This is a genomic window from Arthrobacter sp. efr-133-R2A-120 (assembly GCF_030209835.1).
GTDB lineage: Bacteria > Actinomycetota > Actinomycetes > Actinomycetales > Micrococcaceae > Arthrobacter.
Genome location: NZ_JARVRF010000014.1, coordinates 1 through 57671, shown reverse-complemented (window position 1 = coordinate 57671; position 57671 = coordinate 1). Strand labels below are relative to the sequence as shown.

Below are 57671 nucleotides of genomic sequence, written 5' to 3'. Positions count from 1 at the left end.
GCGGCTCCCAGGAGCTTCCAGCACGCGCACAGGCCCTCGTAGCTCAGTGGATAGAGCACGGCTCTCCTAAAGCCGGTGTCGTTGGTTCGATTCCAATCGAGGGCACTTGAAAGACCAGCTGCGCGAATCGTCTCCGACGCAAGACCTGCGGGCCTACCTGCTGGGCAGCTGGACCGTGGAACGGTCCCTGTGGGACCGGGCGGGCGGCACCCGCGGTACCTTCACCGGCGTCGTGCGCTATTCGGAAACCCCCGACGGCGGGCTCCTCCTTCGCGAGGACGGCACCATGACCTGGCCTACCCACACAGGCCCGGCCTTCCGCGAATACCTCCTGCGGCCTTCCGACTCCCCCGAAGCCATGGATGTCTACTTCCCGGATGGGAAACCGTTCCACCGCATGAGCTTCCGCGACCACGCCAACGAGGACAGCCACTGGTGCGATCCCGATGACTACAAAGTCAATTACCTCTGGGGCGGGCAGGACGCTTTCAGCTACGCCTGGGACGTCCGCGGACCGGCCAAGGATTTGCTGCTGGAATCCCGGCTAAGGAGAGAGCTATGACCGAAAACAGTTCAACCAAGGACCTGATAGTCGTCAGCGCGGTCTGCGTGCACGACGACGCCGGACGGCTGCTGACGGTGCGCAAGCGTGGCACGGACAAGTTCATGCACCCGGGAGGCAAGCCCGAACCGGGTGAAACCGCGGCGGAGGCTGCATCCCGCGAGCTGGCCGAGGAAGTCGGAATCGACGTCGACCCGGCGGATCTGCAGCTCTTGGGGAGCTGGCTCGCCGTCGCCGCCAACGAGGCCGCGACGGACATCGAGGCCACCGTCTTCACCGCACCTGGCACGTGGGAAGCCCATCCTTCGGCTGAGATCGCGGAGATCCGCTGGTTGGATCTCTCTGCTGAACTTCCGGACGATTTGGCTCCGCTCCTGACGGACCACGTCCTGCCCCTGCTCGTGAAAAGATGAAGAACCAGTAGAGCTTTCAGGCTACCGGTGGCAAAGTTTGATTTAACTTAATTCACATCTGCATCGTCAGATCCAGCTGGGGGATCGCATGCAATCTCTTGAACAGCGCCGACGCGCCTGGGGAGACGTCGGGGCAGTAACCGACGGAGCACGGACACAGTTCCGTGACACTCCTGCCGAGGTCAAGGCGTACTCGACCGCGGGAATGGCCGGCTGGGCGGCACAACTGGGTTCTCCCGCTCCCGAGGCTCCGCGTTCCCGCAGAATGGCCAGGACCGGTGGGATAGCTGCGATCGCGGCGTTGGTCGTCTATTTGACGTGGCGGATCGCATTTACCATGCCTCTTGGGGGCGGGGATCTCGTCGTCGCGTGGACGCTGGTGACGTTTGAGGCCCTTCCGCTGATAGGCCTGGTCCTGAAGTCCATCACGCTGTGGAACATCGACTGTTATGCGCCGGAGCCGGTTGCCGAACCTCCCAATGGCATGAGGGTCGCAGTGCTGATCCCTACGTACAACGAACCTGTTGAAGTCCTTGCGCCCACCATCGCCGCGGCCTGCGCGCTTCAGCCGAGCCACGAGACATGGGTGCTGGATGACGGGGACCGCCCGTGGGTTGCCGAGATGTGTGCGGCTTTCGGCGCGAGGGTTGTCACCCGCGCGGAGCATGACCATGCCAAGGCGGGCAACATGAACCACGCACTGGAGCTGATGGCCGCGGAGGAAGCGGCCGGGAAGGATGCAATAGGCATCATTGCCGTGCTGGACTGCGACCACGTACCGCTGCCGACGTTCCTGACGGCCACCCTGGGGTGGTTCGCCGACGAGGAAGTCGCCCTCATCCAGGGGCCGCAAGCGTTCTACAACTCCGGAGCCTTCGACGACGACGGAATCTCCGGGGAGCAGGGGTTGTTCTTCAACGTCCTCATGCCGTCGCGCAACGTTCCTGGCGCAGGCCCGTTCTGGTGCGGATCGACCTCCCTGCTCCGGGTCAAAGCGCTTCGCGAAGTAGGTGGTGTTGCCACCGAGACCATCACCGAGGACATGCATACGACCCTCAAACTCATCCGGCTCGGGTGGAAGACCGTCTACCACCACCAGACCCTGGCAGTGGGCCTGGCCCCGGCGACAGCCGATCAATACCTGCTGCAGCGCCGGCGTTGGGGCATGGGCGCGATGCAGATCCTGACGTACGAGCGCCTCTGGGCCGCCAAGACCTGGATGACCTGGCGGAACTTCCACGAATACATCAACGGAACCTTATGGTGGCTGGAGGGCATTGCCACGTTGATTGCCTTCATCATCCCCATGGCGGTCATGGTTTCCGGCGCGCAGACCTCCACCGCCGGGCCCGTGGAGTTCACCCTTGCGTTCGCAGCCATGTTCTGGGTCCGTTTGTGGGGCGCCAAGAGACTCATGCGCCACCAGATCCACTGGCCGACGGCGTTCGCCCTGCGGATTTTCCGGGTTCCCGTCGGCATGGCTTGCCTGTGGTGGCTCGTTTCCCGGAAGTCCTTGGAGTTCCAAGTGACACCGAAAGGCGCTGCGGAACTCCGACTCCGCGGAAGGGCCCCGCGGATCCTCATTGTGCTGATCGTCATCGTGGCCGCGATAATTCTCTATGCGAGCGCCGGGGTCCTCGGCTGGGTGCCTTGGCGGACGAGCCCGGGCTCCACCATTGCCGCCGGCGTCTGGTTGGTACTGGCAGGGGTTGTCCTGGTGCTGGGGACACTCCGGATCCGAGCCTCTGAATTCGCCACCTCGCGCAGGAGCGCCCACCGGGTTCCCATCAAGGTGCCCGTCACGGTTGCCGGGACCCCTGGCCAACTGCTGGACATCTCCATGGGGGGCGCCGCAGTCCGGGTCGGGGCCGATGCGTTGCCGGAATCCGGCCGTGTCCTTTTGGAACTCCCGGGAGCCGCACAGATTCCCCTGGATGTCGTCCGGATCTGGTCAAGTTCGAAGGGAGAGCACACCGCTTCGCTCCGGGTTCGTGACCGGGACTCGGAAGCGTATCGCAGGCTCTCACTCTGGCTGTTCCATACCCCCGATGATGTTCTTCCCGGCTTTCCCCCCGGCGTCCCTGCCGTCGCAACCCGGGAGTCGGCATGAGCGGCCGCAGTCTGCCGAAGCCCAACCTGGCCTGGACAGTCATCGCCGCCGGTGCGGCGGTCGCTGTCCTGGCGATCGTCCTGGGAGCAAACCAGGGGACGTCCGCGGCGCAGTCCGCCGGGGATCTCGCCATCCTGGCGGCCGCGCTGCTCGCCACAGTCAGTTGTGCCCGGGCTGCACGGCGCAAAGACGAAAGCTCCCCCGCGTGGTGGGTCATGGCCCTGGCAACGATGGTCTGGACAACCGGCCAATCCATCTGGACCTTCTACGGGCTGACGCTCGACCATGACTATCCCTACCCCTCCATAGCCGACGCCGCATTCGTGGGCTATTCGATCCCGGCCGGGATCGCCCTCTACTTGTTCCCCCGGCCACGCGTTTCCCGGGTCGCTTTCGTGCGCGGACTCCTGGACGCGGCAGTGATCGCAGCCGCCGTGCTGTTCATGAGCTGGGCCACCGTGCTCGGATCCATGTACAAGGCCGAGGGGCAGGACCTCCTCGTCCATCTCACGGGCCTTGCCTATCCGATTGCCGATATCGTGATGGTCTCCATCGTCCTCATGCTCACCATGCGCAGGTCACCCGGGGAGCGCCTCAGATGGGTCTGCCTGGGCGGCGGACTCCTCATCCTGGCGTTCACCGACAGCACCTATGTGAAGCTGACGTCCGACGGCGTCACGGGGCTCACCGGAACTCCGCTGGCCACCGGCTGGATCGTTGCGTTCCTGCTGATCGCCCTCGCCCCGATGGTCCCCTACGCCCCGCGTCCGCGGACGGACGGGCGCCTCTACACCCTGGCGTTGGAACTCCTCCCCTACGTCCCCGTCTTCGGAGCCGTCATGGTGGCGCCCATACGGACCGGGCGGCCCAGCGACCCCTTCCTCCAGACCGTCGGACTCACCGTGTTGGCCCTCGCCGTGACGCGCCAGATCCTCATGATCCTGGAGAACATCAACCTGACACGGGATCTCGAATCCAAGGTTGCCGAACGCACTGCGGAGCTCGAAGGCCTCGGCGCGATCGTGAACTCCTCCGCGGACGCAATTGTGGGCAAGACCCTGGACGGTGTCATCACCAGCTGGAATCCCGGCGCCGAACGGATCTACGGCTACAGCGCCGCGGAGGCAATCGGCAGGGATGTTTCCTTCATCATTCCGGAAGATCTTCAGGACGAGGAAAGAGATCTCATGGCGGCCATCCGGGCCGGTGGAGAAACCCACAGCCACGAAACAACCCGGGTCCGCATCGACGGTTCCATCGTTCCGGTCTCGTTGACAATGTCCCCGATCCGCGGCACCGGCGGCATCCGCGGAGTCGCCACGATAGCCCAGGACATCACTGAACGCAGGATCGCCCAGGCCGAGTTGGTGACCGCCCGGGAAGCCGCCGAGGAGGCCAGCCGCTTGAAGTCGGAGTTCCTCGCGACTATGAGCCATGAGATCCGCACACCGATGAACGGTGTGATCGGGCTGACCGGCCTGTTGCTTGACACCCCTTTGGAGGAAACCCAGCGCCAATATGCCGAGGGCGTCAAGGGTGCGGGCGAAGCCTTGCTGACCCTGATCAACGACATTCTGGACTTCTCGAAACTCGAAGCCGGAAAAGTCGATCTGGACCCTGCGCCCTTCAATCCACGCACCCTCGTGGAAGAACTCGCAGTCCTCCTTGCCGAAGCAGCACAGGCCAAAGGCCTGGAGCTGATTGCGTACTGCCGGCCGGAGGTTCCGGCGATGCTGGTGGGCGATGCTGGCCGCATCAGGCAGATCCTGCTCAATTTGGCCTCAAACGCCGTGAAGTTCACTCCCTCGGGGGAAGTCGTCATCAGCGTGAAGGTAGTGGAACAAGAATCCGCGAACGTGCGGGTACGTTTCGAAGTCCGTGACACCGGAATCGGGATCGAGGAGGCAGACCATCTCAGGCTCTTCGAGTCGTTCTCGCAAGCCGACGCCTCAACCACCCGGCGCTACGGCGGAACCGGACTTGGGCTGGCGATCTCGCGGAGGCTTACCGAGGTGATGGGCGGCGAGATCGGGGTGGACAGCTCCTTGGGCAACGGCAGCACCTTCTGGGCCACCCTTCCCTTGGCAGTGAGCGGAGCTGCGGCAGCTCCGCCGTCGATCTCGCCCGACCAACTCACGGGACTCAGGGTCCTCGTGGTGGATGACAACTCGACCAACCGGCTGGTACTCCAAGCACAATTGGCGGGCTGGCGGATGAATCCGGAGGCTGTCGGCGACGCCCAAAAGGGCTTGGACCGTTGCCGCGAAGAGGCCGCCGCCGGACGTCCCTTCGACATTGCGGTGCTCGACATGTGCATGCCGGACATGAACGGGTTGGAGCTGGCCCACAAATTGAGCACCGACGTCGCACTGGACTCCACGCGTATCATCATGCTGACCTCCACCATGAATGTGGACAAAGCCGAACTCGTGGCCGCCGGGGTCCAGGAGTGGCTGACGAAGCCCGTGCGTAGCTCCGAGTTCTACGACCGCCTCATGCGTCTTGTGGCGGCCCGGCCGCTCCCGGCTCCCGCGGTTTCTCCAGCAATCCCCGTGACCATCAGCCAGCCTTCGCGCGGCCTGATTTTGGTCGTCGAGGACAACGAGGTCAACCAGCTCGTGGCCCGCAGCATGGTCGCGAAGCTCGGGTATGAGGCCGACGTCGTAGCCGACGGCAGCGAAGCCGTTGCCGCTACTGCTGCCACAGAGTATGCCGCGGTCCTGATGGACTGCCATATGCCCGTCATGGACGGATTCGAGGCCACCAAGGCCATCCGGGCACGGGACGATGGCCGCAGGAGGCTCCCCGTCATTGCCATGACCGCAGGCGCCCTGGATGAGGACCGTGAGCGCTGCCTTGCGGCAGGCATGGACGACTATTTGACCAAACCGGTGGACGCGGGCAATTTGGAGCGGGTTCTCTCGCGATGGATACCCGAAACATCGAAGGAAAGTGCCCTCGACCCCGCGAGGCTCGAAACGTTGCGTGACCTCGGCCCGGCAGACGGACTGGGGTTGCTGCCTGCCGCGGCCCAAGCCTTCAGGCAAGACATCCAACCGAGCCTGCAAGCGCTCCGCCAGGCTTTGGACACCGGAAGCGGAGATGCTTTCAGGCAAGTGGCCCACAAATTGAAAGGCGCCGCAGCCAACATCGGAGCAGCCCGCGCGGCCCGGATGTGCGAGGAATTGGAACGCAGCTCATCAAACGGCAAGCCGGTCGATCCCGCGCTCCTGGCCGGCCTTGAAACGGAACTTGCCCTCGTTGACAAAGCGTTGGACCATGCCCTGTCGGTGACCTCGTGAAGGTCCTGGTGGCGGACGACGACTTCGGTTCGCGTCTGGTGGCGAAAGCAGCAGTGGAGCAGTCCGGCCACGAATGCATCGTGGCCGCGGATGGCAGCTCCGCTTGGGAGCTGTACAGGCAACACCGGCCGCAAGTTGTGGTGACCGACCTGATGATGCCGGGGCTCAACGGGCTGGAGCTCTGCCGCGCCATCCGCAGCTCGGAAGAGGACTCCTACACATACCTTGTCCTTGTCACCTCGAAGGATTCACGCGAGGACGTCGTCGCGGGCATGCAGGCCGGTGCCGATGACTACGTGGCCAAGCCCCTTGACCCTTTCGCCTTGCATACCCGGCTGCTGGTGGCGCAAAGGGTGACTTCGCTGCATACGGATCTTGCCCGCTACCGTGCCGCCCTCGCGGAGCAAGCGCGCACCGATCCCCTGACGAAACTCCACAACCGGCTGAAGCTCTCGGAGGACCTGGAACAGTTGCACCAGAGATGCGCCCGATACGGGACGGATTACAGCCTGGCGATCTGCGACGTGGACAACTTCAAGCGATACAACGATCTTTATGGCCACCAGGCCGGTGATCTCGCCTTGCAGTCGGTTGCGGCCACCCTTGCCGGCCAAGGGCGCGAAAGCGACGGAATCTACCGCTTCGGCGGGGAGGAATTCCTCTTCCTGCTGCCCGGCCAGACGGTATCCGGCGCAGAGACAAGGCTGGCACGCGCGCTGGAGGCCGTGCGGGACCTGGGCATTGCACACTCGGGAAACCCCTCGGGCACCCTGACCTTGAGCGCTGGTCTCTCGGCCTTTGTGCCCGACCACCGAGTCAGCAGCGAACGGCTCCTCAAAGAGGCCGATATGGCGTTGTACGCCGCCAAGTCCGCCGGCCGGAACCGCGTGGAAGTCGCGCCGGAAGTCCGTCAACACACCCGGAGCTAAGAGCCCGGCACCGCGTCTACAGTTCCGGAACAGCTTCCTGGGCCACCGCCGTCGCCTCGGCGAACTGCGTGTTGTACAGCTCGGCGTAGCGACCGTCCGCGGCGAGGAGCTCTGCGTGTGTGCCGCGCTCAACGATCGATCCGTCTTCCACCACCAGGATGACGTCGGCGGCCCGGATGGTGGAGAGCCGGTGGGCAATCACGACGGCGGTGCGTCCCTCGAGTGCCTCGCCCAAGGCCGCCTGGACCGCGGCTTCGCTGGTGGAATCCAAGGCAGCCGTGGCTTCGTCCAGGATGACGACCCTCGGTTGGGCGATGAGGAGGCGTGCGATGGTCAGCCGCTGGCGTTCCCCGCCGGAAAGGCGGTAGCCGCGCTCCCCAACCACAGTCTCCAGTCCATCCGGCAAGGAGCGGACCATGGCTTCGAGCCGGGCGCGCCGGAGCACGTCCCACATTTCTTCGTCCGTCGCGCCGGGCCGGGCCAGTCGCAAGTTGGAGGCGATGCTTTCATGGAAGAGGTGGCCGTCCTGCGTGACCATGCCCAGGGTCGCCCGGAGGGAATCGAACGTTGCATCCCGGATATCCAAGCCGGTACCTCGCCCGTGCCCGCCCAAGCGCACGGCGCCGGAGTCGACGTCGTACAGGCGTGACAGCAACTGGGCCACAGTGGACTTGCCCGCGCCGGAGGACCCGACGAGCGCCACGGTTTGCCCGGGCTCCACGCGGAAGCTGATCCCGTGCAGGACCTCCTCGCCGCCGCGGGTATCAAGCGTCGCCACTTCCTCCAGCGACGCAAGGGAGACCTTGTCCGCGGACGGATAGGCGAAGCGGACGTCGTCGAACTCCACTGCAACGGGTCCCGAGGGCACCGCGACGGCGTCGGGCTTCTCCTGGATGAGCGGCTTGAGATCCAGGATCTCGAACACCCGCTCGAAGCTGACCAACGCGCTCATGACCTCAACATGGGCACTCGACAGCGCGGTGAGCGGCGCATAGAGACGGGTGAGCAGCAGCGCCAGCACGACGACGTCGCCCGCCGCCAGCTGCCCGCTCAGCGCAAGCCAACCGCCCAGTCCGTAAACGAGGGCGAGGGCCAGGGCGGAAACGAGCGTCAGCGCAGTGATGAACGTGAACTGCAGCATGGCGGTGCGGACACCGATGTCCCGCACACGGCCGGCGCGCAGGGCGAACTCGGCGGACTCTTCGTCCGGTCGGCCGAACAGTTTGACGAGCGTGGCGCCGGGTGCGGAGAACCGCTCCGTCATTTGGGTTCCCATGGCCGCGTTGTGGGACGCGGCTTCGCGACGGAGGTCGGCAAGCTTGGAGCCCATGCGGCGTGCGGGGATGAGGAAGATCGGCAGTAGCACCATCGCGAGGACGGTGACGAGCCAGGACGTGTTGAGCATGACAATGAGGGTCAGCGCCAAGGACACGACGTTGCTGACAACCCCGGAGAGCGTGCCCGCGAACGCCGACTGGGCTCCGATGACGTCGTTGTTGAGCCGGCTGACGAGGGCTCCGGTACGGGTCCGGGTGAAGAAGGCGATGGGCATGCGCTGGACATGGTCGAACACCCGGGTGCGCAGGTCAACGATCACGCCTTCGCCGATCACGGAAGACAGCCAACGGGTCAGCAGTCCCACTCCGGCGTCGGCGACGGCCACAGCCGCGATGAGCGCAGCCAGCCCTACCACGACGTCCACGCCTGCATGGGCGATGATCGCGTTCACCACCCTGCCGGCCAGCACCGGGGTGGCCACGGCAAGGAATGCACCGGCAATGGAGGCCAGCACGAAGGCGATCAGCTTGTTGCGGTGCGGTTTCGCGAACGCAAGCACGCGCTTGATGGTTTCCCGGGAGAACGGCTGGGAGCCGCTCTTGGCCCGGGTGATGTTGTAGAGCGAGCGCCAGGCGACGCCATCCATGCTCATGGCTTGTGATTCCCCATTCCGGAAGTGTGGTGCAGTTCGGTCACGGTGCCGTTGTCAAGATGCCAGCGGGAATCGAGCCGGACGTTTTCGAGCAAGCGGCGGTCGTGCGTGACCAGCAGGAGCGCGCCTTCGTAGCCGTCGAGGGCTTCCTCGAGCTGCTCGATCGCCGGCAAGTCGAGGTGGTTGGTGGGCTCGTCCAGGACCAGCAGGTTGACCCCGCGGGCCTGCAACAGCGCGAGCGCCGCGCGGGTGCGTTCGCCCGGGGACAAGGAATCCACGGTCCGGGAGGTGTGGTCCGCTTTGAGGCCGAACTTGGCCAGCAGGGTGCGGACATCCGCGGAGTTCCACTCGACCAGGACGGATTCGACGGCGTCTGCCAGGGCGAGGTGCCCGGCCAGCAGTCCCCGGGCTTGGTCGATCTCACCGATCGCCACGGATGCACCCATGGAGGCGTCTCCGGCGTCGGGCTCTTGAATCCCGAGCAGCAGCCGCAGGAGCGTAGACTTTCCCGCGCCGTTGGGTCCCGTGATGCCAATGCGTTCGCCGGCATTGAGCTGGAGGTTGACGGGCCCCAGCGTGAAGTCGCCCTGGTGTGCCACGACGTCGCGCAAAGTTGCGACGACGGAGCTCGAGCGCGGAGCCTGGCCGATGCTGAACTGCAGCTGCCATTCCTTGCGTGGCTCTTCCACCTCGTCAAGCCGGGCGATGCGGGACTCCATCTGCCGGACTTTCTGGGCCTGCTTTTCCGAGGATTCGACGCTCGCCGCCCTGCGGATTTTGTCGTTGTCCGGGCTCTTCTTCATGGCGTTGCGGACGCCCTGCGAACTCCATTCGCGCTGCGTCCGGGCCCGGGACACGAGATCCGCCTTGGTGTTGGCGAATTCCTCGTAGCGTTCGCGGGCGTGCTGCTTTGCTACCGCCCGCTCTTCGAGGAAGGAATCGTAACCGCCGTCGTAGACCGCCACGCTGTTCTGGGCCAGGTCCAGTTCCAGCACCTTGGTGATGCAGCGTGCCAGGAACTCGCGGTCATGCGAGACCAAGACGGCGCCGCCGCGAAGGCCTTGGACGAATGATTCAAGCCGGGCGAGCCCGTCAAGGTCCAGGTCATTGGTGGGTTCGTCGAGGAGCACGACGTCGAAGCGGCTCAGCAAGAGCGCCGCCAAGGCAACGCGGGCGGCCTGACCGCCGGACAGGCCCGTCATGAGGGCATCGGGACCCGATTCCAGGCCAAGTTCCGCCAGCACCGCCGGGATCCGGTCCTCGAGGTCCGCGGCACCCGATGCCATCCAGCGGTCAAAAGCCAAGGAGTACGCGTCGTCGGCCTCCGCGGTCCCGGCTGCGAGCCCTTCGGCGCCGGCCTCCATCTCGGCTGTGGCCTGGGCGCAGCCAGTACGGCGGGCAATGTAGGCGGCAACGGTTTCGCCGGGGGTGCGTTCGTGTTCCTGGGGCAGCCAGCCGACAAAAGCGTCGCTGGGAGCGAGGCTCACCGAACCTTCTTGGGGGCGGTCAGCTCCCGCAAGGATGCGCAGCAGGGTGGATTTCCCGGCACCGTTGGCACCAACGACGCCCACAACATCTCCGGGCGCGACAGTAAGGGAGAGCTTCGAGAACAAGGTGCGGTGACCGTGGCCGCCGGAGAGCTCTTTGGCGACAAGCGTTGCAGTCATTGGTCTATCCTCTCACTGCTCCGCTCCTGAGCGGAAAGGCCGGCCACGCGAAAGGGCGGCCGTGCGAATACCCTGCCGCGAAAAGACCGGGGCATGGAAGAACCCGCTGGTCCGTACTTGGGGGGTGTGCGGACCAGCGGGTTCGAGAATCAAGCATAATTCAATGTGCCAGCATCGTAAAATCGACCTCTCAGACCTGCCAGTCCTGCCAGTCCTGGCGGAAACCGTCCGCCAGAAACCGTCTTCCAGTCACCGTCCATCAGAAAGTGGTTCATGTCCCTCCCTTCCAAGGCGTTCCAACGCTGGCTGCACGGGATCGCCCCGAACACCAGCACGGCCGATGTCTGCCGTTTTTCGGGAGTGAAACGCACCACGCTGGCCCAGCAATTGGTCCGCGGCAAGGTGGCCGAGAGTTCGCTCGTGAGCATCAGCCGGGCCTTCGACATGAATCCTTTCGATGCCTTGGCACAATTCGAGGCCTACGCGGCGCTTCGCGGGACTCCGGTTCCGCCCACTGACGCGGAACTCGTCAGCCAGGTCTCCACCATGGATCTGCTGCGTGCAGTTGTCGAGCGCGAGGAGCCCAGGGAGGGCGTCGCGCCCTTGGTCCTGGCGGAGACCCCGCACGCGAGTTCAGTCAGGAACTGGGTGGACGCGATCGACGACGGCGAGCTGCGCCACCGGGTGAGCGACGCCACCGGGATCGCACCGCAGAACTTCTCCGCGCACCTGACCGCCAACCGGCTTCCCCCGGAACTGGCCTTGGCAACGTCCCGGGCGGGCGGCGTCGGACCGGCCGGAGGCCTCGTAGCCAGCGGCCTCGTCACTGAGGCCGAAGCAGGATGGCGCCCCGGAGCCCGGCGGGACGCCCTGGACAGGATGACGGAAGGCGAACTAGCCCTGCTCGCCGGAGAACGGCTGCAAGCCCTGGGCAAGGCCCTGCGCCGCCATGAGCACGAGCTCGACCACACCAACAGAATCTGGGAGAACCTGGGATGACCACCGTGTTGGCGTGGGCCACGCTCTCCATTTGCCTCATTTTGACGGCCATTCGCATTCCCAGCGCCGTACGGGGCGAGAACCGGATGATGTTCGTCCTGTTCGCACTGATTTCCCTCGACATCCTTCTCAGCATCGAGGAACCCTACTTGCTGATTGACGGGTGGCTCGGCAACTTCAACCTCGGCAACCTGCTGCTCCGGTTCATGCTCTACGGAACGTTCCTGCTCATGGGCATCAAGGTGGCCAGGGCCTTTGGCTCAGCTAGCGGGGAACGTGCCATCCGGGGGCCGGTTGGCCTGGCCGTTTTGGGAGCAACCGGGGTCCTCACGGCCTTCTTTTTCTTCTCGATGGACACCCGGGACTCCACTGTCGGCCTGAATGACCTGGACCAGGGGCCGGCCCTTGATCTCTATGCGGCCTTGGGCAGGTTCTACCCGGGCTATGTTGCCGTATGCCTCATCCCGGGCATCTGGCGGTCCGTTCGAGGTTCCGGTCCCGTTCTGCTCCGGGCCGCCTCTGCGACACTGCTCCTGGGCCTTGCTTTGCTGACGGTTTCGCAGGTCTTTCCGCTCATCCCGCTATCGAATACGTGGCTGCGTCCGCTTATCAATTACTCTGCCGCTCTGGCCACTGCGCTTGGCTTGGGAGGCATCTGGCTGTCAAAAACCGTTGCCAGGCGGACTAGCCGCACGGTAATTTAAAAACATACCGCGTAACCTCTTTCATAAATCCATTATATCGTGCCATAATTATGAATGTGTGAAGGCGACGCAGCCTGACCTTTGAATCAATGAACGGGTTTCCAAGGTTCGTGGCGCGTGCGGAAGCACTTTTGGGGGGATGAGTGGTGGCGGGCTGTTGGGGACCGCCCCCACTCAGCCTTTTAAGCGTCCTTTCGGGCACCGCCCGCAGCACCCCAGTCCGGTCCCGTGACTAAGATGGCTTTCATGAAGAGCCTGCCCACTCGCCGCACAGCACTGTCCGCAACCCTTGCCGCCGTCGCGCTGGCACTGTCCGCTTGCGGCGGCGGCTCATCGCCGTCGTCGACGTCGGGTGGAGACACCTCGCTGTCCGCCATCAAGTCCAAAGGCGAGATCGTTATTGCCACGGAAGGCACCTACCGGCCCTTCAGCTTCCATGAGAACGGGGCAGGTCCACTGACGGGCTTCGACGTCGAAATCGCCCAGGCCGTGGCCGCCAAGCTCGGAGTAAAGGCGACATTCCAGGAAACCCAGTTCGATGGCATCTTCGCGGGCCTCGATTCCAAGCGCTTCGACACGATCGCCAACCAGATCTCCATCAACCCTGAGCGCACAGCCAAGTATGACTTCTCGGCGCCGTACACTATCTCCAATGGCGTCGTCGTGACCAAGTCCGACAACAACTCCATCAACAGCTTCGCCGATCTCAAAGGCAGGACCACCGCCCAGTCACTGACCAGCAACTTCTACAAGATGGCAGTTGACGCAGGCGCCAACGTCCAGTCCGTCGAAGGCTGGGCGCAAGCCGCCACCCTGGTCCGCCAAGGCCGCGTCGACGCAACCGTCAACGACAAGCTGACCTACCTCGACTACGCCAAGAGCACCCCGGACTCCGGTTTGAAGATCGCCGCGGAGACCACCGACAAGACCCAAAGCGCCATGGTCTTCCGCAAGGGATCAACCGAACTCAAGGCCGCAGTGGACAAAGCCCTGGCGGACCTTCGAGCCGACGGAACCCTGGCCAAGATCTCCCAGAAGTACTTCGGCGCAGACGTTACCAAGTAGCCGGCGGCCAAACAGATGACCTTCAACTGGGACCTCGTCTGGAGTTCCTTCGGGCCAATCATCGGCGGCGCCGTCACGGGCACCATCCCCCTGACCTTGGCCTCGTTCGCTTTTGGCCTGGCATTGGCGCTCCTCGTCGCGCTCTTGCGCTTGAGCCCCAACAGCTTGCTCTCCGGCATCGCACGCTTCTACGTCTCGGTGATCCGCGGGACCCCCCTGCTGGTGCAGTTGTTCGTGATCTTCTATGGCCTCCCAAGCATCGGCGTGAAGCTGGAGCCGTGGCCCAGCGCCATCATCGCGTTTTCGCTCAATGTGGGTGGCTACGCGGCCGAGGTCATCCGCGCGGCGATCCTGTCCGTGCCCAAGGGCCAATGGGAGGCCGGGCACACTATCGGAATGTCGCGGCCGCAAACGCTCGTGCGGATCATCCTCCCGCAAGCGGCAAGGGTCTCGGTGCCTCCACTGTCCAACACCTTCATTTCCCTCGTGAAGGACACCTCGCTGGCTTCGCTCATCCTCGTCACCGAGCTTTTCCGCAACGCCCAGCAGATCGCCGCGTTCAGCCAGGAATTCATGATCCTGTACCTCGAGTCCGCCTTGGTTTACTGGGTCATTTGCCTCGTCCTCTCCACGGGCCAGTCCGCCCTGGAGCGCAGATTGGACCGTTATGTCGCCCACTGAGCCCAGCAACGCCGCCCAAGGGAACTCCGGGCTGGTGCTGTCCGCCCGGGACCTCGCCAAAGCTTTCGGCAGCAACAAGGTGCTGCGCGGAATCGACATCGATGTCCGCCGCGGGCAGGTGGTCGCCTTGATCGGGCCGTCCGGTTCGGGCAAGACGACGGTCCTGCGCTCGCTCAACGGCCTCGAAGTGCCCGACGCCGGCACGGTCACCTTCGGGGACGCCGACGCCGGTACGGTCCGGGGGTCCGGCGCGGGACTGACCCTCGATTTCGCCGGCACCGTCGGGAAGCGGGAGATCGCCGCCCTCCGGGACCGTAGCGCCATGGTGTTCCAGCACTACAACCTGTTCCCGCACATGACGGTGCTCAAGAACATCATCGAGGGACCGCTCCAGGTCCAGAAGCGTCCCCGGGCGGAAGTCGTGGCAGAGGCCGAGCGGCTCCTGGCCCGGGTAGGCCTCGCAGACAGGCGGGACGCCTACCCCTTCGAGTTGTCAGGCGGTCAGCAACAACGCGTGGGAATCGTGCGCGCATTGGCCCTGAAGCCACAACTTCTGCTCTTCGACGAGCCCACCTCAGCCCTGGACCCGGAGCTCGTGGGTGAAGTGCTCGGTGTCATCAAGGAACTCGCCGACGAGGGGTGGACCATGGTGATCGTGACTCATGAGCTCGCCTTCGCCCGCCAGGTTGCCGATGAAGTCATCTTCATGGACGGCGGCGTGGTGGTGGAACGCGGTCCCGCCGCGGAGGTCTTGCGGGAGCCGCGGGAGGAACGTACCAAGCAATTCGTCAAGCGCCTCCAGCACGACGTCTGACCCTCCCTCCCAACTAGTCCCCACCGCCACCCTCGCCTCGCAAGCTCGGCCAGGGAACCCTGGCGGCGTGGGCCCACGCATTTGTTGTCGTTTTGGGCCTCCTAACGACAACAACTGCGAGCCAGTTGGGTGGGGCCGCCCGCTCATTGGTGCAGATGGTAGACGGTGCTGCTACCGGCCCTTGTGGCCGGGAACGTTGCTTCGACCCACTGGGTGATGGCCGACGACGTGCCGTTCCCGCCTGCCCGTCCCAGGCCACCCGGACCCCCAAACGGACTGCCCGGGACGAAATAGGAAATTTGTCCCGTGGCAACCATTTGCTTGAACTGGTCCAGGGTCGGAAACGGATCAGAGCCACTGAATCCGCCAATGGCCATCACCGAAGTATTGGAACCAAGCTCAAGGGCGGCTGCACTGTTCGCCCCGACCGTGGCGGCAGACCACTTCGTCTTCGTCGTCTGCAGAAGGGTATTCACGGCGGAATTTCCGAGGGGCTCGGTGAATCCCCCTGCCGCGGCAGGGGCGTTGGCGGGACCTGAACCACGGAAGCGGCCGAATGCCCCGCCGCGCGAGGCTGCACCGGCCGGGCTGGTGATGCCGGCCAGCCCCATCGCCTGGTTGTTCGTCCGTGAGTCCGGTCCGGCGGATGGCGATCCTCCCGTGTGGCCCGTCGCCGCAGTAGCTACGGTCCACGCACCCGTTCCAAGGCCAGCTGACAGGAGCGCCAGAATCGCCACTGCCACACCGGCCCTCCCAAGTCGGACCGGACCAGCCGCGATCAGGACCGCGCTCAAGGCGCCCGCAGCGAAAACCGTCCAACGGAGCCACGGGAGCCACCCCAGGTCGCTGGACAGCAGAACGAAAGACCAGATCGACGTAAGCAGGACCGCCGACGCGAGCACGGCCCGGGACGCAGGCTGGGACCGGTGTTTCCAGAGTTGGACCCCAACGATGCCGATCACAGCGGCTACGGCAGGGGCAAGCTCAACCGTGTAGTAGGCATGGATGGTGCCACTCATGAACGAAAAGACGGCGGCGGTGATGACCAGCCACGTGCCCCACAAGACCAAGGAAGCACGGATTGCATCGGTTCTCGCCGCCCGGCGCGTGAACCATAATCCTGCCGCAAGGAGGAGCAACGCGGTGGGCAGTAACCACGCCACTTCCGCGCTGAACTCGCCGCCGAACAGGCGGAGGATGCCGGGAGGGCCACCAAAGGAAAATCCGCCTCCGCCGGGTACGGCGCCTCCGGGCTCCGCGCCGATGCCACCGGGATAACGGGCGAAGTCCGGTGCCCCACCCCCGGGGATCCCGTTGCCCCGTCCCACGATTCGGCTGAGCCCGTTATAGCCGAACACGAGTTCCCACAGGGAATTTCCCTGCGACCCCGCCATGTAGGGCCGCACGGATACCGGCGTGAGCTGGAAAACAAGTGCGTACGCGCCAGTGACCAGCGTGATGCCTCCTGCGGCGCCCAGCAAGTGCAGAAGCCTCTTCTTGAGGGGAACCGGGGCGGCCAATAGGTAGGCAAGTCCGAGCGCCGGGATGGTCATGAACCCTTCGAGCATTTTGCTCAGAAAGGCCAGGCCAATGAATGTGCCGGCCCAGAAAAGCAAGGCAGGGCTGGCCTTCTGGGTGGCAGTCACGGTCATCCAGGCGGCCACCATAAGGCAGAAGACCATCATGGCGTCAGGGTTGTTGAAACGGAACATGAGTGCGGCTACCGGCGTCGCGGCAAGCGCGGCTCCTGCAACAAGGCCTGCGGCCGGTCCCGCCGCCCGCTTAACGGCCAAGTAGAGCATCCCGACGGAAGCGATTCCCATGGCGGCTTCGGGCAGCAGCATGGTAAAGGAACTGAATCCGAAGACGCGTCCCAGCAGGGCGGGTATCCAGAACGCTGCGGGCGGCTTATCGACCGTGATGGCGTTCGATGGGTCCAGGGATGCGAAAAGCAACGCTGTCCAGTTCTTTGTCCCCGACTGGATGGCCGCCGCGTAGAAGGAATTGGCGTAGCCGGAGTTCGTCAGATTCCACAAGTAGACAAGCGCAGCTACCAGGAGGAGTGCCGCAGCCGAGGGCCGGACCCATCGCGCTTGCTTCTCGCCGAATGCCAGGCGCGCCCACCGTTTGCCAAAAGCGGCCTCTCGGGAAGTGGCTGCGTTCCGGTCCCGGTCCGTAGGGCTGACAGTGATGGATTTGGAGCTCATTGTGTCTTTCACTTGATCATGGAGCGTTTGTGGGCCCCGCGGCACGACTAGGGCAATCGCGGTTGTTTGAAGACCCAGACCCTGAACAGGATGAACTTCAGCAGGGTTCCCAGGAGGTTGGCACCGACGACGCCCGCTATTTCGACCCCTCTGGAGGGTTCACCTCCGGAGGCCAGCCAGAAGAGTACCCCCGAGGTCAACGCCAGGCCGAGGGCGAAGACCACGAGGCCCTGGAACTGATGCCGCACGGCGCCCGTGGTTCCGGAGACCCCGAAGGTCAACCGCCGGTTTGCCGCCGTGTTGGCAACCGCGGTGACAAGCATTGCCACGAAATTGGCGGTCTGGGCATCGGCGATCGTGCGCATGAAGACAAACAGGGCGAGATAGGCCAATGTCGAGACGACACCGACGACGCCAAATCGGAGCATTTGCCCGAGGAGTGCGCCGTTGCTTTTGTCCGGAGCCTTGCGGCCGAGGGCGCTGCGCAGCTCGGCGACAGGGATGCGCCCGGTCATCATGTCCCGCCCGATCCGCGCGATCCCTTTCAAGTCATCGATGGAAGTGCGCAGTATGTCAACCGACGAGTCCGGGTCGTCAACCCAGTCCACCGGCACCTCGGCCACCCTCAGGCCGGCGCGGTCGGCGATGACGAGCAGCTCGGTGTCGAAAAACCAGGCGTCGTCGACGGTGCACGGCAGGAGTGCACGCGCAATGTCGGAACGGATGGCTTTGAAGCCGCACTGGGCGTCTGAGAAGCGGGCGCCTAGTGAGCCGCGGAGGATGAGGTTGTAACTCCGGGAGATGAACTCCCGCTTGGCCCCTCTAATCACACGTGAGTTGCGGTTCAGGCGTGTTCCGACCGCCAAATCCGAATGCCCTGACACGAGCGGGGCAATGAGCGGTCCGAGGGCAGCCAGATCCGTGGACAAATCGACGTCCATGTATGCCACCACTGCCGCCTCGGACGCGAGCCACACGGTGCGAAGCGCTCGCCCGCGCCCCTTCCGGTCGAGGTGCTCGACGCGCACTTCACTGAGTTCGCTGCTGAGCTTACGTGCAATCTCGAGGGTCGAATCTGTGCTGGCGTTGTCCGCGATCGTAATGGTAAACGGGTGCGGGAAACTGCCTTTGAGGTAGGAATGCAGGCGACGGACCGCCGGTTCGAGGGCCTCTTCTTCGTTGTACACCGGTATCGCGACGTCAAGAATCACGCTGCCGTCGGACGTGCTGATCGGCGCCCGTTCGGGCCGGATGGCAGGGATGTGGCCGGCGCCGGACTCGGCCGCTTGCCTTGGTCCCCCAGGCTGCTGCCGCCCCGGTTGTCCGGCAGGCAGCGGCCCGGAGTGGGTCGTCATCGCATTGGACATAGTCCCAAGGTATGCAACGAAGGTGAGGGCTTCCCTGACGGAGCCTGTGCGTCCGCCGTAAACAGGATCGGACGCCACCCGGCTCCGCCGCCACCACTAACTGAAACGCAAGGTCACCAACTGGAACGGGCGCAGGGTCAGCTCGGCGGCGCCCGCTCCGGGCGTCACTCCGGGAGCATCGAGGGGGCGCTCCAGGAGGTCCACGGATTGCACCGTCCGGGAATCGAAGTTGGCCGTGATGAGACCGGTGGAGCGCTCTCCCAGCGATTCGTAGAGCCGCACAATGACGTCTCCGGAGCCGTCTTCGGCAAGCTTGACGGCCTCGATGACCAGCGCTTGGTTGAACACTGTGAATAGCGGCTCCACGGGGTTCGCCCCCGCCAGCAGCCTCGGTTTGAGGTTGGTCCGGTAGCCTTCCTCCACTGCGTCGCCGATGCTGGCGCCGGGCCGGACGCTCAGATCCAGGACATGCATACCGAGGTCGGCCCGGGGGTCCGGGAACTTGGGCGCCCGCAACAGTGACACACGGACGTTGGTGGTGGTTCCGCCGTCGTCGCGGATGGTCCGGGTGACGTCATGCCCGTAGCTTGACGCATTGGAAATGGCGACGCCGTAACCCGGCTCTGCCACATGGATCCATCGGTGGGCGCAGAATTCGAACTTGGCGGCTTCCCAGGAGGTGTTGGTGTGCGTAGCCCGGAATACGTGCCCGAATTGGGTCTCCGAGGCGGAACGGTCCGCACGGACATCCAGCGGGAAACCGATCTTCAGCAGCTTCTCGTGTTCCTGCCAGTCCACCGTGGTGGAAATCCCGAGGGATTCCGCGCCCGCCTCGAGGGAAATGCGCTGCGTGATGGTGGAGGAGCCGATGGTCCGCTCCACCACGACGACGGCGTCCCAGCCCGCGCTTTCCAGCGTCACCGATCGCGCCTCGACTACCGAGACGACATTCCGGCGGTAGAACTCGTCGATGTCCCAGGCATCCCATTCGTTGGGCGTGTCCCGGTGGAGCTCAAGATGGTTGCCGAACTGACCAGGCGCAATGGCTTCGCGGCCTGTTGCGTAATCCGAGAGGGAGGTCAGCAATCCGTTGGCGTCCAGCACCGCGCGGATGATGCCGTTGTCCAAAACATAGCCGCCGGCGCGTTCTGTGACGTTGACTGGGCTATCCGAGTGGACCGCCTCCGCTGCGGCGAGCGCCGGAACACCGTTGCGCTCATGCGGGGCCGCATTGAGCAGGAACATGGTGTCTCCCTCGCCCAGAAGGGCAGACGCGGCACCGGCAATGATGCCTTCCAGCTCCCTGGCGATCGCGGCATAGTTCCGCTCCGCATCCTGGTGGACCCACGCAATGGCGCTGCCCGGCAGGATGTCGTGGAACTGCTGCAACAGTACGAGCCGCCACAAGCGCTTAAGGTCCGCCGCGGGATAGGTGAACGAACCGGCAGTCCGCACTGCCGCCGTCGAGCACCAAAGTTCGGCCTCGCGGAGCAGGTGCTCCGAGCGGCGGTTGCCTTGCTTGGTATTTGCCTGGCTCGTGTAGGTGCCCCTGTGCAGCTCGAGGTACATCTCGCCCACCCAGACCGGGAGGTTGTGGTACTCGGCCTCGGCCTGCGTGAAGAACTCCTTAGCGGTTCCCATGCGTACTTTCGGTGAACCTTCCAGGTCCGCCGTTCGGTGGGCTGCGGCAACCATTTCGCGCGTGGGTCCGCCACCGCCGTCGCCGTATCCGAAGGGGACCAGCGAAATGGTGCCCCGGCCGTGCTCCCGGTAGTTGCGCTGGGCGTGGGCGAGCTCGCGGCCGTGGAGCTCGGAGTTGTAGGTGTCCACGGGCGGGAAATGGGTGAAAAGCCGCGTGCCGTCGATACCCTCCCAATTGAAGGTGTGGTGCGGCATCTTGTTGACCTGGTTCCAGGAGATCTTCTGGGTCAGGAACCACCGGGAACCAGCGGACTTGACGATCTGCGGGAGGGCCCCGGAATATCCGAAGGAGTCAGGCAGCCAGGCCTCCTGGCAGTCGATGCCGAACTCCTGCAGGAAGAAGCTCTTGCCCTCGACGAATTGGCGGGCCATTGCCTCGCCGCCGGGCATATTGGTGTCCGATTCAACCCACATGCCGCCAACCGGCACGAATTGCCCGGCCTTCACCTTCTCCCGGATCCGGATGAACAGCTCAGGATAGAACTCCTTCATCCATGCCAATTGCTGCGCCGAGGAGCAGGAGAAGACGAAATCGGGGTTCTCATCCATGAGGGCGACAACGTTGGAGAAGGTGCGGGCGCATTTGCGGATGGTCTCACGGACCGGCCATAGCCAGGCCGAGTCAATATGGGCGTGGCCAGTGGCCAGAAGTTCGTGGGCCGAGGCGTAAGCGGGCCGGCTCAAGACCTCGGCTAGGGCATCCCTGCCGGCGGCTGCGGTACCCGCAATATCGTCCGGGTCCATGACGTCCAGCATGCGCTCAAAGGCGCGGAGAATCTCGTGCCGCCGCGGCAGTTCGAAGGGCAGCTCGTGCATCAACCCGCTGAGGGTCCAGATGTCTTGGTGGAGCTCCCAGACCACCTCGTTGAGTTCGGCTATGGCGATGCGTCCGAGCCGGTAGCGGGGCTTGTCTCCGGAGGTGGACTTGTCCCCCAGGGGGGTTGCCGCGAAGCTCCACTCCTGGCTGAGATCCGGATTAGCTGCGGCTTCGACGTAGAAGTCGACTGACAGGCCGCCACCCAAAAGCTTCAGCGGGACGTGCTGATTGCGGGGAGAAATGGCCTTGATGATGGTGCCGTCGGGCCGCCAGGCGATGCCCTCGCACTGGAAGCCGGGGGAATCGTTGCTGAACCCGAGATCGACGACGATCTCCACCGTGGTGCCATCGGCAACTCCCCAGCCCTCCGGAACCTCGCCCCGAAGCCGCAGCCACTTGGTGCTCCAGGCCTTGCCCCACGCAGCACCGTGTTCCTGGGGTTCGAAGACCTGGCGGAGTGCTTCCGAGGCTGGAACCGGCTCGCCCGGGGCATCCCAGCTGCTCAGTTCAAGGGGCAGCGCGCGGCCATAGATGGCGGGGGCTATCCGCTCCCGGACAAAACGTTCGAGCCGCTTCTCAGTGATCCGGCGGTCGTCGTGCAATTGAAGTCCCCTTTGGCGGTGGGCTAGGTCGAGATTCCATTCGATGGATAAAATCTACGTTGTTCCGGGACAATAGCCAAGTGATTGGCGGCTATCCCTGCAGGTCCTTAGCCCCCACCGCCACCCTGTCACTGCCCGCGTAGACGTTCAGGCTGGTCCCCCGGCTGAATCCCACCAGGGTCAAACCAGTCTCCTGGGCGAGCTCCACGGCGAGGCTGGAGGGTGCGCTGACGGCTGCCAGAACCGGGATTCCTGCGAGCGCCGCCTTCTGGACCAGTTCGAAGGACGCCCTCCCGGAAACCTGCAAGACAGTACCGCGCAAGGGCAATAATCCTTCGCGCAGTGCCCAGCCCACTACCTTGTCCACTGCGTTGTGCCTACCCACGTCTTCTCGCAGGCACAGTAGCTCAGCCTCGCCGTCGTCGTGGATTCTGAAGAGTCCGGCGGCGTGCACTCCCCCGGTCTTGTCGAAAACCGCCTGTGCTTCGCGGAGACGGTCAGGCAGCGAGGCAAGAACCTCCACCGGAACGCTCAGGGGGTCGCCCGAAGGGCTGAAGTGTGAGGATTTGCGCACTGCCTCGATAGAGTCGGTGCCGCAGATCCCGCACGAGCTGGAGGTGTAGACGTTGCGGCCCGTCTCCGGAAGGACGACGTCGGGACGCAACTGGGCCTCCACCACGTTGAAGGTCTGAACGCCGTTCTCGTCCTCGCCGGCGCAGAAGCGCAAGGAAATGAGCTGGGCGGGGTCCCAAATGACACCTTCGGAGACCAGGAAGCCCGCCACGAGGTCAAAGTCGTCGCCAGGGGTCCGCATGGTTACGGAGAAGGACATGTGCCCCAGGCGCACCTCGAGCGGTTCCTCGACGGCAAGGAAGTCTTCGCGGTAGCGGACCGGGTGCTCCAGCGCCTGTTCGGAGCCATCCAGGACGAATTTGTGCACCTTGCGGCGCTGGGTCACCCGTCCCATCTCAGATACCCACCGTCCCGGCAGCTTCCGCGTGCTCGGCGGCTTCCCCGTGCTTGACGAACCGCACCGTCATGGCCTTGTAGCCCGGCGTGTTGGATTCCCGGGCAACGAGCTCCCGGTGGACGAGGGCGTTGGCCTCCGGGAAGTACGCGGCCGCGCAACCCTTGGCCGTGGGGTAGGCAACCAGTCGGAACTTGTTCGCCCGGCGTTCCGTTCCGCCGAAAGTGGAGATGACGTCCACCATGTCCCTATCCCCGAAGCCGAGCTCGCTGAGATCGTCCTCGTGGACCAGGATGACCCGGCGGCCTTCGGAAATGCCCCGGTAGCGGTCGTCGAGGCCGTAGAACGTGGTGTTGTACTGGTCGTGGCTGCGGACTGTCTGCAGGATCAGGTGGCCGGCCGGGGCTTCAAGGTACTCCAGCGGGCTCACGGTGAATCGTGCTTTGCCGATATCCGTGGCGAACGTGCGGGTGTCGCGTGGCGGGTTGGGCAGCACGAAGCCGTTCTTGGTCCGCACCCTTGCGTTGAAGTCGTCGAAGCCGGGGATCACCCTGGAGATGTGGTCCCGGATGACGTCGTAGTCCTCGGCCATGGCACGCCAATCCACGGGGCGGCTATCGCCGAGCACCGCCTGCGCCATGCGTGCGACGATGACGGGTTCGCTGAGCAGGTGCTCCGAGATCGGGGTCAAGCGGCCCTGGGTGGAGTGGATGACGGACATGGAGTCTTCCACGGAGAGGATTTGCCGTCCGCCCGGGTGTTTGTCGTCCGTGTCCGTGCGGCCCAGGGTGGGCAGGATCAGGGAGGTCTTTCCGTGCACCACGTGGGCGCGGTTGGGCTTGGTGGAGATGTGGACCGTCAGCCCGGCCTTCTTGAGCCCTTCTTCCAGCGCGACAGTGTCAGAGCCTGCCGCGGCGAAGTTTCCGCCCATGGAAACGAACACATCCACGTCGCCCTTCTCCAAGGCGTGTTGGGTTTCCACGGAGTCGTATCCGTGTTCCCGCGGCATGGTGAATCCAAACTCTTTGTCCAGGGCTGCCAGGAAGCCTTCGGACGGCTTCTCCCAGATGCCCATGGTGCGGTCGCCCTGCACGTTGGAGTGGCCGCGGACGGGGCAGGCGCCGGCGCCACGCTTGCCGAAGTTTCCCTGCAAGAGCAGCAGGTTGATGATTTCCCGCAAGGTGTCTACGGAGTGGGGTTGCTGGGTCAGTCCCAGCGCCCAGCAAATGATGGTGCCCTTCGACGCGGCCAGCATGCCGGCCACCTTGGTGATTTCGATGCGGCTCAGGCCCGTGGCGCGTTCCGTCTCTGCCCAGTCCAGCGTAGCCCGGGTTTCGGCGTAGGCCTCGAATCCGTCGGTCTGCGCCTCGATGAAGGCTCGGTCCACCACTGTTCCCGGCTGCCGCTTCTCCTCCTCCAGCAGGAGGTGGCCCAGCGCCTGGAACAGAGCGAGGTCGCCACCTACCTTGATCTGCAGGAATTCATCGGCAATGTCCGTGCCACCGCCCACCACGCCGTTGAGCGACTGGGGATCCTTGAAGTTCAGGAGTCCGGCTTCCGGCAAAGGATTGACGGCTACAACCTTGCCGCCGTTGTTCTTGCAATCACGCAGGGCTGAGAGCATGCGCGGGTGGTTCGTGCCCGGGTTCTGCCCCACAACGAGCACCAACTGCGCTTCATGGATGTCTTCGAGTGAGACAGTGCCCTTGCCGATGCCGATGGTCGGGTTGAGTGCGCTTCCCGAAGACTCGTGGCACATGTTCGAGCAGTCGGGCAGGTTGTTGGTGCCCAGGCTCCGGGCGAACAACTGGTACATGAAGGCTGTCTCGTTGGCCGTGCGCCCGGAAGTGTAGAACACGCAGCGCTCCGGCGTGGTGGCATTCACGTGCTCGCCGATCAGGCTGAAAGCATCCGTCCAGCTGATGGGCGAATAGTGCGTGTCGCCAGGGCGGATGACGACGGGCTCGGCGATGCGCCCTTGGCTGCCCAGCCAGTATTCGGTCTTGTCCTCGAGCTCGGCCAGGGAGTGCCGGGCCCAGAACTCCGCGTCGACTACGCGCGTGGTGCTCTCCTCGGCGATTGCCTTGGCCCCGTTTTCACAGAACTCGGCGGGACTGCGTTTGCCGGTAATGGACTCCGGCCAGGCGCAGCCGGGACAGTCGAACCCGTCCCGCTGGTTGACGCGGAGCATTGACTTGACAGTCCGGCTGACGCCCGCTTGGGCCCAGCCCCGTTCCAATGCCACGGTGACTGCCTTGACGCCCGCGGCGGAGCGCTTGGGTGGGTGGATCTGGAGGTCATCTTCATTGATGTCCTGTTCGGGAGCATGCCTGTTCATGTCCCCATCATTGCAAGGCCTGACTCGCTAATCCACCCGCGTCCATCCTGCACGGGAAGTTCTCAGCCTGTCAGGGCGCTCCAGTCCACCGGCCCGGACGGAACTTTGCGGGCTGGCCGGGCGGGAGTCTTCTTGGCCTTGTCCTGTGTGGGCTTCGGCAGGGGAAACGGCGGCCCCCACGGCAACGGAAAAGCGGGCACTGCTTCGCCCAGTTGCACGCCGTGCGGTGGCACCACCATGACGCCGTCCGCGCCGGCGAGGCCGCGCATCATCCCTGGCCCCGCATGCTGGGCAGGCGACGCCAAGCCGTACACGAACCTGAAGGGAAGCAAACGCGTTCGCCCGGGGTCCGCGTCGAGCATTGCGCCGCAAGGCACCTCTCCCACCTCGGGCAGCGTCCCGTGACCCAGCCCCGCGAGGAGGGGTGCGCCGATCGTGAAGAGAACCATCATGGCCGCGAGCGGATTGCCGGGAAGACCCAACACGAAGCGGCCGTCCGGCAACTCGGCCAGGACGGCAGGATGTCCCGGACGCATCGCGATTCCATCAATCAGCAATCGGCCGCCGAGTTCCGCAATGGCCCGCCGGAAGTGGTCCGTCCCCGAACGGCCGGTTCCCCCGGTGGTGATGACGACGTCGGCGGGTGGCGCGTCCGGCGACGGCTCGCCTTCCTCAAGGGCCGAGAGCCATTCCTCATAGGAGTCGCCCACCTTGGTTTGCCCGCCGCGGATCCCGCCAAGGAGTTCGACGACGGTGCCAAGCTGGGGACCGAAGGTATCCCTCACCCTGCCGGGGGCCGGGACACCCGCGGTCACCACTTCGGAGCCGGTCAGGAGCATCTTCACGAGGGGTTTGCCCAGGACGTCCAGTTCGTCGCGGCCGGCCAAGGCGGCGAGGGCGAGATGGGCCGGATTCAAGACAACGCCGGATTTGATCAGCAGCTCGCCCGCCGCGGCTTCTTCTCCCGCGTTGCGGATATGTTGCCCGTTGCGCGGTTCGCCGGGCTTCGCGTTCCCGCCGAGGGCGAGTAGCGGCAAGCCGTCTTCGTCGGTGGTCAGGACCCCGCTCTCGCTCCGCAGCACGGCTTTGGCCCCCGGCGGAATCAGGCCGCCGGTGGCGATCGGGCTCGCTTGGTGCGGGGCCAGCCTATGGCCCGGCTCCGCCAGGATCCACGGGCCGCTGCCGTTGACCGCCCAGCCATCCATCGCCGACGACGCATAATGCGGCAGGTCCTGCAAGGCATGGACATCCAAGGCCAGGGTCCTGCCGATGGCGTCCTTCAGCGCAACGGGTGCGGCGGGAATGGGCGTGGCACTATCGAAGGCAAGTTGCCGCGCCTCGGCCCACAAGTGGTCGGCGTGCGGGACATGCTCGGGGGCTTCCGTCATCCGGCGTCGGTTCCGGGGTTCGTATAATCTTTCGCGAGCGTGCGTGCCAGGCCCATGGCGGCATCCATCGACGCGGATTTAGTGGCTTGTCCCGAACCCGCGGCAAGTCCGGCCGCGAAGCCGGCAATGAAGGTAGTCAAAGGAGCCGCCGGCCGAACCACTGAATGGGCTGCAACGCCTGCCAGGGACAGGACATCGTTGATGTCGATCTCGACGTCTTCCAACTCATATGCTTGCAGCAGGCTCCTGCACCATTCCTCGAGCGTTTCTTCCTGGCTCTTCACGATCCGCCTCCACAGTCCGGTACAGCTGTTGTCACGGCAGGTCGCCGTCCACTCCAAGCGCCGCGGCATCGTCCCAGGTATCCACGTCATCGGTGGATCCTGCGGGGACAGGCACGGCCAGCAGATCAAGCCTAGCAAGCAGCCGGAACACCGCGGCGTTGACCAGGCCACCTTGTTCTGCCGCAGCCTGCACTTCCCGCCGCAAAGCGGATACCTGATAGATCCCGAGCAACGGTTGTTTCCGGCCATCTGCCGATACGGACATGGCCCCGTCCGCTTCCGGGTGGGCGGCAAGTTCCTGGAGCAGGACCGGAACCGCGGCCGCGGCCAGGGGCATGTCGCAGGCCAGGACGAGTACCCAGGGCGCGCACTTCGGGGACGGACTGTCGCCGTCTTGTCCCTCTAGCACGGCGAGTCCGGCGGCGATCGCGGCTGCCGGTCCGGCGAAGGGCGGGTCCTCCCGCGCTATCAATGTGCCGTGCGGCAAAGCCCCGGGATCAGGCCCGACGACGACGACAGTCCCGGCGCCGCGCGCTGCCGCCACGGCGCGGTGAAGGAGCGTGGCGCCGTCGTACCTCAGCTGGGCTTTGGGCACACCGCCGAGACGGGAGGACTTGCCACCCGCCAATATCACCGCATCAAAGTCCACCCGCCCAGATTACCCGGGGAGCAGGCTCAATTCCGGTTCAGGCCGCCGATTCAGGCAGGAGGAAGGGATCCCATGCGGGCGCAGGTTTCTCAAGCTCCTTGATCTGCCAGATAGTCCCGGTGGGCGCCGCGGGAGTGAACCTCAGTTTCCAGCCCATCTCCGCCGGCGTGTGGTCACTCTTGGCGTTGTTGCAGCGCAAGCACGCTGCCACCAGGTTTTCCCAGGAATCCGCGCCGCCCCTGGATTTGGGGTGGACGTGGTCAATGGTGTGGGCTGCTTTCCCGCAATAGGCGCAACGGTGGCCGTCGCGGCGCAAAACGCCGCGGCGTGTAACCGCTGTGATGGTGTTGTATCTCGGCCGGATGTAGCGATTGAGTAGAATCACGGACGGACGTCCGAGAATCTCCTGTGGCCCGACGACAGGCTCGTCGCCTTCGGCCACTACGCTCGCTTTTCCGGTGAGCACAAGGACCAGCGCCCGGCGGAAGGTTACTACCGCCAGCGGTTCATATCCAGCATTCAGAACGAGTGTGCGCATGCACGTACCTCTTCACGGCCGCACCCGTCAGGGGCGCGAGGGCCGGCTGCCCTCTGCATGTACGGGCTGTGGATCGACAACCTAAGAGTAAACACCCGGAGGCCAGATCAACGAATCCTTGCGGGGGTTCCGGCGCAGTGTCGGTCAAAGTTCATGTGCCGGACACGTAGCCGGAACCTTCCAAACCGCCCGAGGTCCATGACCAGATCCAGATCGACGGGATCTAATGGACGCTGTCGGATTCTGCTGGATCCACGGATGCCGTCGGATTCTGCTGGATCACTCTCATCGCCGAAGTTGCCGGTCCTGTGATTCCGTGGGCCGGCATTTGTCCATTCGAATGATTGAGCAGAATCCGACATCCGAGCGAAAACAATCCCGAGCGAGCGCTACAGCAAAAGCTGGGCGACACGCCAGATCCCTGTCGACACATGTATTCAGGTGTCGACAGGGATCTAGCGCATCCCCAGGTAATTTGCGCGTCGCGAAGTAGTCGGGTTATAGGACAAAACGTGTGTATGGGAGGTGCTTGCTTCCCACCAGAGCTCTACAGCACCGGGCTCCGCCGAGGAGGGCCTATGGCACCGCCTAGGCTGGGCGGGACGGACATAGCGCGCCCGGGATTTACACACGTTTTGCCCTGTAACACGTTAAAACAGAACATCCCCGCGGGCGGACCAGCGGGGATGTTCCAGTGAAGCTCTGTAGCCGGAGCTATTTAGCCACCAACGCGGATGAAGACCGGGCCGGAGCCGACGTTGACGCTGTACAGGGCGGTGGTGCCGCCGTTCCAGCCACCGTGGACTGCCATGCCGTTGCCGACGTAAACGGCGATGTGGGCCATGCCCATGCCACCGTTCTGGTAGTAGACCAGGTCTCCCGGCTGCGCTTCAGCAGCGCTGACCGTGCGGCCAAGGGAGAGGTAGTCTGCCGGCCAGCCGTGGAAGTTGATGCCAACAGCGGCCAGGGAGTTCGAAGCCAGGGCGGTGCAATCCTGGGCAACGCCAAGCTGTGCGTAAGCTGCGGCAGCAATTGCTGCTCCCTTGCCACTGGCAACCTTGGTGGCGGGTGAAACAGCAGCCGTGACAGAAAGCGTTGAGACGCCGGTAGCGGCACCCGCAGCCTGCGAAGCCGGAGCGGCTTCCTGGGTGGCAACCGGAGCTGCGACAACCGGAGCAGCTTCGGTGGAAACCACCGGGCGCTCGTACTTGATGGCGACGGAGGAGTCGGCCGAAATGCTGGCTTGGGCGATGGACTGGACTTCCAGGGCGGAGGTCGAAGTGGACTCGCGGGGGACGTTGGTTTCTGCAGCGTTGGCTGCGATACCGCTAGTAAGCACCAGGCCGGAAGCAGCAGCGATAACTGCCGCCTGGCGGCCTACGCCACCGGCGTTGCTGCCGACAGTCTTAGCGATAACGGCAAGCGAGTTGGTCTTGGTGACCGCGGCACGGTGGCGCGCAACAGTAGAGCGTGAAGACACGTTAAGAGGCCTCTCCCTATGCCCGCGAGGTAAGCTGTCGGATTCGGATGGGAGTCATCCGGCCACACTTCTCCCTCTCGGAAGTCATGCGACTTAACCCCAAGGCCATCGGTGAAGATGACCAAAAGTGGGTCCCCCGCCTCTGCCAGACGATGTTTTGCGAACGGAACCTCGGGCAGTGGCAGAGCTAGGCAATCCACCCGAGTGCATCAACTCTCTAAAAGTTGATGCGAGTTAGACGGTACATGAGTTTTGGCTGAATGTCACATTCAGGTCACGGAGCGTGACAAGCATGCGAGAGACGTCCATCGGATTGGCTACAGCCAGCCCAGGGGGTCAACGACGTCGCCGTTGACCATGACTTCAAAATGGAGGTGGCAGCCCGTAGAGGCGCCAGTGGTGCCGCTCAAAGCGATCACATCGCCGCGGCTGACCGTTTGGCCCACTTGGACGCTGAACGAAGACAAATGGTTGTACGTGGTTTCCAGGCCGTTGCCGTGGTCCACCACGATGCGGTTTCCGCCGCCATACGGATGCCATCCAGCGAATGTGACCTTGCCGGCCGCGGCCGCGTGGACCTGGGTGCCGCACTGGGCCACGAAGTCCTGGCCCCGGTGGAACTCCCCCAAACCGCCCGTGATGGGATTCACGCGGTAGCCGAACGGCGAGGCGGTGACCAGCGTGTCCAGCGGCGCCCCCAGGGTGCCCTTGGAGGACGACTGCTTGATGGTGCCGACGGACTGCGCACTCAAGAGCTGCTTGAGCTTGCTGTCCGGATCCGCCGTGGTGGAAACCGCAGCGCGGCTGAAGTCGATCGTGGCGCTTGCCGCGGCCGGAATCTCGGGCTGGGTGCCCACGGCCGACGCGACTTGGTTTGAGTTGGCAGTGGCCGTCAGGGCGCCGGTGCCCGGCATGGCGACCGTCAGAATGAGGCCTGTGGCGGCAAGGGCCACTCCGGCCTTCTGTCCTGCTCCGCTCGCGGCGGCGAACTCGGCCATTTGCCGCAAGGGACCCTTGCGGCGGCGGACTTCGCGATGGGGATCGCGGGGCCGCTCGTGCACGACGGCGCTTGTGCTCCGCAGCTCAGCAGTAGGACCGGACGCGCGTCTGCGGCCCCTGGTGTTCTGCGTAGTCAAGATTTTCCTCTCTGACAAGCCTGCGAAGTTAGCTGTCGGATTCGGGCCAGAGAGATCGTGGACCCGGTCCGCGCGAAGGGCGCGAAGCGCAGGTATGTCCCGGAGGAACCCTGCGCTGCTTGCACTTCCGCTGCGGACTTCACCCCAAGGCCGCCTTTCGACAGCCGATGGTGGTTCCCCCGCTTCTGCCAGTGAATGGACTAATCCACCTGATCCGCTGGCAGAACTCGGCTTCGGATCAGGTAACGCTTTGGTATCGGCGCCAGTAGTCAACTATAGGGGATTAACCCCCGCAGTAATAATTTCGTTATCTTTGCCGACGGCCCTTACCGGGCAGCTTAGGCGACCGTGACAAACACGTGCGAGGCAACCTCGGGCGGCAGCTCCAGCGCGCCGTCGATATTGGGTACGCGAACGGAGATGTATTCCCCCACACGTTCCAGGGAAACCCTCGCGCCGGGCCGGATTCCGCCCTCGTCCAGCTGCACGAGCAGTTCCGGTTCCACCTGGATGGGTTCGGCCAGCCGACTGACGGTGACCCTGTTTTCCGGTGAGTATTCGTTCATTGCTTCAAGAAGGTTGACCACGCCATCCGTGAAGGCATGCGATGCGGCTCCACCCAGTGCTTCGAGTCCGGGAATGGGGTTGCCGTACGGCGATTCCGTGGGGTGGTCCAGGAGCTCATAGAGCCGCCGTTCCACGCGCTCACTCATAACGTGCTCCCAGCGGCATGCCTCATCGTGGACGTAGGCCCAGTCCAGCCCGATGACATCGGCCAGGAGCCGCTCGGCGAGCCGGTGCTTTCGCATGACCTCGGTGGCGCGTTTCCGGCCGGTTTCGGTCAGCTCAAGGTGCCGGTCATTTGAAACAATAACCAGGCCGTCGCGTTCCATGCGTCCGATGGTCTGGGAAACGGTTGGGCCGGAGTGCCGCAAGCGCTCGGCGATGCGTGCGCGAAGAGCCACGATGTTCTCTTCTTCAAGCTCCAAAATGGTCCGAAGATACATCTCAGTGGTATCGATCAGATCCGTCATCCAGCTCAGCTCCTCGAGCGCAGTATCTTGCGTATTTTCCACCGTACCGCAGCCGACTCAGTGGTCGAACAATGGCCGAACCGGCCGGCCGTCCCGGTCCGGGCGCCAGCTCCAAGCTTAGCCTATTTTGAATTACTCCGGATAATTCCGGCACCCGCTCAGCGTCCCGCTCCAGCGCCCCTCCGTCGCCCGGTCAGGCACGGGCCCCACGCCCGGTGGAACAAATGCTTTCCACGTGGCGGACTATGACACCTTCGGTTCTGTCCCCGCCCGCGGAGTCAGGCAGAATTGGGGAGTCGAAGGGGGCAGCTTGCCGCCTGCCACGACCCATCTAGGCCGCTACTTCACCATTGGAGCATCCCGTGAGCGACAACAGCATCACCATCCCTGCCGATTTGCTGCCCAAGGACGGCCGCTTCGGCGCCGGGCCCTCCAAGGTCCGCCCCGAGCAGATAGAGGCACTGTCCGCCGCCTCGACAACGATCCTCGGCACCTCCCACCGTCAGGCGCCGGTCAAGAACCTGGTGGGCTCGGTCCGCGAGGGGCTTAGCCAGTTCTTCCGTGCACCCGAGGGCTACGAGGTGATTCTCGGCGTCGGAGGCTCCACCGCGTTCTGGGATGTCGCCAGCTTCGGCCTGGTCGAGAAGAAGGCCCAGCACCTCTCCTTCGGTGAGTTCGGCTCCAAGTTCGCTTCGGCCACCAACAAGGCACCGTTCCTGGAAGCTTCGTCCATTATCAAGTCCGAGCCTGGCACCCGGCCCGTTTCCCAGGCTGAAGCAGGCGTGGACGTATACGCCTGGCCGCAGAACGAAACCTCGACCGGTGTGGCCGCTCCGGTCAAGCGCGTTCACGGTAGCGACGAGGGTTCACTTGTCTTGGTCGACGCGACGTCCGCAGCCGGCGGCCTGGATGTCGATGTTACCGAGGCCGACGTTTACTACTTCGCCCCGCAGAAGAACTTTGCCTCCGACGGCGGCCTGTGGCTTGGCCTCTTCTCCCCCGCCGCCCTGGAGCGCGCCGCCCGCATCAAGGCAAGCGGCCGCTGGATCCCCGATTTCCTGGACCTGCAGACGGCCATCGACAACTCGAAGCTCAACCAGACCTACAACACGCCGTCCCTGTCCACCTTGGTGACCTTGGATGCCCAGGTCCAGTGGCTCAACAGCAACGGTGGCCTCGACTTCGCCAGCAAGCGCACCGCGGACTCCGCAAGCCGCATCTACAATTGGGCGGAGGCTTCCGAGTACGCCACCCCGTTCGTGGCGAAGGCAGAGGACCGCTCCAATGTCATCGCCACGATCGACTTCGATGACTCGATCGACGCCGCTGCCATCGCCAAGGTGCTCCGCGCCAACGGGATCGTGGACACGGAGCCGTACCGCAAGCTGGGCCGCAACCAGCTGCGCATCGCAACCTTCGTCGCCATCGAACCGGACGACGTCTCGGCACTGCTCGCCAGCATCGACTTCGTGGTGGGCGAACTGAAGAAGTAAGGGCCTGCCGCGTTCCCGCGGTCAGGACTGGTCGGCGTCGTCCGGGTGAGGATCCCGGGCGGCGCTAGCTTCTTTAACGGCGCTGTCCCTTTTAACAGCGCTGTCCCCTTTAAGAGCATCCCCCGCGCCTTGGGACTCAATGCGGAAGAACTGCAGTCCCCGGGCGCTGCGATCGAAACGGAGCCGCAACTGGCGGGCGCGGATGATCCACACGATCCCGACGACGGCGGTGCTGGCGCCCGCGGCCGCGGCCACGCCCACAGCCCATCGGGGTCCGGCCACGTTGGACACCCAGCCGACGAACGGTGCACCGATGGGCGTTCCACCCATGAAAATGGCCATGTAGAGCGCCATGACCCTGCCGCGCATGACGGGTTCGGTGGTGGACTGCACATAGCCGTTGGCGCTCGTGATCATGGTCAGGGCAAACAGGCCGCAGGGAATCAGGGCCAAGGCAAACATGGTGTAATTCGGTGCCAAGGCGGCCAGTCCGCTCGCGAGGCCGAACCCGCCCGCCGCCGCGAAGATGAGCCGCATTCGTGGCCGTCCGCGCCGGGCGGCCAACAATGCTCCTGCGACGGAGCCGATCGCCATGACTGAGTTGAGCAGCCCGAATGCTCCCGCATCCATGCCGAACTCCGTGCCGACCATGGCAGCGATGAACAGGACGAAGTTCAGGCCGAACGTGCCCATGATGAAAATCGCGACGAGCACAACCACGATGTCCGGGCGATTGCGGACATAGCGGAGCCCTTCGCGGATCCGGCCCTTGCCCGCGGCCGCCCGGGGTTGGACGCGCAAGGAAGAAAGGGGAATGGCCCGGATCGCGCCAAGCATTGCGAGGAAGGTCAGGGTATTGATCATGAATACCCAGCCCGGCCCCACCGCAACCGTCAACACGCCGGCCACGGCGGGACCGATCATGCGGGCGACGTTGAAGGATGCGCTGTTCAACGCAACGGCGTTGGACAGATAGTCGTCCTTGACCAGCTCCGAGACGAACGTCTGGCGAACCGGGGCGTCAAGTGCCGAGACGACGCCAAGCAACAGCGCGAACACATAGACATGCCATAACTGCGCTGCACCGCTTAGGACCAGGAGTCCCAAGCCAGTGCTCAGGACCGCCATGGCCGATTGAGTCACGACCAGGAGCCTGCGCCGGCTGTAGCGGTCGGCAAGCAGTCCGGCCCACGGGGCCAGGAAAAGCTGCGGGCCCAGTTGGAGCGCCAAGGTCACGCCCATGGCGCCGGCATCGTGGTTGCTCAGATGGGCGAAGACCAGCCAGTCCTGGGCGGTGCGTTGCATCCACGTGCCGATGTTGGAAACGAGCGCACCGATGAACCAAATGCGGTAGTTAAGGACACCGAGCGACTTGAAGGTGGACATCAATTTCCACCTTCACGGAATTCACTCGCCGGGTCCGCCAAGGGCTAGTCAGCCTCGATGTCGTCGGCGTCGTCGTTCTCTTGACCGTCACCGGAGGCGGCGAGGTCCTCAGCGGAGGGGTCGCCGTCGTCGTCCGCGTCAACGGGGGCGCCAGCCTCCTCCGCCAACTCTTCGGCGGCGGCCGCCTCGTCCTCCGGACGGACGCGCTTTGCCCAAGGCACCCATTCAGGAGCGAGGATGGAGTCCTCCGACGGCAGCAGGCCAAGCTCGCTGACGGTGACCACTTTGGAGCGCGAGTTGCGGGTCACCACCGCGTACCACTGCCAACCGCCGTATCCGGCCAGCCGCGATTCGAAAAGGTGCGTGACCACGCGTTCGCCTTCGGAGCGCGCGGCAATATGCGGTCCGATTTCACTCGGTTTGGCAATGGTCTCCACCGCGTTGCGGGCGACGTCGACTGCGGCCGCCAGGAAGGCGTCCGGCTTGCCGACCCGCCACACAGGAATGCCGGTGCGGGGTTTCGCCGTTGCCGGCTTCCGCTCAGCACCGGGTCCAGCCGTGGCTGGAACGGCACCAGTGCCGTTTTCTTCAGGACTGGCTTCAGCGGATTCCGATGTCATGGCAGCTTTAGGCTTCCAGCTCGTCGGCAACCTTGCGCAGGGCTGCGGCGATGGCTTTGCCCTTGGCGCCTTCAGGGTACTTGCCGGCGGACAAGGTTCCGGAGAGGTTGTCCAGGACAGATACGAGATCCTGGACTACCGGGGCGAGCTCGCGGGCGTTCATGCGCTTGGCTTTGGCGATGGATGGCAATTTGTCCAGCACACGCAGGCCCAGCGCCTGGGCGCCCCGGCGACCGTCGGCGACGCCGAACTCAACCCGGGTGCCTGCCTTGAGATCCGCTACGCCTTCGGGCAGTGCGGATTTGGGCAGAAACACTTCCTGGCCGTCCTCTGCTGCGAGGAATCCGAAGCCTTTGTCCTTGTCATACCACTTGACCTTGCCGGTGGGCACGTAATCAACCTTCTTCGTTCTTACTTGCGAGACACAGCAGGCGCGCCACCGCATCCGCAGGAAACTGCGGGAATAGGGGTGACTGCCTGGACCGTGTTGGTCTATTGCTTCAAGGTTATCCTGCCCGGCCACGGATTCGCGCTTTGAGACCCCCGCAGGCAGGTCTCGCCGCCTTTTGCCCGCAACCAGGCTGCACCCTGGCCTGGAACAGGGGATGCGGCCCGGGACTGTTAGCGTTGCTTGCATGATTCCCCACGGCTTCCGCCGCCCGCTCACGATCGTTGCCGCCGTCGTCGCAATCCTGTCCCTGGCGGCCGTAGCCGCCGTCATGGCCGTCGCTTTTGCCAACGGCGTGGCTCCGGTCTGGGTCACGTCAACTGCTCTCTACGGGCTGCCGCTCGCCTTCATTCTGATGGCCGCATTGGTGGTTGACTCGGTGTGGGCACGGCGTCGCCAATGAGCAGCCGGAAAGCCCGACGGCGGGCCCGGCTGGCGGTAACGTTGAACTGATGTCCCTTATTCGCGCGCTCAGCAAGGAACTGGAAGCGCGCAGCGACGATTCGCTGCGGGCCTTGTTTGCCGCGCGGCCGGACCTCATCTCCCCGATAGCCCCGGACTTCGCTGCCCTCGCGGCGCGGGCAAGCGCACGGGTGAGCGTGCAGCGTGCCCTGGAGCGGCTCAACAAACCGGAGATGCAGGTACTGGAGACACTCCACCTATGCACCAACACGGACACCGGCCACAGCGTCTCCGCCGCGGGATTGAAGAAATGCATCAACGGCGCCACCCTTGCCGCGCTCGAACCGATCCTGAACAAGCTCCAGGAGCTGGCCCTCATCCACCGGGCTGATCCGCCGGCCACGGTGCACAATCCAGGCAGGCAGCGTTTCTACTTGCCGGTGGGCAGCCTCAAGGACGTCATCGGCATCTACCCGGCCGGTTTGGGCCGCAGCTACACCGAGTTGGTACGGCTTCAACCGGCCTTCGCCCAGCGCGTGGTGCATCTCGTCGCCGAACTCCATCAGAGCGGCGCCAAGGTCCTGGCCGCCACGACGCCCATGGACGCGGCGCTGGCTCTGCAGCGATGGACGTCGACGCCGGAGAACCTTCAGCACATCCTGTCCGAGGCACCTGTACGGACGCGTCCCCTTTTGAACAAGTTCGGCAGCTGGGCCATGGGTGCCGTTCCCCAGGCACAGCGCAAGGCCTCCGTTCTCCACGAAGGTCGCGACGTCGGTCCCGTGGACTGGCTCTTGGCCCGCGGCTTGCTTGTCCCCCTGGACGCCGGCCACGTTGAGCTCCCGCACAGCGTCGGCCTGTCGCTGCGCGGCGGCGCGATCGTGGACCACTTCACGTTGAAGCCTCCCGTGCCGGAGCTGGGCCAGACGAGTGCGGCCTTGCGCCGGAATGCCGCCATGGGTGCCATAGCCGAAGCGCTCCGACTGGTGGGTGAACTCCTGTACGCGGTCCGCGAGCAGCCGGTGGTCACCTTGCGCAGCGGAGGGGTGGGCGTTCGTGAGCTCAAACGCCTGGCCGACAGCCTCCGCTTGGGGTTGTCCGAGACGGCGTTGATCCTTGAGCTCAGTGCCTTGTCCGGATTGCTGCGCCTCGATGTGGACAGTTCCACCTGGGTACAACCGCCATCGCTGGAATGGCTCACGCTCCCCCGCCAGGAACAATGGCTCTGGCTGGTCAACGCCTGGCTCGCGAGCGAGCGCGCCCCCTCCCTCGTGGGCCAGACCCTCCCCGGGCCTGCCACCACGGCACCGCGATCCGGCTCTCCGGCAAGTTCCATCAATGCCCTGTCCGCCGAGGCCCAACGCCCTGACGCCCCGCTGGTCCGAAAACGGATCCTGGAGATCCTCGAAGAGCTGACCCTCGAGGTGGAAGCACCGGACGGAAAGGCTCCGGTGCTCAACGCCGAAGCCGTCATGGAACGCGCTGAATGGGCCCAGCCCCGGATGTCGCGGCGGTTCAGCTCCCTCGTCCGTGGCATCCTGCACGAAGCGGAACTCCTGGGGCTCATGGGTTCCGGCGCCCTGACCCAGCTTGGTTCGGCGATTGCCACTGAACAGCCCGAGCTGGCCCTGAGGATCCTCGGCGAACACCTGCCTGCCGCGGTCAACCATGTCCTGCTCCAAGCAGACCTGACCGCCGTCGCGCCTGGGTACCTGGCACCTGAGCTGAGCGAAAAACTGCTCTTGATCGCCGACGCCGAAGGCCAGGGCCCAGCCACGATCTTCCGCTTCTCCGGAGATTCGATCCGGCGCGGTTTGGACGCAGGGCAGGACGCGGAAGCCATCCTCGCGTTCCTGCATACCCACTCGGCCACCGATGTTCCCCAGCCGCTCCGGTACTTGATCAAGGACATCGCATCGCGGCATGGCCGGATGCGCGTCGCCAGCAGCCCCAGTTTCATCCAGAGCGACGACGAGGCCGCCATCGCCGAGCTCGTTCAGGAGCCGGGGGCCGCAAGCCTCGGGCTTGTCCGGATCGCCCCCACGGTACTGACCTCCACAGCGAGCCCCCGGGAGACCGCCAGGGTGCTGCGCGAGCTGGGACTTTCGCCCGCCGTGCAGGAGGCGGAGACCGCCGTCGTGCGCTATAAGAGGACGGCATCGGTGGCCGCTGGCGTCCGCCCCGTGTACACGGCGCCCCGCACCGCGCCGCCGGACGACGACGTCGACGCCCAGCTCGCGGTCTTGAGGCACCATCGCGCGGTCCACGGCGACGTGACCGGCGAGGCGGCAACGCAACTGGGACTCGAAACCCTGCAGCGGGCCATCCGGCTGAAGCAAGCGGTCACCATGAACGTGGTTGACGGCTTGGGGAATTCCAACACCGAGACCGTTGTTCCGGTATCGGTGTCCGGAGGGCGCGTCCGGGTGTTCGACGCCGCCAGGGACACCGAGAGAGTCTTGTCCATCCACCGCATCATCGATGTGGAACCTGCGGGCGAGCCGCACAAGTGAGGAAGCAATAGTGAGCGACGGTCCGCTGATCGTACAGAGCGACAAAACCATCCTGCTGGAAGTCGACCACGAGCTCGCCACCGAGGCTCGGCATGCGATTGCGGCGTTCGCCGAGCTCGAGCGCGCCCCCGAACACGTCCACAGCTTCCGGCTCACCCCTCTGGGCCTATGGAATGCGCGCGCCGCGGGACTGGACGCCGAAAAAGTCCTCGACACGCTCCTGCGCTACTCCCGTTTCCCGGTGCCGCACTCATTGCTGATCGACATCGAAGAGACGATGTCCCGCTACGGCCGCTTGCGTCTGGAAAAGGACCCGCAGCACGGATTGGTCATGCGGACCACCGACTACCCCGTGCTCGAGGAAGTCAGCCGGGCCAAGAAAATCGCGCCGTTGCTGGGGCCCAGGATCGATGGCGAAACCGTGGTGGTGCATTCCTCCCAGCGGGGTCAGCTCAAGCAATTGTTGCTCAAGCTCGGATGGCCGGCCGAGGACCTCGCGGGCTACGTGGACGGTACTCCGCACCTGATCGCCTTGAACGAGGACGGCTGGCACCTGCGGCCATACCAGAAGCTCGCCACGGAGAACTTCTGGGCGGGCGGCAGCGGCGTCGTCGTGCTGCCCTGCGGTGCGGGCAAGACCCTGGTGGGGGCTGCAGCCATGGCCACCAGCTCGACAACCACGCTGATCCTGGTGACCAACACGGTCGCGGCCCGGCAATGGAAGGACGAACTCCTCAAGCGGACGTCGCTGACGGAGCAGGAGATCGGTGAGTATTCGGGCGCGGTCAAGGAAGTCCGGCCTGTCACGATCGCCACCTACCAGGTCCTGACCACCAAGCGCGGCGGCCTGTACCCGCACCTGGAGCTCGTGGACGGGCACGACTGGGGACTCATCATTTACGACGAGGTCCACCTCTTGCCTGCACCGATTTTCCGGATGACGGCGGACTTGCAGGCCCGGCGGCGTCTTGGACTCACGGCAACGCTTGTGCGTGAGGATGGTCGCGAAGGTGAGGTCTTCAGCCTGATCGGTCCCAAACGCTACGACGCACCGTGGAAGGACATCGAAGCCCAGGGCTACATTGCGCCGGCGGACTGCGTGGAGGTCCGCGTGGACCTGCCCCGGGACGAGCGCGTGGCCTACGCGATGGCCGAAGATGCGGACAAGTACCGGCTCTGCGCGACGTCGGAGACCAAGACCCACTTGGTGGAGCAGCTCGTGGCCCTGCACCAAGGCGAGCAGTTGCTGGTGATAGGCCAGTACATCGACCAGTTGGATGAGATCGGCGAGCGCTTGGACGCACCCGTGATCAAGGGCGATACAACAGTCAAGGTGCGGCAGAAGCTGTTCGACGCCTTCCGCGCCGGCGACATCAAGACCCTCGTGGTGTCCAAAGTGGCCAACTTCTCGATCGACCTGCCCGAGGCATCCGTGGCGATCCAGGTATCGGGATCTTTCGGTTCCCGCCAGGAAGAAGCTCAACGCTTGGGGCGCCTGCTTCGTCCCAAGCAGGACGGCCGCGCGGCACGCTTCTACTCCTTGGTGGCCAGGGACACCCTCGACCAGGACTTCGCCGCCAAACGGCAACGCTTCCTCGCCGAACAGGGCTACGCCTACCGGATCATGGACGCCAAGGACGTATCGACCGGGTAGGGCTGGGTTAACTCAAGTTAGGCAACCAGCTGTTGTGCGCGCTCCTGTTGCTGCGCTGCTTGCAGTACGACGACGTCGACGACAGCCCAAGAGTCCTCGTCCTTGAGCTGCGCGTCGGCGAAGCGTTCAGCGGCGGGGCGGTCGCTGAACTCCTCGTGCTCGATGCGTCCGGAGAGCGTGTCAAGGTAGCTGACATGGAATTCGACATGCTGAGTTTCAACGCGTGATTCTTGTTTGTTTTCCATGGCTCAAGTGTGAATCGGGGGTCCGACAATTTAGGACTGTGCCCGCGGCGTGTTGGCTTTTGGCCGGTTTGTCAGGCCCTGCGCAGCTTTGTCAGGCCTGACGCAGCACTGTTCGGCCGCTTGTTTAGGCCCTGCGCAGCACCTCCTCGGCGGTGCTGCGGACCGCCTCGGTCACGGCGTCCAATATCCGCGACGGTGTCCGCCACCGCTGCCAGTACAAGGGAACGTCCAACGGCCGCTCGGGCGCGAGTTCCACCAGGGACCCATCGGCTACGTCCTGGCCGCATTGCGATTCAGGCAGCAGTCCCCACCCAAGCCCCAATCGAATGGCCTCGGCAAACTCCTGGCTGGACGGAACATAGTGGCGCGGCCCTGCCGGCTCCGTCCCACGCGCCGCGCCGCCCAGCAGTTCCAGGAAACGGTGCTGGTACTCATCCTTGCGGTCGAAGTCCACGGCCGGAGCGGCGCGCAGCGAGGCGACATCGACGCCGTCGGGAAGCCACCGTGCCCTGAATTCCGGGGTGGTGACGGCGCGGTATCGCATGCTCCCCAACGGCTCCACGCGGCAGCCCTGTACAGGCTCGGGAGTCGCGGTCACGGCGGCCATGACCGTTCCGGCGCGCAGCATGGACGTGGAATGCTGTTCGTCGTCCCGGTGAAGATCAAAAACAGCGTTCAGCTCCGCGGGGACCCTCGTGAGGGCCTTGAGGAACCAGACGGACAGGGAATCCGCGTTGACGACGATCGGAACCGAGACCATCGGCGATTCGCCCGGCAGGCCCAGTTCCAGTTCGGCGTCGGCCTCCAACTGGGCGAGCTGCCGCGCCAGCCTGAGCACTACATGTCCCGACTCCGTGGCCTGGACCGGATTGCTGCGCTGAAGCAACACCCTTCCGGATGCTTGTTCAAGCGCCTTGAGGCGCTGGGAGACCGCCGACGGCGTGATGTTCAGTGATCGGGCGGCGGCGTCGAGCGTGCCTTCCGTGAGCACGGCGGCGAAGGTGTGCAACTGTTCAGAAGAGAATCTGGCCATAAGGTGATCTTACGATGCATAAGAATATTTAGCTGGACTAATGCCGAAGGCGAAACTTAGCCTCGAAGCATGAACTCCCCCGATGTTTTCCACGCTGCCGGTTTGGGCCTCGGCACAGGCCTGGCCCTCATTGTTGCCATTGGCGCTCAAAATGCCTTCGTCCTCCGGCAAGGAATCCGCGGCGAACATATCGGCCCAATCGTTGCCGTGTGCGCCATCTCGGACGCCGTGCTCATCGCGGCCGGGGTACTCGGCACAGGCGCCCTGCTCACTGCGGCGCCTGCCGCCGTCGTCGTCCTCCGCTATGTCGGCGCAGCATTCCTGGTCACGTACGGCGTAATGGCGGCACGGCGGATCCTCAAGCCGCAAGCGCTCGTGTCCGCGGAGCCCGGGCCTTCGGGTGCCGGCCGAGGCGGACTGGGGGCAGCGCTGGCGACCGTCACGGCACTGACATGGCTCAACCCGCACGTCTACCTGGACACCGTGCTGCTCCTGGGGTCCGTGGCGAACGCGCAAGGGCCCGGGCTGCAGTGGTGGTTCGGCGCGGGAGCCATGCTGGGCAGTATTTTGTGGTTTTGTTCGCTCGGGTTCGGCGCGAAACTGCTGCGCGGCTTCTTTGCTCGCCCGGCGTCTTGGCGGATTCTCGACGGCGGGATTGCCGTCATCATGGTGGGACTCGGCGTCGGGCTGGCTCTCGGCAGTTAGCCGGGCCAACTACCGCGACACCCCGATAATTCTCACAACAAGCATCCAGTCAACTCCCAGAAACTGGGAGCATCATGAATGGTATGAAAAAGAACGGCCCCGAAGCCAAGCTGCTTGTCGTCGACGACGAACCCAACATCCGTGAGCTGCTCTCCACCTCGCTGCGCTTTGCTGGCTTTGAGGTCGTTGCGGCGTCGAACGGCCGCGAAGCGCTCGCTGCCGCCGATCTTCACGCACCGGATCTCGCGGTCCTGGACGTCATGCTCCCCGACATGGACGGTTTCACTGTCACCCGCCGCCTTCGGGCCGCCGGAAAGCACTTCCCTGTCCTGTTCCTGACTGCCAAGGACGACACGGAAGACAAGGTCACGGGCCTGACCGTGGGCGGCGACGACTACGTCACCAAGCCTTTCAGCCTGGATGAAGTGGTGGCCCGGATCCGCGCCGTGCTGCGCCGCACGCAGCCGATGGAAGACGACGACGCCGTCATCCGCGTGGATGACCTGGAGCTCGACGACGACGCGCACGAGGTCCGCCGCGGCGGCACCATCATCGAGCTGTCGCCCACCGAGTTCAAGCTGCTGCGCTACCTCATGCTGAACCCTAACCGGGTGCTTTCGAAGGCGCAGATCCTGGACCACGTCTGGGAATACGACTTCAACGGCGACGCCTCGATCGTGGAGTCCTACATTTCCTACCTCCGGCGCAAGGTAGACATTGATCCGGATGCCACCGCCTTGATCCAGACCAAGCGCGGCGTCGGCTACGTACTGCGGACGGCCGAGAAGCGCTGACCTTGTTCAACCGTTGGAAGTCGGCCTCCCTCAGGTCGCAGCTGGTCGCCATCATCATGGGGCTGCTGCTTCTTGCCCTGGCCGCCACAGGCGCCGGGACGCTGACGCTCGTCAAGAGCTACCTCCAAGGGCAAGTGGATGACAAGCTCAGGGCAGCTGTCCAGACCGCCCAGCAACAGCAATCTTTCGCCAACTTGTCCGAGGCGAGCCCCGCCGTGCCCACGGACTATTCCCTGACGCTCTACGTCCAGGGCCAGCCACCCTATCCGTTCGGCGGAAGCAAGACCGATCGGCCGAGCATTGCCAACATCACCCCGGTTGAAGCCAAGAACCGCAATTACGCACCCTTCCAAGTGAGTGGCACCGCTGGCGGGGATTGGCGTGTGGTGGCGGTCAACGTCGTGGACAACCGGACCGGGCAGAACGCGGTGGTGATCGTGGGCCTCCCACTAACCCCTGTGGACCGAGTCATGGAACACGCCACCCTCGTGGTGGTCGGCGTCGGACTCTTGACGCTCGTGCTCGCGTTCTTCATCGCAACGTGGACCGTTGCACGTTCCTTCCGCCCCCTCGCTCGCGTTGAAAAGACGGCGGCCGCTATCGCTGCCGGTGATCTCTCGCGTCGCGTGGACATCGAGAATCCGGTCACCGAGGTCGGCCGCCTGGGCGCCTCCCTCAACGCCATGCTCGCGCACATCGAATCATCCTTTGCGGCGCGTGCCGCCTCCGAGGCCAGGATGCGGCGGTTCGCCGCCGACGCCTCCCACGAGCTGCGCACCCCCTTGGTCACCATCCGCGGCTTCTCCGAGCTCTACCGCCACGGCGCCCTTGCCACGCCGGAAGATGTAGGCACCGCCATGGGCAGGATCGAGAGCGAAGCCAAGCGCATGGGATCCATGGTGGAAGACCTGCTGCTGCTTGCCCGCCTGGACGAACAACGGCCGTTGCAGCTCAAGCCGGTGGATCTGCACCTCCTGGCGAACGACGCCGTCGTGGACTCACTCGCAACGTCGGGCGAGCGGAAGATTTCACTCACAGGGCTCGACGGCGGAGCGGCAGCGTCTGCCCCCGTCCAGGGTGACGAGGCCAAGCTTCGTCAGGTGCTCGGTAACCTGGTTGGCAACGCCTTGCGATATACCCCCGAAGGAACGCCGATTGAGCTCGCTGTCGGGGTGCGGAACACGCCCGCCGGCCCGCTATCCGTTCTCGAGGTGCGGGACCACGGCAGCGGCATTCCGGCCGAGGAACTGCCCCGGATTTTCGAGCGCTTCTACAGGGCGGACACTTCGCGCACGCGGGAGACAGGCGGTAGCGGGCTCGGCCTCGCGATTGTCGCGGCAATTGTGGGGTCCCACCGCGGTACCGTGAGGGTCGAAGAGACCGACGGCGGCGGCGCCACCCTGGTTGTCAGCCTCCCCTTCCAGGACGAGCTGTCCGAGGTGCCTGACGATGCGGGTATTGCCGAGGCGGAGATCTCCGACTAGGAGTTTTCTACGCCGGGCGGCTTGATCTAGCGAGTTGTCCACATAGGGAGATTCGGCTCTGTCCGGGCCATGTGACGGCTTCTAGGCTCATTGTGTGGACCACAAGCCAGCCGCAACCTGCGGACCCCTTTAGTCGAAAGGCAACGCCCTATGAGCGTCATCTCCGTCGATACCGAACTCCTCCAGCTCAAGTCCGCCAACGTCAAGGCCACCGTGGATCGCATCAGCGCCGACGTCCAAGCGATGAAACGTGGCCTCGACGAGCTCCAAGCCACATGGAAAGGATCGGCAGCCAACAATTTCCAGGCCCTCGTCTCGGAGTGGACAGTGACCCAGAACAAAGTGGAGGCTTCGCTGGCATCCATCAACCTGGCACTGTCCTCCGCCGCGGCAAGCTATCTCCAGACCGAGCAGGGCAACACCCAACGGTTCGGCTACTAAGAGCCGAGGTGGGATCCCGGCGGGACGGCCAATCCGCCTTCCCGCCGGGATCCAATTGCTTTCCAGCACCCGGTTTCTTTCCGGGTCCGTTCCAGTGTCCGCGCCCGCTTCTGCGCCGTTACTTCTGCGCCGTTACTTCTCCGGTGTTACTTCTCCGGCGTCGACTGGTGGAAACGCAACCGCCAGCGGCCGTCGTCGAGCAACCAGATCGAACTCCGCAATGCCGAGCCTGTTCGCCCATAACTTCTGTAGCTGAGCAGCATGGTGTTGCTGGAGAGGCGCTCTGCGGAAATTATCTCTACCTCCGCGGTTTCGCCCGGGTTGCCCTCCAGCGCCATCATGAGCTCGTCGCGGGACCAGACACGCCCGGAGCTGCCAATCTCGGTAAAGTCCGGGTGGAGCAGGATCCCTGTGCGCCCAAGGTCTCCCCTGACATCGGGCCTCAGGAGCTCCCTCTCAAGGAGAATGACCGTTTCCTCGTCTGAGCGCCCGCCTGCCTGGCCGAGGACCGCTTCTTCGTCATCACCAGCGAACAAAGTGGGCTCGATGAACCTCTCCTGCTCCGGGAACTCAGCCGGCGCGTTCGGCATGGAACCGCTCGAGAGATCCTGACCGCCGAACAGCGTGAGGTCTTCATCCTGGGCATCCGTGTCGTCTGCGTCGTCGAAAAGCGATGGCGCGTCCACAGGCGCTGTGCGGACTGATGGTGTGCGGACTGATGGTGTGCCGACTGATGGTGTGCCGACTGACAGCGTGCGGGACAAGGACCGTGCGGCTTCAGCTCCCGGATAGCCCGGCCCGGCAGGAGCGGCTATTCCCTGCTGGAACGCTGTGGCGACCGCACGCGCGCGATCGTCGGCAGCCTCGTTGAGGTCGTGGCCGGCGTGGCCCTTGACCCACTCGAACGAGTACTTGCGGCCGACAATAGCCTGGTCGATGTCCTTGAGGAGATCGACGTTCAAGACGGGCTTCCCGTCCGCCTTACGCCAGCCTTTGCGCTTCCAACCCGGCATCCACTTGGTGATGCAATTGATGACGTACTGGCTGTCGCAGAGAATCTTCAGCTCTTCATCGGGAACATGTGCCGTGGACCGGAAGAGGTCCAACACAGCCATGAGCTCGCCCTGGTTGTTGGTTCCGTGCGGCCACCCGCCGGCCCTCCAGCAAGAGTCGTTCACGTACCAGGCCCAACCGGCAGGCCCGGGATTGCCGAGGGCAGAACCATCGGCGGCAGCAATAATCGTCATGGTTTCCATCCTGCCAGACCACCCCGACACTCCCGGACCGAATGCCCCAGCCGCCGGGTCACACCGCTCCCCGAACGACGCTCGCTCACATATATGGCCAACAATCCAAACCCTCTTTCAGATCTGGCGCCCTAACCCAAAACCCCTCTGCAGCAGAAGTGAGCGAGCGTCCGCCCAGAACCCGACACAAGTGAGCGAGCGTCCGGCCAAAACCCGATATAGGTGAGCGAGCGTCGTTAAACGGCGACGGCCCCCACCTGAGGTGGGGACCGCCGTCGTGCGTGTGGCTAGTGAGCTAGACCGGGGCTTAGAAGCCGCCCATGCCGCCCATGTCGTCGCCACCACCCATAGACGGAGCGTTCTTCTCCGGCTTGTCGGCAACAACGGCCTCGGTGGTCAGGAACAGACCAGCGATGGAGGCAGCGTTCTGGAGGGCCGAGCGGGTGACCTTTACGGGGTCGTTGACGCCGGCGGCCAGCAGGTCCTCGTAAACGCCGGTTGCAGCGTTCAGGCCGTGGCCCGACGGCAGGCCGCGGACCTTGTCGATGACAACGCCCGGCTCGAGGCCAGCGTTGTAAGCGATCTGCTTGAGCGGAGCGTCGATGGCAACGCGGACGATGTTGGCGCCCGTTGCTTCGTCGCCTTCGAGCTGCAGGTTGGCGAATGCCTTGGCACCGGCCTGGATGAGGGCAACGCCACCACCGGCGACGATGCCTTCTTCAACGGCAGCCTTCGCGTTGCGGACTGCGTCCTCAATGCGGTGCTTGCGCTCCTTGAGCTCTACCTCGGTTGCGGCACCGGCCTTGATGACTGCAACGCCGCCGGCCAGCTTGGCCAGGCGCTCCTGCAGCTTCTCGCGGTCGTAGTCGGAATCGGAGTTCTCGATCTCGGCACGGATCTGCGCCACGCGGCCGGCGATGGCGTCGGCGTCGCCGGCACCTTCGACGATGGTGGTCTCGTCCTTGGTGACAACAACCTTGCGGGCGTTGCCGAGCAGTTCGAGGGTTGCGTTCTCGAGGCTGAGGCCGACCTCGGAGGAGATGACCTGGCCACCGGTGAGGATGGCGATGTCGGCGAGCTGTGCCTTGCGGCGGTCACCGAAGCCCGGAGCCTTGACGGCAACGGACTTGAAGGTGCCACGGATCTTGTTGACGATCAGGGTGGCCAGGGCCTCGCCCTCGATGTCTTCGGCGATGATCAGCAGCGGCTTGTTGGACTGCATGACCTTCTCCAGGACCGCAACGAGTTCCTTCACGTTGGAGATCTTGGAGTTGACGATCAGGATGTACGGGTCCTCGAGGACCGTTTCCTGGCGCTCTGCGTCGGTAACGAAGTAAGCGGAGATGTAACCCTTGTCGAAGCGCATGCCTTCGGTGAGCTCAAGCTCCAGTCCGAAGGTGTTGGACTCCTCGACAGTGATGACGCCTTCCTTGCCAACCTTGTCCAGGGCTTCAGCAATGAGGTTACCGATTTCGGTGTCGCCGGCAGAGATGGAAGCAGTGGCTGCGATCTCTTCCTTGGTCTCGATCTCCTTGGCGGAGGCGAGCAGCTCGCGGATGACGGCTTCAACAGCCTTCTCGATGCCGCGCTTGAGGGACAGCGGGTCGGCGCCGGCAGCTACGTTGCGCAGGCCTTCCTTGACGAGGGCCTGGGCCAGGACCGTGGCGGTGGTGGTGCCGTCGCCAGCGACGTCGTCCGTCTTCTTGGCAACTTCCTTGACCAGCTCGGCGCCGATCTTCTCGTAAGGATCGTCCAGCTCGATCTCCTTGGCGATGGAAACACCATCGTTGGTGATCGTGGGGGCGCCCCACTTCTTTTCGAGGACGACGTTGCGTCCACGCGGGCCGAGGGTAACCTTGACGGCGTCGGCGAGGATGTTCAGACCCCGCTCGAGACCGCGGCGTGCCTCTTCATCAAATGCAATGATCTTGGCCATAACGGCGGTAGTCCTTTCGGGACAGTCGTTAAGAAGGTGCCTTCACTGCGGTGCCCGCGACGGACGATCCTTCACATTCGGCCTCTGTACGCCGCGTGCTCCGGACCTCACCCCAGCAAGGTTTTCTTTGTTCTCCCAGGCACCGCCATTATTTCCATACGGCCGGAGCCGCGAAGAATTAGCAGTCAGTGCTTGAGAGTGCTAATCAATAATTAGCACTCACCCGAGGAGAGTGCAAGCAGCAAACGCAGGAAACTACTCGCCACGCCAAGGGAATTCGCTACCGGCACAAGCCGATCACGGGGTCCGTGAGGCGGTCTCCTTGCCACTCACCCGAGCAGTATTGTCGGCACCGTACGTGAAGACCATGTAATTGGACGAGGTAACGTCGCCGTTGGCGTCGAAACCGATGGAGCCGGACTCGCCGTCGTAATCCGGGAGCTTGGCCCCCTTCAGCACCTCGACGCAGTCCTTGTATGACGTACAAGACGTGCGTTCCTTCGTTGCCGCATCGCCCGACGTCGGACGCGTCCCGCCGGACACCGTGGTGAGCCAGGCCGCGATCGAGCCACCAGCGTCGTCGCCCGCCGCTGCGGCCGCAAGCGCCGCGAGGGTGACGGCGTCGTACGTCTCGGCGGCGTACGTCGTGTCCTTGAGTTTGGGGTCGATCCCCGTCAGATCTGCCTGGAATTCCGCACTCGGGAAGACCCCCGGAAGAATTCCCCGCGCGCCGTGGAGGCCGCCGGCGCCGAGTGCGGTTCCGTATTGGCGGATGGCACCGTCGCTCAAGATCAGGCTCTTGCCGCTCAGACCAGCGTTCATGAGCTCGGCCAAGGCGCCTTGGGCACCATCACGGGCAACCACGACGACGGCGTCCGGCGTGCCGGACTTGATCCCCGCCGCGGCCGGAGCTGCTTTGCCGGCCGTGAATTCTACGTTGGACACGGCCTCCATTCCGAGGCTGCGGGCGGCATCCATGACCGCTCCCGAGACGCGCACACCGTAATCCCCGGCTTCGTGGAGAACGGAAATCCTCTTGGCGCCGGCGTCGTGGGCCAGCTTCGCCAGGACGCTGCCCTGTGCGGCATCAGCAGCCGAGGTGCGGAAATAGAAGCCGCCGCTCTTGTAGCTGCTCAGTCCAGATGCCGTGTTGGCCGGCGAGATGAGCGGAATCCGGGCGGGAGAGAGCACATCGATAGCGGCGGGCGCATGGCTGGAATCGGTCGGCCCCACAACCACGTCGGCGTGGGCGGACAGCAACGCCTTCGCTTGGGCCGCTGTGTCGGCAGTGAAGGCCGCCGCGCCGGCCCCCTGGCTTGCGCTGCTGCCTTCGCCGGCCGCCGATGCCGGGAGCAACTCGACGGGGCGGCCCTTGTATCCGCCGGCGTCGTTGATCTGCTTGATAGCCAACTTGGCGGCAGCCAGCTCGGACTCGTTGAGGAACGCGGAACTACCGGTACTGTCCAGGATCACGCCGATGCGCAAGGTGCCGTCGCCGCTCGGGGTAACCGAGGCAAGCCTGGCGTTGCCGATGGGGGCGGAACATCCGGCCAGTCCGAGGGCCAGAGCTGCAAAAGCTGCGAGAAGAGAAACTACCCGGGAGCGGTGCCTTCCAATAGGCCAGGACAGCCCTGTTGCCGCAACACCCACTAGATAAGCCGCACGCTTTCTGCCTGCGGGCCCTTCTGGCCCTCGCCCAGTTCGAAGTCGACCCGTTGTCCTTCTTCGAGCGCACGGAAGCCATCCATCTGGATAGCGGACCAATGCACAAAGATGTCGTCACCGGACTCATCCACGGTGATGAATCCGTAGCCCTTTTCGGCATTGAACCATTTGACGGTTCCCAAAGCCATGATCCCCACACTTTCAACTAGCAGTGGCCGGCTTCCGGGATCTCCGGGCCAGCTCACAACTACTGTAACCACAGTCACGTTGCAGTGGCGCAACCTCGGGTGTGGGTGGCCGCAATGTTATTGAGGCGTAACCGAGTTGCTACTTGTAACCTGGACCCAGAATGACAACCACGGGCTGCTGGAATTCGGCGCTGTCCACAAGATTGGAAATGCCCAGCAATTTGCCGAGGGCTTCGGCATTGCCCTTCTGGGCAGCGCCTTTGTAGAAGACCGACGACGTCTGCTGGGGCATGCCGCCCCAGTTTGCGACGGTGGACAACGGCCAGCCACCGACTTGCACCATGCCGGCCACACGGGCAGCCAGGCCACTGGTGGTGGTGCCGTTGTAGACCGCGACTGCCGCGGTCTTGTCCAATGGCGCCGTGCTGGGCGTCGGCGTGCTGGATGGAGTGTCGCTGGGGCTCGGCTGGGTGGACGGCTGGCTGGATGCCTGCGCAGAACTGTTCGCCGAAGGCGACGCCACGGTGCTCTGCTTGGAGGCGTCAGCGGTGACGACGGCTTGCGGCGTCGTCGACGAGGTGAAGCCAAGCTTCGGAAGGATGAGGAACGCAACGAGGCCGACAGCCAGCGCGATGCCACCCAGGAGCAGCACCGGCCACAGGGTGGGCCGGGAAGCGGACGCGACGAGCCTGTGGACACCTTGGCGCGATGAGCTCTGCGGGACGCGGTCGAATTCATCCCGGGCAAATTTGGTCATGGTGAAGCCTTGTCCTTGCTGCTTGCTTGCTGGGGGATCAGCGTGTGCTTTATGCGTCGGAACCGAGACGGCGCGCGGTGCGGGCCCTCTGACGTGACAGACGTAGTCTACGCAATCTCTTGACCAGCATAGGATCGTGCGCCAATGCTTCCTCGGTGTCGATGAGGGCATTGAGCAGCTGGTAGTAGTGGGTAGCGGAGAGATCGAAGAGTTCCCTGACGGCCTGTTCCTTGGCCCCGGCGTACTTCCACCATTGCCTCTCCAGGGCGAGCATCTGCTGTTCACGCTCGCCGAGCGGCGAATCGCTGCGGAGTCCGGCGGACAGGTCCTCGAGCACCAATCCAGTTGCTTCGGACGCCATGGGTTCCCGTGCGGGTTCTGCCACGACACACTCCTTCGACGCATTGACTGAAAAATGTCCCCCGCCCATGCTAACCGGCGAATAACACCGATGTCATTTGCCCCGCCGCGGGAGTCCCGGCGCTTTCCCTCAGTGCCTCACGACAGGGACAATGGCTGGGTGGCAGGCGAAGAAGCGTTATTTGAGCTCGAATCCGAGGATCACTCCGCCGGGTTCGAAGCACTACCCGGAATGGCCTTGGAGGATCTCATGGCGCCGGACTGGGCTCACGCGCTCTCCGGCGTCGAGGACGACTTGCGCTCGGCACTGGCCTTCGTGGCGGCGGAGGCCACCCGCGGAACCCACGTGCTGCCTGCGGCGTCCAACATCCTTCGCGCCTTCCGGCAGCCTCTGGCAGACGTCAAGGTGCTGATCCTGGGCCAGGACCCCTATCCGACGCCGGGACACGCCGTCGGGCTCTCTTTCGCGGTTTCCGGGCAAACCCGGCCCATCCCCCGCAGCCTCGCAAACATCTACCGGGAGATGGAAACCGATCTCGGGCTGCCACCGCGGGTCCACGGCGACCTTTCGGCCTGGACAGGCCAAGGAGTGCTCCTCCTGAACAGGGTGCTCAGCGTCGCGGCCGGCGCAGCCGGCTCGCACCGGGGCAAAGGCTGGGAGGCCATCACGACGGCGGCGGTCACCGCCGTCGCCCGCCGCCGCACAGTTGCCGGGCAGCAGAGTCCGCTCGTCGCGATCCTGTGGGGCAAGGACGCTGAGGCCGTACAGCCGCTGCTTGAAGGCGCCCCCGTGATCTCCTCCGCGCACCCCAGTCCGCTCTCCGCCTCGAGGGGTTTCTTCGGCTCGCGGCCGTTCAGCCGGGCCAACGCCCTGCTCCGTGTGCAAGGCGCAGATCCCGTCATCTGGGAGCTTCCACCGCTGCCCTAGCTTAGGCTTGCCTACATGACATCTTTGCCCGCGACGTCGTCCGCGTCCCGCAATACCCGCCCCCAAGTGAACCTGACTGTGTTGCGCACGGAACAGCTTTCGCCCCACATGGTGCGCATCATTGCAGGTGGACCCGGTTTTGCCGGTTACGCGAACAACGACTTCGTGGACCGGTATGTGAAGATCGTGTTCCCGCAGCCCGGCGTCGACTATGAGCTGCCGCTGGATCTTTGGGCGATCCGCGAGACCATGCCACGCGAACAGTGGCCTTACACCCGCACTTACACTGTCCGCTGGGTGGACCAAGCTGCCCAGGAACTGGCCATCGACTTTGTGGTCCACGGCGACGAGGGCCTTGCAGGTCCGTGGGCCCTGGCAGCCCAGCCCGGCGACGCGCTTGTTTTCACGGGTCCCGGCGGCGCCTACAACCCGGCGCCCGACGCCGACTGGTACCTTTTCGCGGGCGACGACGCCGCGCTCCCGGCGATTGCCGCCGCAATCGAATCCCTGCCGGCCGGCGCCGAGGGCCTTGCTTTCCTCGAAGTCGATAGCGACGCCGACATCCTTGATATCGCGGCTCCCGACGGCGTGGAGCTGCGCTGGCTCCTTCGCTCCGGAGTCCCGGCGGGATCAAGCTCGATCCTGCTCGATGCCCTGGGCGAAGCCGAGTGGCTGCCCGGCCGCGTCGACGTGTTTGCGCATGGTGAACGCGGCTACATGAAGGGCCTGCGGGACATCTTCTTCAAGCAGCGTGGTCTGGAGCGTTCCCAGGTATCGCTTTCCGGTTACTGGGCCCAGGGGCGCGTGGAGGACGATTTCCAGGCGGAAAAGAAACTCCCGATCGGGCAGATCTAGGGCCTGCATACACTGGCGGGCTGCGGCCTGCGGCCTGCGGCGGCCTACCGCCGGCGCACGCGGCGGCGCTCGTTGCTGGCCAGTCCCTTGGTCAGCGGTCGGGCGAGGTTGTCGCCCAGCACGATTCCCGCGGCCACGCCCAGCACGATTGCTCCCGCGTTGAGCATTCCACCTGAGCCCAGCAAGACGTCCGCTTCCTGCACCGTCAATACATACATGGAACGGAATATCTTCAGCCCAGGGAGCAGGATGAGGGCTGCCGGTACGGCCACCACCAATTGCGGGGCCCCGAGTTTCAGCGCCACCATTCGGGCGAGCAGACCGATGACCACAGCGGAAATCGCGGGCGAGAGCCGGTCTCCGAATCCGAGATTGGAAGCCCCCCACAAAACGAAGTAACCCACCAAACCCACTGCCGCCGTCGGGAGCAGAAGTTTGAGCAGGGTCTGCTCCGTAATGCCGATGGCAATCACGGCCACAGCGATCAGGATCGCCTGGCCCCACAATGGATACGCCTCGGGGAATGTTTGGGTGACGTCGATCGCCACGCTGCCGATGAGTTCACCCACAACCACCGCGACAGCGATGCCCGCAACGATCGCGCCGAAGGTCAGGATGGTGGACAGGAAACGTCCTGCCGCAGTCACGGGGAATCCGTTAATGGCATCTTGCACCGAAGACACGAGCCGCCCCGTCGGCAACAGCAAGAGGATGCCGCCCGCCACCACAATGGACGGCGGGATGTCGGCACCGGCCCAGTGCAGCATGAGCGCGATGAACGTGACCAGGAAGGAGCAGGCCGCCGTTACGAAGAAGTCAGGCGTGCGCCACTTGCCCAATTGCCGGGCCACGAGATTGACAAGCATATTGGAGACGAAAGCCAGGGCGGATGCTCCAAGTCCCCCACCCAGGACCCCGACGAAAACAGCGGAGAAGACGCCGAACGCCATGGTGACCATCCACCGTGGGAAGGGCTTGCTGCTGCGGATGATGTCATCCAGCCGGTTCACCGCTTCTGACCTGCCCACACCGCCAGCCACGATATCCGTGACGAGCTGGTGCACCTGGGCCAGGCCCGCGTAGTTATTGGTCCAGGAGCGAACAACCCGGAGCAGTGTAATGGGGGTCTGGTCCTTGGGCGCATAGTTGAGCGCGACTGACTGGTTGGTGATGTCGACTTCGATATTCTTCAAGCCGAGCGCAGCCGTGACCGCGATGATGCTGGTCTCCACTTCCAGGGCACCTGCCCCGTAGCGGAACATCGTTTCGGCCATATGTAGCGCGAAGTCGATGGTCTTGCGGGCCGAAGCATCAACACCGCCCACATGGATGATGGGGTTGGCATAGGGACTGCCCGCCAGGCGGTCGACGATGCTCATGGGAGCGGTGGGAGGATTCTCGCCCTGCACGAGCCTGCGGAGCATGCGCTTGGCGTTGACATTCTGGCGCACCTGGGATGGCTTCAGAGGCTGCGTCTTGGGCAAGCCGTCCGTGTTGGGCCTGTTGTCGGGGCGTTCAGTCACGCGGGTGTTCCTCCAAAGGGCGTGGTTCCTCCAAATACGGTGTCATGCACATGCGATAGGCGGGGTGGCGCTGCGATTCTAGTAGAACTGCTGCCCTGTGCGTCGGGTGTAGATCTGCCGTGCGATACGTTCCCCGGCAGCGGTCCACAGCTTGTACTTCAGCGGGCTGATGACTTGGTCGTAGCAGCCCACGAAGTCGGTGACGGTCTTGCTGAAGCTGGTCTTGAACAAGCCAAGTCCGTGGAACGGGTGCGAGGTGTCTTTGAGCCGGTCCGCGGGCGGAGTGCCGCAGAAATCGTACTCAGTGCAACCCAGTTCCTTGACCTGGTTGATGGCCGTCCACTGGACCAAATGCGAATCGCCGTACTGCGCGCGCTTCTGCAGCGATCCGCCGTCCTTGTAGGTGCCCTTTCGGCCATAGTTGATCACGAAGGCTCCGACGGAGGGGACACCGTTTTCGAAGACAAACAGGAGCCTGCCCTGGCCACGGTCGATGAAATTCGTCCAGAACTGGCGGTAGTACCCGAATTCACGGACCCGCACTTGGGACTTCGCCTCGACCGTGTTGGTCATCAGCGCATACATGGAGCGGAAGTTCTCTTCCGTCGGTTCCATCGTGTGGACTTCGACGCCTTCGCGGATGGCCCGGCGAACGGCGTTGCGGCCGCGGGAATGCAGGTTGCGCAGCAGCTGGTTCTCCTCGGGAGAGATGTCCAACAGGGCTGTGGAGTCGTTCGGCTGCAGGTTGGGGGTCTTGACCACTCCGGTGGCCTCAATCGCGTCCCGTGCTTCGCCGCTGAGGACGATGTCCGGCTCGATTTTCACGGCGAAAACCCCGAGCTTGTCCCGCTTCACGAATTCCCGGTTGGCCTTGATGATCCCGGGGATGTCCTCGACGCCGGCAACGTCAGGGCCCTTGATGAGGTACCAGAGCTTGCCGAGCAGTGGAAAGGACTTCTCCAGGACCAGGTTGTAGCTGCTGTAGTCCGCGGTCTCGTAGACGAGATGCAAGGGCTTCCAGCCGAAGTGTTGCTTCACGTCTGCGAAGGCCTCGGATTGGAGGAGGTTGCCGCCGTTGGGGTTGGCCGTGACGTGTTTGTCCCAGTGTTCGATTTCCTCGGCGGTGGCAAAGCGTGCGGTAAATTCTCGCAAGGGGGCCGTGTCCAATCAGTTGCGTACTTGAGGCAGCAGGCACCGGTGTGCGGCGCAGGCGTTCAGCCTCAAGTCTATCGGCCCCTACAGGGAGCTACCGCCTGATCGGTTTCAATCGCCTCCAAGCGGGTCCCCTTCGATTTCTCACAGCCACGGCAAAGGTTCCCCAAAGTCCGCAACTATTCCAGCGACGGAAAGTGGTTATCACAAAAACCGAACCGGGAGGATCCCATGATCGTCTACCGCCCCATTCCGCCGCTCTCGACCGGCCGCAGCAACAGCTTGTGGTCGGTGTTCGCTGCAATGGCATCGGCGGCATTGCTGGGCCCTGCCTGGCCGTCCGGTAGCCGCCGCGTCGAATATCAGGAAGCGGGCGCTAGCACTCCACAACGTTGACGGCGAGCCCGCCCATGGCGGTTTCCTTGTATTTGGAGGACATGTCCTTGCCTGTCTCGCGCATGGTCACGATGACCTCGTCCAGGGAGACGCGATGGGTGCCGTCCCCCCAGAGCGCCATCTTCGCGGCGTTGATGGCCTTCGCCGCTGCGATCGCGTTGCGTTCGATGCACGGGATCTGGACAAGTCCGCCGATCGGGTCGCACGTCAGGCCCAGGTTGTGTTCCATCGCGATCTCCGCTGCGTTCTCCACCTGTCCCGGGGAGCCGCCCATGATTTCGGCCAAGCCGGCGGCGGCCATCGACGAAGCGGAGCCGACCTCACCCTGGCAGCCAACTTCGGCACCGGAGATCGAGGCCTGCTCCTTGTAGAGCACCCCGACGGCACCCGCGGCGAGCAGGAACTTCACCACGACGTCGTCGCGGTCCTGCTGCGTGGCCTTGTCCATGCCGGGGGCGAAGTGCAGGGCGTAGTAAAGCACGGCGGGGATGATCCCGGCGGCGCCGTTCGTGGGCGCGGTGACCACGCGCCCGCCCGAGGCATTTTCCTCGTTCACAGCCAGGGCGATGAGGTTCACCCATTCCTGCCAGTACTTCGGATCCCGGTAGTCAGGGTCCTGGTCTTTGGTTTCCTTCAGGAGCCGCTCGTGCCAGTCGGGAGCCCGACGGCGGACCTTCAGTCCGCCGGGCAGCACGCCTTCGCGCTTGAGGGACGTCTCGACACAAGCCTCCATGACGGAGTAGATGTGCAGCAGCCCTTCCCGGATTTCCTCTTCCGTCCGGGACGCACGCTCGTTGATGAACATAATGTCCGAAATGCCAAGCCCCTTGGACGAGCAGCGGCCCATGAGCTCGGCGGCAGTGCGGAAAGGCAGCGGGAGTTCCTTCTTGGACTCCTCCAGTTCCTTCTGGGCCGCGTCCTCTTCGCCTTCGCGGACGATGAAGCCACCGCCGACTGAGAAGAACGTCGCCTCGTGCAGCACCTCGCCGTCGGCGTCGGACACGGAGAACTTCATCCCGTTCGTATGCCGGGGAAGGACCGTGAGCGGATGCAGGATCATGTCCGACTCGCCGTACGGCAGCCGCACCCCGGAATCGGGATCGACGGCACCGCAAAGGTTCAGCGTCCCGGTTTCGGCGATCGAGGCGAGCCGTTCCTCCACTTCCTCGGGAAGGATCTCCTCGGGGTGGTAACCCTCCAGGCCCAGCAGCACCGCAGTCATGGTGCCATGCCCCCGGCCCGTAGCAGCCAAGGAACCGTACAGATCAACGCGCAGGGAAGCCACCCGTTCCAGGGCACCAGACTCCCTCAGCTCACCCGCAAAGACCGCAGCAGCCCGCATCGGCCCCACGGTATGCGAACTCGAAGGACCAATCCCAATAGAGAAAAGATCGAAGACGCCAACAGCCATTGTCGGTTCCTAACTAGATATATGGACGGGGACGGTGGGTGAGGTGAGAAGCGCGGCCCCTTCGGGACCGACATCCGGCAGCGGGCGTCTAAGGGAGCGTCACGTCCGCTCAGCGGGCGTCTTCGCGACCGAGCCCGCAGAGGATGCCGGTCCCGACGGGCCGTTGGTTCCGACACGCTTGCCGGACCCAACGGCCCAAAGAGAGACGTCAGCTGAGGTTCGCGACGCCCGGGTAGAGCGGGTGCGCGGCGGCGAGTGCCTCCACGCGGTGCCGCAGGCCGGAGAGGTCGGCGTCTGCGTCGGCGATCAGCGCCTCGGCGATGATGTCCGCAACTTCACGGAACGCCGCTT

48 protein-coding genes, 1 tRNA gene, 1 pseudogene and 2 riboswitches are annotated in these 57671 nt (G+C 64.5%); of the genes and pseudogenes, 21 read left to right on the top strand and 29 right to left on the bottom strand.

Annotated elements, in window-relative coordinates:
• Positions 1-32: 32 nt before the first annotated feature.
• The 6 genes from QRN52_RS09145 (at position 33) to QRN52_RS09120 (ending at position 7316) form a co-directional block, all read left to right on the top strand.
• A tRNA-Arg gene (locus QRN52_RS09145) sits at positions 33-105 on the top strand.
• Position 106: 1 nt separating this feature from the next.
• Complete coding sequence (locus QRN52_RS09140; RefSeq protein WP_350225142.1) at positions 107-562, top strand: DUF6314 family protein; 456 nt, start codon at positions 107-109, stop codon at positions 560-562.
• Positions 559-975: an NUDIX hydrolase gene (locus QRN52_RS09135; RefSeq protein ID WP_284752416.1), complete on the top strand. Its 417-nt coding sequence runs from the start codon at positions 559-561 to the stop codon at positions 973-975. Before QRN52_RS09140 ends, QRN52_RS09135 begins: the two co-directional genes overlap by 4 nt.
• Before the next feature lie 88 nt (positions 976-1063).
• The gene (locus tag QRN52_RS09130; RefSeq protein ID WP_284752415.1) at positions 1064-3085 is read left to right on the top strand and encodes a glycosyltransferase family 2 protein; all 2022 of its coding nucleotides are present in this window, start codon (positions 1064-1066) and stop codon (positions 3083-3085) included.
• Positions 3082-6387, top strand: coding sequence for a PAS domain-containing hybrid sensor histidine kinase/response regulator (locus tag QRN52_RS09125; protein WP_284752414.1), 3306 nt, complete (start codon positions 3082-3084; stop codon positions 6385-6387). Before QRN52_RS09130 ends, QRN52_RS09125 begins: the two co-directional genes overlap by 4 nt.
• Positions 6384-7316 (top strand): GGDEF domain-containing response regulator, encoded by a 933-nt coding sequence (locus QRN52_RS09120; protein ID WP_284752413.1) that lies wholly within the window; start codon positions 6384-6386, stop codon positions 7314-7316. The genes QRN52_RS09125 and QRN52_RS09120 overlap by 4 nt, the downstream gene beginning before the upstream one ends.
• Before the next feature lie 16 nt (positions 7317-7332).
• Here the strand turns inward: QRN52_RS09120 and QRN52_RS09115 are convergent, their stop codons facing one another.
• Positions 7333-9246, bottom strand: a complete 1914-nt coding sequence (locus QRN52_RS09115; RefSeq protein ID WP_284752412.1) for an ABC transporter ATP-binding protein — start codon at positions 9244-9246, stop codon at positions 7333-7335.
• Entirely contained in the window at positions 9243-10913 is a 1671-nt protein-coding gene (locus QRN52_RS09110; RefSeq protein ID WP_284752411.1) for an ABC-F family ATP-binding cassette domain-containing protein, read from the bottom strand. Before QRN52_RS09110 ends, QRN52_RS09115 begins: the two co-directional genes overlap by 4 nt.
• A 273-nt stretch (positions 10914-11186) precedes the next feature.
• Here QRN52_RS09110 and QRN52_RS09105 point away from each other — a divergent pair, with 273 nt between their 5' ends.
• The 5 genes from QRN52_RS09105 to QRN52_RS09085 all read left to right on the top strand — a co-directional run bounded on the left by QRN52_RS09105 (position 11187) and on the right by QRN52_RS09085 (position 15176).
• A complete protein-coding gene (locus QRN52_RS09105; protein WP_284752410.1) occupies positions 11187-11912 on the top strand; it encodes a hypothetical protein in 726 nt (241 codons plus the stop codon).
• Complete coding sequence (locus tag QRN52_RS09100; protein WP_284752409.1) at positions 11909-12616, top strand: hypothetical protein; 708 nt, start codon at positions 11909-11911, stop codon at positions 12614-12616. The genes QRN52_RS09105 and QRN52_RS09100 overlap by 4 nt, the downstream gene beginning before the upstream one ends.
• 246 nt (positions 12617-12862) lie before the next feature.
• On the top strand, positions 12863-13681 hold the full coding sequence (locus QRN52_RS09095) for an amino acid ABC transporter substrate-binding protein (protein ID WP_284752408.1): 819 nt from the start codon (positions 12863-12865) through the stop codon (positions 13679-13681).
• Between the two features lie 15 nt (positions 13682-13696).
• Positions 13697-14362 carry an amino acid ABC transporter permease gene (locus QRN52_RS09090; protein ID WP_284752407.1) on the top strand — a complete coding sequence of 222 codons (666 nt, stop codon included), beginning with the start codon at positions 13697-13699 and terminating at the stop codon, positions 14360-14362.
• The gene (locus QRN52_RS09085) at positions 14349-15176 is read left to right on the top strand and encodes an amino acid ABC transporter ATP-binding protein (RefSeq protein WP_284752406.1); all 828 of its coding nucleotides are present in this window, start codon (positions 14349-14351) and stop codon (positions 15174-15176) included. Before QRN52_RS09090 ends, QRN52_RS09085 begins: the two co-directional genes overlap by 14 nt.
• A gap of 143 nt (positions 15177-15319) precedes the next feature.
• Here QRN52_RS09085 and QRN52_RS09080 read toward each other — a convergent pair whose 3' ends face one another.
• From QRN52_RS09080 to QRN52_RS09025, 12 genes are all read right to left on the bottom strand, one after another.
• The gene (locus tag QRN52_RS09080; RefSeq protein ID WP_284752405.1) at positions 15320-17383 is read right to left on the bottom strand and encodes a glycosyltransferase family 39 protein; all 2064 of its coding nucleotides are present in this window, start codon (positions 17381-17383) and stop codon (positions 15320-15322) included.
• Between the two features lie 47 nt (positions 17384-17430).
• Positions 17431-18750 (bottom strand): bifunctional glycosyltransferase family 2/GtrA family protein, encoded by a 1320-nt coding sequence (locus tag QRN52_RS09075; protein ID WP_284752404.1) that lies wholly within the window; start codon positions 18748-18750, stop codon positions 17431-17433.
• Between the two features lie 96 nt (positions 18751-18846).
• Positions 18847-21870, bottom strand: coding sequence for an alpha-mannosidase (locus QRN52_RS09070; RefSeq protein ID WP_284752403.1), 3024 nt, complete (start codon positions 21868-21870; stop codon positions 18847-18849).
• Positions 21871-21961: 91 nt separating this feature from the next.
• Complete coding sequence (gene fdhD / locus QRN52_RS09065) at positions 21962-22837, bottom strand: formate dehydrogenase accessory sulfurtransferase FdhD (RefSeq protein ID WP_284752402.1); 876 nt, start codon at positions 22835-22837, stop codon at positions 21962-21964.
• 1 nt (position 22838) lies between these two features.
• On the bottom strand, positions 22839-25175 hold the full coding sequence (locus QRN52_RS09060) for an FdhF/YdeP family oxidoreductase (protein ID WP_284752401.1): 2337 nt from the start codon (positions 25173-25175) through the stop codon (positions 22839-22841).
• Between the two features lie 62 nt (positions 25176-25237).
• Entirely contained in the window at positions 25238-26563 is a 1326-nt protein-coding gene (locus tag QRN52_RS09055) for a molybdopterin molybdotransferase MoeA (protein WP_284752400.1), read from the bottom strand.
• Complete coding sequence (locus tag QRN52_RS09050) at positions 26560-26847, bottom strand: DUF6457 domain-containing protein (RefSeq protein WP_284752399.1); 288 nt, start codon at positions 26845-26847, stop codon at positions 26560-26562. Before QRN52_RS09050 ends, QRN52_RS09055 begins: the two co-directional genes overlap by 4 nt.
• 31 nt (positions 26848-26878) lie before the next feature.
• Positions 26879-27496, bottom strand: a complete 618-nt coding sequence (gene mobA / locus QRN52_RS09045; RefSeq protein ID WP_284752398.1) for a molybdenum cofactor guanylyltransferase — start codon at positions 27494-27496, stop codon at positions 26879-26881.
• A 37-nt stretch (positions 27497-27533) separates the two neighbouring features.
• Complete coding sequence (locus QRN52_RS09040; protein WP_028266173.1) at positions 27534-28034, bottom strand: HNH endonuclease; 501 nt, start codon at positions 28032-28034, stop codon at positions 27534-27536.
• Between the two features lie 718 nt (positions 28035-28752).
• A complete protein-coding gene (locus QRN52_RS09035; protein ID WP_284752397.1) occupies positions 28753-29514 on the bottom strand; it encodes an NlpC/P60 family protein in 762 nt (253 codons plus the stop codon).
• A gap of 5 nt (positions 29515-29519) precedes the next feature.
• A riboswitch (cyclic di-AMP (ydaO/yuaA leader) is annotated at positions 29520-29686 on the bottom strand.
• A gap of 145 nt (positions 29687-29831) precedes the next feature.
• Positions 29832-30650 (bottom strand): M23 family metallopeptidase, encoded by an 819-nt coding sequence (locus tag QRN52_RS09030; protein ID WP_284752396.1) that lies wholly within the window; start codon positions 30648-30650, stop codon positions 29832-29834.
• Between the two features lie 2 nt (positions 30651-30652).
• Positions 30653-30862: riboswitch (cyclic di-AMP (ydaO/yuaA leader) on the bottom strand.
• 126 nt (positions 30863-30988) lie between these two features.
• Positions 30989-31684 carry an iron-dependent transcriptional repressor DtxR gene (locus QRN52_RS09025; protein WP_269997631.1) on the bottom strand — a complete coding sequence of 232 codons (696 nt, stop codon included), beginning with the start codon at positions 31682-31684 and terminating at the stop codon, positions 30989-30991.
• 362 nt (positions 31685-32046) lie between these two features.
• Between QRN52_RS09025 and serC the strand changes: the two genes are divergently transcribed.
• Positions 32047-33177, top strand: a complete 1131-nt coding sequence (gene serC, locus QRN52_RS09020) for a phosphoserine transaminase (protein WP_284752395.1) — start codon at positions 32047-32049, stop codon at positions 33175-33177.
• A 21-nt stretch (positions 33178-33198) separates the two neighbouring features.
• On the opposite strand, the gene QRN52_RS09015 is transcribed toward serC, so the two are convergent.
• The 3 genes from QRN52_RS09015 to QRN52_RS09005 are packed head-to-tail and all read right to left on the bottom strand — an operon-like array spanning position 33199 to position 35574.
• A complete protein-coding gene (locus tag QRN52_RS09015) occupies positions 33199-34563 on the bottom strand; it encodes an MFS transporter (RefSeq protein WP_284752394.1) in 1365 nt (454 codons plus the stop codon).
• 44 nt (positions 34564-34607) lie between these two features.
• The gene (locus QRN52_RS09010) at positions 34608-35183 is read right to left on the bottom strand and encodes a DUF3027 domain-containing protein (RefSeq protein ID WP_284752393.1); all 576 of its coding nucleotides are present in this window, start codon (positions 35181-35183) and stop codon (positions 34608-34610) included.
• 7 nt (positions 35184-35190) lie between these two features.
• A complete protein-coding gene (locus QRN52_RS09005; protein ID WP_078106274.1) occupies positions 35191-35574 on the bottom strand; it encodes a cold-shock protein in 384 nt (127 codons plus the stop codon).
• Between the two features lie 244 nt (positions 35575-35818).
• Between QRN52_RS09005 and QRN52_RS09000 the strand changes: the two genes are divergently transcribed.
• From QRN52_RS09000 to QRN52_RS08990, 3 genes are read left to right on the top strand one after another with little or no spacing between them, the layout of a single operon-like run.
• Positions 35819-36034 (top strand): hypothetical protein, encoded by a 216-nt coding sequence (locus QRN52_RS09000; protein WP_284752392.1) that lies wholly within the window; start codon positions 35819-35821, stop codon positions 36032-36034.
• 49 nt (positions 36035-36083) lie between these two features.
• Complete coding sequence (locus QRN52_RS08995) at positions 36084-38546, top strand: helicase-associated domain-containing protein (protein ID WP_284752391.1); 2463 nt, start codon at positions 36084-36086, stop codon at positions 38544-38546.
• 10 nt (positions 38547-38556) lie between these two features.
• Complete coding sequence (locus tag QRN52_RS08990; protein ID WP_284752390.1) at positions 38557-40200, top strand: DNA repair helicase XPB; 1644 nt, start codon at positions 38557-38559, stop codon at positions 40198-40200.
• A 17-nt stretch (positions 40201-40217) separates the two neighbouring features.
• Here the strand turns inward: QRN52_RS08990 and QRN52_RS08985 are convergent, their stop codons facing one another.
• Entirely contained in the window at positions 40218-40445 is a 228-nt protein-coding gene (locus QRN52_RS08985; protein ID WP_284752389.1) for a hypothetical protein, read from the bottom strand.
• A 124-nt stretch (positions 40446-40569) separates the two neighbouring features.
• On the bottom strand, positions 40570-41478 hold the full coding sequence (locus QRN52_RS08980) for a LysR family transcriptional regulator ArgP (protein ID WP_284752388.1): 909 nt from the start codon (positions 41476-41478) through the stop codon (positions 40570-40572).
• A 69-nt stretch (positions 41479-41547) separates the two neighbouring features.
• On the opposite strand from QRN52_RS08980, the gene QRN52_RS08975 reads away from it, so the two are divergent.
• The 4 genes from QRN52_RS08975 (at position 41548) to QRN52_RS08960 (ending at position 44902) form a co-directional block, all read left to right on the top strand.
• Entirely contained in the window at positions 41548-42183 is a 636-nt protein-coding gene (locus QRN52_RS08975) for a LysE/ArgO family amino acid transporter (protein ID WP_284752387.1), read from the top strand.
• Positions 42184-42266: 83 nt separating this feature from the next.
• Positions 42267-42977: a response regulator transcription factor gene (locus tag QRN52_RS08970; protein WP_059388206.1), complete on the top strand. Its 711-nt coding sequence runs from the start codon at positions 42267-42269 to the stop codon at positions 42975-42977.
• 2 nt (positions 42978-42979) lie between these two features.
• A complete protein-coding gene (locus tag QRN52_RS08965; RefSeq protein ID WP_284752386.1) occupies positions 42980-44461 on the top strand; it encodes a sensor histidine kinase in 1482 nt (493 codons plus the stop codon).
• Between the two features lie 150 nt (positions 44462-44611).
• On the top strand, positions 44612-44902 hold the full coding sequence (locus QRN52_RS08960; RefSeq protein ID WP_284752385.1) for a WXG100 family type VII secretion target: 291 nt from the start codon (positions 44612-44614) through the stop codon (positions 44900-44902).
• 146 nt (positions 44903-45048) lie between these two features.
• Here the strand turns inward: QRN52_RS08960 and QRN52_RS08955 are convergent, their stop codons facing one another.
• The 6 genes from QRN52_RS08955 to QRN52_RS08930 all read right to left on the bottom strand — a co-directional run bounded on the left by QRN52_RS08955 (position 45049) and on the right by QRN52_RS08930 (position 51080).
• Positions 45049-46149 carry an RNase H family protein gene (locus QRN52_RS08955; protein WP_284752384.1) on the bottom strand — a complete coding sequence of 367 codons (1101 nt, stop codon included), beginning with the start codon at positions 46147-46149 and terminating at the stop codon, positions 45049-45051.
• 307 nt (positions 46150-46456) lie between these two features.
• Positions 46457-48085 (bottom strand): chaperonin GroEL, encoded by a 1629-nt coding sequence (gene groL / locus QRN52_RS08950; protein ID WP_236815662.1) that lies wholly within the window; start codon positions 48083-48085, stop codon positions 46457-46459.
• A 297-nt stretch (positions 48086-48382) separates the two neighbouring features.
• Entirely contained in the window at positions 48383-49735 is a 1353-nt protein-coding gene (locus QRN52_RS08945) for an ABC transporter substrate-binding protein (protein ID WP_284752383.1), read from the bottom strand.
• Positions 49735-49938, bottom strand: coding sequence for a cold-shock protein (locus QRN52_RS08940; RefSeq protein WP_059388209.1), 204 nt, complete (start codon positions 49936-49938; stop codon positions 49735-49737). Before QRN52_RS08940 ends, QRN52_RS08945 begins: the two co-directional genes overlap by 1 nt.
• A gap of 139 nt (positions 49939-50077) precedes the next feature.
• A complete protein-coding gene (locus QRN52_RS08935; RefSeq protein ID WP_284752382.1) occupies positions 50078-50695 on the bottom strand; it encodes a LytR C-terminal domain-containing protein in 618 nt (205 codons plus the stop codon).
• Positions 50696-50744: 49 nt separating this feature from the next.
• A complete protein-coding gene (locus tag QRN52_RS08930) occupies positions 50745-51080 on the bottom strand; it encodes a DUF3263 domain-containing protein (protein WP_284752381.1) in 336 nt (111 codons plus the stop codon).
• A gap of 135 nt (positions 51081-51215) precedes the next feature.
• On the opposite strand from QRN52_RS08930, the gene QRN52_RS08925 reads away from it, so the two are divergent.
• Both QRN52_RS08925 and QRN52_RS08920 read left to right on the top strand, forming a co-directional pair.
• Complete coding sequence (locus QRN52_RS08925) at positions 51216-51983, top strand: uracil-DNA glycosylase (protein WP_284752380.1); 768 nt, start codon at positions 51216-51218, stop codon at positions 51981-51983.
• 15 nt (positions 51984-51998) lie between these two features.
• Positions 51999-52838 carry a siderophore-interacting protein gene (locus QRN52_RS08920; RefSeq protein ID WP_284752379.1) on the top strand — a complete coding sequence of 280 codons (840 nt, stop codon included), beginning with the start codon at positions 51999-52001 and terminating at the stop codon, positions 52836-52838.
• 44 nt (positions 52839-52882) lie between these two features.
• On the opposite strand, the gene QRN52_RS08915 is transcribed toward QRN52_RS08920, so the two are convergent.
• The 4 genes and pseudogenes from QRN52_RS08915 to QRN52_RS08900 all read right to left on the bottom strand — a co-directional run.
• Complete coding sequence (locus QRN52_RS08915) at positions 52883-54361, bottom strand: threonine/serine exporter family protein (RefSeq protein WP_284752378.1); 1479 nt, start codon at positions 54359-54361, stop codon at positions 52883-52885.
• Between the two features lie 78 nt (positions 54362-54439).
• Positions 54440-55513 carry a lipid II:glycine glycyltransferase FemX gene (locus QRN52_RS08910; RefSeq protein ID WP_284752377.1) on the bottom strand — a complete coding sequence of 358 codons (1074 nt, stop codon included), beginning with the start codon at positions 55511-55513 and terminating at the stop codon, positions 54440-54442.
• A 376-nt stretch (positions 55514-55889) separates the two neighbouring features.
• Positions 55890-57320 (bottom strand): L-serine ammonia-lyase, encoded by a 1431-nt coding sequence (locus QRN52_RS08905; RefSeq protein WP_284752376.1) that lies wholly within the window; start codon positions 57318-57320, stop codon positions 55890-55892.
• 208 nt (positions 57321-57528) lie between these two features.
• Positions 57529-57671, bottom strand: a pseudogene (locus tag QRN52_RS08900) (serine hydroxymethyltransferase); the annotation flags it as partial.

What these genes read in the sequence shown, in the direction of transcription:
- QRN52_RS09135 (WP_284752416.1), top strand. Translation starts at nt 559, where the DNA reads ATGACCGAAAACAGTTCAACCAAGGACCTGATAGTCGTCAGCGCGGTC.
- QRN52_RS09130 (WP_284752415.1), top strand. Translation starts at nt 1,064, where the DNA reads ATGCAATCTCTTGAACAGCGCCGACGCGCCTGGGGAGACGTCGGGGCA.
- QRN52_RS09125 (WP_284752414.1), top strand. Translation starts at nt 3,082, where the DNA reads ATGAGCGGCCGCAGTCTGCCGAAGCCCAACCTGGCCTGGACAGTCATC.
- QRN52_RS09115 (WP_284752412.1), bottom strand. Translation starts at nt 9,246, where the DNA reads ATGAGCATGGATGGCGTCGCCTGGCGCTCGCTCTACAACATCACCCGG.
- QRN52_RS09110 (WP_284752411.1), bottom strand. Translation starts at nt 10,913, where the DNA reads ATGACTGCAACGCTTGTCGCCAAAGAGCTCTCCGGCGGCCACGGTCAC.
- QRN52_RS09105 (WP_284752410.1), top strand. Translation starts at nt 11,187, where the DNA reads ATGTCCCTCCCTTCCAAGGCGTTCCAACGCTGGCTGCACGGGATCGCC.
- QRN52_RS09100 (WP_284752409.1), top strand. Translation starts at nt 11,909, where the DNA reads ATGACCACCGTGTTGGCGTGGGCCACGCTCTCCATTTGCCTCATTTTG.
- QRN52_RS09095 (WP_284752408.1), top strand. Translation starts at nt 12,863, where the DNA reads ATGAAGAGCCTGCCCACTCGCCGCACAGCACTGTCCGCAACCCTTGCC.
- QRN52_RS09090 (WP_284752407.1), top strand. Translation starts at nt 13,697, where the DNA reads ATGACCTTCAACTGGGACCTCGTCTGGAGTTCCTTCGGGCCAATCATC.
- QRN52_RS09085 (WP_284752406.1), top strand. Translation starts at nt 14,349, where the DNA reads ATGTCGCCCACTGAGCCCAGCAACGCCGCCCAAGGGAACTCCGGGCTG.
- QRN52_RS09080 (WP_284752405.1), bottom strand. Translation starts at nt 17,383, where the DNA reads ATGAGCTCCAAATCCATCACTGTCAGCCCTACGGACCGGGACCGGAAC.
- QRN52_RS09075 (WP_284752404.1), bottom strand. Translation starts at nt 18,750, where the DNA reads ATGTCCAATGCGATGACGACCCACTCCGGGCCGCTGCCTGCCGGACAA.
- fdhD (WP_284752402.1), bottom strand. Translation starts at nt 22,837, where the DNA reads ATGGGACGGGTGACCCAGCGCCGCAAGGTGCACAAATTCGTCCTGGAT.
- QRN52_RS09060 (WP_284752401.1), bottom strand. Translation starts at nt 25,175, where the DNA reads ATGAACAGGCATGCTCCCGAACAGGACATCAATGAAGATGACCTCCAG.
- QRN52_RS09055 (WP_284752400.1), bottom strand. Translation starts at nt 26,563, where the DNA reads ATGACGGAAGCCCCCGAGCATGTCCCGCACGCCGACCACTTGTGGGCC.
- QRN52_RS09040 (WP_028266173.1), bottom strand. Translation starts at nt 28,034, where the DNA reads ATGCGCACACTCGTTCTGAATGCTGGATATGAACCGCTGGCGGTAGTA.
- QRN52_RS09025 (WP_269997631.1), bottom strand. Translation starts at nt 31,684, where the DNA reads ATGACGGATCTGATCGATACCACTGAGATGTATCTTCGGACCATTTTG.
- QRN52_RS09015 (WP_284752394.1), bottom strand. Translation starts at nt 34,563, where the DNA reads ATGTCCACCTTCAAGTCGCTCGGTGTCCTTAACTACCGCATTTGGTTC.
- QRN52_RS09010 (WP_284752393.1), bottom strand. Translation starts at nt 35,183, where the DNA reads ATGACATCGGAATCCGCTGAAGCCAGTCCTGAAGAAAACGGCACTGGT.
- QRN52_RS09000 (WP_284752392.1), top strand. Translation starts at nt 35,819, where the DNA reads ATGATTCCCCACGGCTTCCGCCGCCCGCTCACGATCGTTGCCGCCGTC.
- QRN52_RS08995 (WP_284752391.1), top strand. Translation starts at nt 36,084, where the DNA reads ATGTCCCTTATTCGCGCGCTCAGCAAGGAACTGGAAGCGCGCAGCGAC.
- QRN52_RS08985 (WP_284752389.1), bottom strand. Translation starts at nt 40,445, where the DNA reads ATGGAAAACAAACAAGAATCACGCGTTGAAACTCAGCATGTCGAATTC.
- QRN52_RS08980 (WP_284752388.1), bottom strand. Translation starts at nt 41,478, where the DNA reads ATGGCCAGATTCTCTTCTGAACAGTTGCACACCTTCGCCGCCGTGCTC.
- QRN52_RS08975 (WP_284752387.1), top strand. Translation starts at nt 41,548, where the DNA reads ATGAACTCCCCCGATGTTTTCCACGCTGCCGGTTTGGGCCTCGGCACA.
- QRN52_RS08970 (WP_059388206.1), top strand. Translation starts at nt 42,267, where the DNA reads ATGAAAAAGAACGGCCCCGAAGCCAAGCTGCTTGTCGTCGACGACGAA.
- QRN52_RS08960 (WP_284752385.1), top strand. Translation starts at nt 44,612, where the DNA reads ATGAGCGTCATCTCCGTCGATACCGAACTCCTCCAGCTCAAGTCCGCC.
- QRN52_RS08955 (WP_284752384.1), bottom strand. Translation starts at nt 46,149, where the DNA reads ATGACGATTATTGCTGCCGCCGATGGTTCTGCCCTCGGCAATCCCGGG.
- groL (WP_236815662.1), bottom strand. Translation starts at nt 48,085, where the DNA reads ATGGCCAAGATCATTGCATTTGATGAAGAGGCACGCCGCGGTCTCGAG.
- QRN52_RS08940 (WP_059388209.1), bottom strand. Translation starts at nt 49,938, where the DNA reads ATGGCTTTGGGAACCGTCAAATGGTTCAATGCCGAAAAGGGCTACGGA.
- QRN52_RS08935 (WP_284752382.1), bottom strand. Translation starts at nt 50,695, where the DNA reads ATGACCAAATTTGCCCGGGATGAATTCGACCGCGTCCCGCAGAGCTCA.
- QRN52_RS08920 (WP_284752379.1), top strand. Translation starts at nt 51,999, where the DNA reads ATGACATCTTTGCCCGCGACGTCGTCCGCGTCCCGCAATACCCGCCCC.
- QRN52_RS08905 (WP_284752376.1), bottom strand. Translation starts at nt 57,320, where the DNA reads ATGGCTGTTGGCGTCTTCGATCTTTTCTCTATTGGGATTGGTCCTTCG.